This window comes from Streptomyces sp. NPDC019224 (assembly GCF_040632605.1).
In the GTDB taxonomy this organism is placed as follows: domain Bacteria; phylum Actinomycetota; class Actinomycetes; order Streptomycetales; family Streptomycetaceae; genus Streptomyces.
The window spans coordinates 1-56,511 of sequence record NZ_JBEYCF010000047.1; the positions used below are offsets into that span (position 1 = coordinate 1).

At 72.2% G+C, this 56,511-nt stretch carries 53 protein-coding genes (1 of these 53 only partly in view); 13 read left to right on the top strand and 40 right to left on the bottom strand.

Annotated features, from left to right (window positions below; translation table 11 throughout):
• Positions 1-132: 132 nt before the first annotated feature.
• Positions 133-1,602 (bottom strand): type VII secretion integral membrane protein EccD, encoded by a 1,470-nt coding sequence (eccD, locus tag ABZ564_RS25300; protein WP_360860757.1) that lies wholly within the window; start codon positions 1,600-1,602, stop codon positions 133-135.
• A 198-nt stretch (positions 1,603-1,800) separates the two neighbouring features.
• On the opposite strand from eccD, the gene eccCa reads away from it, so the two are divergent.
• Positions 1,801-5,769, top strand: coding sequence for a type VII secretion protein EccCa (gene eccCa / locus ABZ564_RS25305; protein ID WP_360860759.1), 3,969 nt, complete (start codon positions 1,801-1,803; stop codon positions 5,767-5,769).
• 77 nt (positions 5,770-5,846) lie between these two features.
• Here eccCa and ABZ564_RS25310 read toward each other — a convergent pair whose 3' ends face one another.
• The 12 genes from ABZ564_RS25310 to eccB all read right to left on the bottom strand — a co-directional run bounded on the left by ABZ564_RS25310 (position 5,847) and on the right by eccB (position 16,012).
• Positions 5,847-6,458, bottom strand: a complete 612-nt coding sequence (locus ABZ564_RS25310; RefSeq protein WP_360860761.1) for a hypothetical protein — start codon at positions 6,456-6,458, stop codon at positions 5,847-5,849.
• Positions 6,458-6,811: a hypothetical protein gene (locus ABZ564_RS25315; RefSeq protein WP_360860763.1), complete on the bottom strand. Its 354-nt coding sequence runs from the start codon at positions 6,809-6,811 to the stop codon at positions 6,458-6,460. The genes ABZ564_RS25310 and ABZ564_RS25315 overlap by 1 nt, the downstream gene beginning before the upstream one ends.
• 78 nt (positions 6,812-6,889) lie before the next feature.
• On the bottom strand, positions 6,890-7,624 hold the full coding sequence (locus ABZ564_RS25320; RefSeq protein ID WP_360860765.1) for a hypothetical protein: 735 nt from the start codon (positions 7,622-7,624) through the stop codon (positions 6,890-6,892).
• Positions 7,625-7,636: 12 nt separating this feature from the next.
• Positions 7,637-7,942, bottom strand: a complete 306-nt coding sequence (locus tag ABZ564_RS25325; RefSeq protein ID WP_360860767.1) for a hypothetical protein — start codon at positions 7,940-7,942, stop codon at positions 7,637-7,639.
• Between the two features lie 21 nt (positions 7,943-7,963).
• Positions 7,964-8,728, bottom strand: coding sequence for a hypothetical protein (locus ABZ564_RS25330; protein WP_360860769.1), 765 nt, complete (start codon positions 8,726-8,728; stop codon positions 7,964-7,966).
• Between the two features lie 56 nt (positions 8,729-8,784).
• Complete coding sequence (locus ABZ564_RS25335) at positions 8,785-10,038, bottom strand: S8 family serine peptidase (protein WP_360860771.1); 1,254 nt, start codon at positions 10,036-10,038, stop codon at positions 8,785-8,787.
• A 55-nt stretch (positions 10,039-10,093) separates the two neighbouring features.
• The gene (locus tag ABZ564_RS25340) at positions 10,094-11,674 is read right to left on the bottom strand and encodes a hypothetical protein (protein WP_360860773.1); all 1,581 of its coding nucleotides are present in this window, start codon (positions 11,672-11,674) and stop codon (positions 10,094-10,096) included.
• Positions 11,675-11,707: 33 nt separating this feature from the next.
• Entirely contained in the window at positions 11,708-12,196 is a 489-nt protein-coding gene (locus ABZ564_RS25345; protein ID WP_360860775.1) for a hypothetical protein, read from the bottom strand.
• A gap of 111 nt (positions 12,197-12,307) precedes the next feature.
• Positions 12,308-12,589, bottom strand: coding sequence for a WXG100 family type VII secretion target (locus tag ABZ564_RS25350; RefSeq protein ID WP_360860777.1), 282 nt, complete (start codon positions 12,587-12,589; stop codon positions 12,308-12,310).
• Between the two features lie 54 nt (positions 12,590-12,643).
• Positions 12,644-12,994 (bottom strand): WXG100 family type VII secretion target, encoded by a 351-nt coding sequence (locus tag ABZ564_RS25355; protein WP_360860779.1) that lies wholly within the window; start codon positions 12,992-12,994, stop codon positions 12,644-12,646.
• Between the two features lie 156 nt (positions 12,995-13,150).
• The gene (gene mycP / locus ABZ564_RS25360) at positions 13,151-14,257 is read right to left on the bottom strand and encodes a type VII secretion-associated serine protease mycosin (RefSeq protein ID WP_360860781.1); all 1,107 of its coding nucleotides are present in this window, start codon (positions 14,255-14,257) and stop codon (positions 13,151-13,153) included.
• Positions 14,258-14,461: 204 nt separating this feature from the next.
• Positions 14,462-16,012, bottom strand: coding sequence for a type VII secretion protein EccB (gene eccB, locus ABZ564_RS25365; RefSeq protein ID WP_360860783.1), 1,551 nt, complete (start codon positions 16,010-16,012; stop codon positions 14,462-14,464).
• A 245-nt stretch (positions 16,013-16,257) separates the two neighbouring features.
• Between eccB and eccE the strand changes: the two genes are divergently transcribed.
• Both eccE and ABZ564_RS25375 read left to right on the top strand, forming a co-directional pair.
• Positions 16,258-17,436: a type VII secretion protein EccE gene (eccE, locus tag ABZ564_RS25370; RefSeq protein ID WP_360860785.1), complete on the top strand. Its 1,179-nt coding sequence runs from the start codon at positions 16,258-16,260 to the stop codon at positions 17,434-17,436.
• Positions 17,433-18,182 (top strand): hypothetical protein, encoded by a 750-nt coding sequence (locus ABZ564_RS25375; protein WP_360860787.1) that lies wholly within the window; start codon positions 17,433-17,435, stop codon positions 18,180-18,182. Before eccE ends, ABZ564_RS25375 begins: the two co-directional genes overlap by 4 nt.
• Before the next feature lie 112 nt (positions 18,183-18,294).
• On the opposite strand, the gene ABZ564_RS25380 is transcribed toward ABZ564_RS25375, so the two are convergent.
• A complete protein-coding gene (locus tag ABZ564_RS25380; protein ID WP_360860789.1) occupies positions 18,295-20,877 on the bottom strand; it encodes a bifunctional FO biosynthesis protein CofGH in 2,583 nt (860 codons plus the stop codon).
• Positions 20,878-20,912: 35 nt separating this feature from the next.
• Positions 20,913-22,283 carry a serine/threonine-protein kinase gene (locus tag ABZ564_RS25385; RefSeq protein WP_360860791.1) on the bottom strand — a complete coding sequence of 457 codons (1,371 nt, stop codon included), beginning with the start codon at positions 22,281-22,283 and terminating at the stop codon, positions 20,913-20,915.
• A 261-nt stretch (positions 22,284-22,544) separates the two neighbouring features.
• Here ABZ564_RS25385 and helR point away from each other — a divergent pair, with 261 nt between their 5' ends.
• Positions 22,545-24,743 carry an RNA polymerase recycling motor ATPase HelR gene (helR, locus tag ABZ564_RS25390; protein ID WP_360860793.1) on the top strand — a complete coding sequence of 733 codons (2,199 nt, stop codon included), beginning with the start codon at positions 22,545-22,547 and terminating at the stop codon, positions 24,741-24,743.
• A 5-nt stretch (positions 24,744-24,748) separates the two neighbouring features.
• Here the strand turns inward: helR and ABZ564_RS25395 are convergent, their stop codons facing one another.
• Positions 24,749-25,168: an ATP-binding protein gene (locus ABZ564_RS25395; protein ID WP_360860795.1), complete on the bottom strand. Its 420-nt coding sequence runs from the start codon at positions 25,166-25,168 to the stop codon at positions 24,749-24,751.
• Between the two features lie 133 nt (positions 25,169-25,301).
• Between ABZ564_RS25395 and ABZ564_RS25400 the strand changes: the two genes are divergently transcribed.
• The 3 genes from ABZ564_RS25400 (at position 25,302) to ABZ564_RS25410 (ending at position 26,624) form a co-directional block, all read left to right on the top strand.
• Complete coding sequence (locus ABZ564_RS25400; protein WP_360860797.1) at positions 25,302-26,168, top strand: helix-turn-helix transcriptional regulator; 867 nt, start codon at positions 25,302-25,304, stop codon at positions 26,166-26,168.
• Positions 26,165-26,410 (top strand): DUF397 domain-containing protein, encoded by a 246-nt coding sequence (locus tag ABZ564_RS25405; protein ID WP_360860799.1) that lies wholly within the window; start codon positions 26,165-26,167, stop codon positions 26,408-26,410. Before ABZ564_RS25400 ends, ABZ564_RS25405 begins: the two co-directional genes overlap by 4 nt.
• A gap of 73 nt (positions 26,411-26,483) precedes the next feature.
• Positions 26,484-26,624, top strand: a complete 141-nt coding sequence (locus ABZ564_RS25410; protein WP_360860801.1) for a prevent-host-death family protein — start codon at positions 26,484-26,486, stop codon at positions 26,622-26,624.
• 42 nt (positions 26,625-26,666) lie between these two features.
• On the opposite strand, the gene ABZ564_RS25415 is transcribed toward ABZ564_RS25410, so the two are convergent.
• Together ABZ564_RS25415 and ABZ564_RS25420 are read right to left on the bottom strand one after the other, a co-directional pair.
• On the bottom strand, positions 26,667-27,107 hold the full coding sequence (locus ABZ564_RS25415; protein ID WP_360860803.1) for a DUF4333 domain-containing protein: 441 nt from the start codon (positions 27,105-27,107) through the stop codon (positions 26,667-26,669).
• A 91-nt stretch (positions 27,108-27,198) separates the two neighbouring features.
• Positions 27,199-27,672, bottom strand: a complete 474-nt coding sequence (locus tag ABZ564_RS25420) for a hypothetical protein (RefSeq protein WP_360860805.1) — start codon at positions 27,670-27,672, stop codon at positions 27,199-27,201.
• A 198-nt stretch (positions 27,673-27,870) separates the two neighbouring features.
• On the opposite strand from ABZ564_RS25420, the gene ABZ564_RS25425 reads away from it, so the two are divergent.
• Positions 27,871-28,596 (top strand): class I SAM-dependent methyltransferase, encoded by a 726-nt coding sequence (locus tag ABZ564_RS25425; protein ID WP_360860807.1) that lies wholly within the window; start codon positions 27,871-27,873, stop codon positions 28,594-28,596.
• Positions 28,597-28,629: 33 nt separating this feature from the next.
• Positions 28,630-30,108, top strand: coding sequence for a hypothetical protein (locus ABZ564_RS25430; protein ID WP_360860809.1), 1,479 nt, complete (start codon positions 28,630-28,632; stop codon positions 30,106-30,108).
• A gap of 11 nt (positions 30,109-30,119) precedes the next feature.
• Here ABZ564_RS25430 and ABZ564_RS25435 read toward each other — a convergent pair whose 3' ends face one another.
• The 7 genes from ABZ564_RS25435 to ABZ564_RS25465 all read right to left on the bottom strand — a co-directional run bounded on the left by ABZ564_RS25435 (position 30,120) and on the right by ABZ564_RS25465 (position 36,597).
• Entirely contained in the window at positions 30,120-30,716 is a 597-nt protein-coding gene (locus ABZ564_RS25435) for a hypothetical protein (protein ID WP_360860811.1), read from the bottom strand.
• Positions 30,717-30,781: 65 nt separating this feature from the next.
• Positions 30,782-31,612 carry an LLM class F420-dependent oxidoreductase gene (locus ABZ564_RS25440; RefSeq protein WP_360860813.1) on the bottom strand — a complete coding sequence of 277 codons (831 nt, stop codon included), beginning with the start codon at positions 31,610-31,612 and terminating at the stop codon, positions 30,782-30,784.
• Positions 31,613-31,730: 118 nt separating this feature from the next.
• On the bottom strand, positions 31,731-32,567 hold the full coding sequence (locus ABZ564_RS25445) for a hypothetical protein (protein WP_360860815.1): 837 nt from the start codon (positions 32,565-32,567) through the stop codon (positions 31,731-31,733).
• A gap of 114 nt (positions 32,568-32,681) precedes the next feature.
• A complete protein-coding gene (locus tag ABZ564_RS25450) occupies positions 32,682-33,878 on the bottom strand; it encodes an MFS transporter (RefSeq protein WP_360860817.1) in 1,197 nt (398 codons plus the stop codon).
• A gap of 281 nt (positions 33,879-34,159) precedes the next feature.
• Positions 34,160-34,936, bottom strand: coding sequence for an ABC transporter permease (locus ABZ564_RS25455; RefSeq protein WP_360860819.1), 777 nt, complete (start codon positions 34,934-34,936; stop codon positions 34,160-34,162).
• Complete coding sequence (locus ABZ564_RS25460; protein WP_360860821.1) at positions 34,933-35,901, bottom strand: ATP-binding cassette domain-containing protein; 969 nt, start codon at positions 35,899-35,901, stop codon at positions 34,933-34,935. The genes ABZ564_RS25455 and ABZ564_RS25460 overlap by 4 nt, the downstream gene beginning before the upstream one ends.
• A gap of 33 nt (positions 35,902-35,934) precedes the next feature.
• Complete coding sequence (locus ABZ564_RS25465; protein WP_360860823.1) at positions 35,935-36,597, bottom strand: DUF4097 family beta strand repeat-containing protein; 663 nt, start codon at positions 36,595-36,597, stop codon at positions 35,935-35,937.
• A 263-nt stretch (positions 36,598-36,860) separates the two neighbouring features.
• On the opposite strand from ABZ564_RS25465, the gene ABZ564_RS25470 reads away from it, so the two are divergent.
• Positions 36,861-37,601, top strand: coding sequence for a helix-turn-helix domain-containing protein (locus tag ABZ564_RS25470; protein ID WP_360860825.1), 741 nt, complete (start codon positions 36,861-36,863; stop codon positions 37,599-37,601).
• Between the two features lie 28 nt (positions 37,602-37,629).
• On the opposite strand, the gene ABZ564_RS25475 is transcribed toward ABZ564_RS25470, so the two are convergent.
• Positions 37,630-39,534, bottom strand: a complete 1,905-nt coding sequence (locus tag ABZ564_RS25475; protein ID WP_360860827.1) for an AMP-dependent synthetase/ligase — start codon at positions 39,532-39,534, stop codon at positions 37,630-37,632.
• A gap of 89 nt (positions 39,535-39,623) precedes the next feature.
• A complete protein-coding gene (locus tag ABZ564_RS25480; protein ID WP_360860829.1) occupies positions 39,624-40,901 on the bottom strand; it encodes an acetyl-CoA C-acetyltransferase in 1,278 nt (425 codons plus the stop codon).
• 76 nt (positions 40,902-40,977) lie between these two features.
• On the opposite strand from ABZ564_RS25480, the gene ABZ564_RS25485 reads away from it, so the two are divergent.
• Entirely contained in the window at positions 40,978-42,297 is a 1,320-nt protein-coding gene (locus ABZ564_RS25485; protein ID WP_360860831.1) for a 3-oxoacyl-ACP reductase, read from the top strand.
• Positions 42,298-42,301: 4 nt separating this feature from the next.
• A complete protein-coding gene (locus tag ABZ564_RS25490) occupies positions 42,302-43,120 on the top strand; it encodes a MaoC/PaaZ C-terminal domain-containing protein (protein ID WP_360860833.1) in 819 nt (272 codons plus the stop codon).
• Here the strand turns inward: ABZ564_RS25490 and ABZ564_RS25495 are convergent.
• The 9 genes from ABZ564_RS25495 to ABZ564_RS25535 all read right to left on the bottom strand — a co-directional run bounded on the left by ABZ564_RS25495 (position 43,110) and on the right by ABZ564_RS25535 (position 51,657).
• A complete protein-coding gene (locus ABZ564_RS25495; RefSeq protein ID WP_360860869.1) occupies positions 43,110-43,730 on the bottom strand; it encodes a TetR/AcrR family transcriptional regulator in 621 nt (206 codons plus the stop codon). The genes ABZ564_RS25490 and ABZ564_RS25495 overlap by 11 nt on opposite strands.
• Before the next feature lie 231 nt (positions 43,731-43,961).
• Positions 43,962-45,302, bottom strand: coding sequence for a dicarboxylate/amino acid:cation symporter (locus tag ABZ564_RS25500; protein WP_360860835.1), 1,341 nt, complete (start codon positions 45,300-45,302; stop codon positions 43,962-43,964).
• Between the two features lie 414 nt (positions 45,303-45,716).
• Complete coding sequence (locus tag ABZ564_RS25505; RefSeq protein ID WP_360860837.1) at positions 45,717-45,971, bottom strand: DUF4229 domain-containing protein; 255 nt, start codon at positions 45,969-45,971, stop codon at positions 45,717-45,719.
• Positions 45,972-46,104: 133 nt separating this feature from the next.
• Positions 46,105-46,629, bottom strand: a complete 525-nt coding sequence (locus tag ABZ564_RS25510) for a GNAT family N-acetyltransferase (RefSeq protein ID WP_360860839.1) — start codon at positions 46,627-46,629, stop codon at positions 46,105-46,107.
• Positions 46,630-46,752: 123 nt separating this feature from the next.
• Positions 46,753-47,916, bottom strand: a complete 1,164-nt coding sequence (mqnE, locus tag ABZ564_RS25515; protein WP_360860841.1) for an aminofutalosine synthase MqnE — start codon at positions 47,914-47,916, stop codon at positions 46,753-46,755.
• Between the two features lie 48 nt (positions 47,917-47,964).
• Positions 47,965-48,420, bottom strand: a complete 456-nt coding sequence (locus ABZ564_RS25520; protein WP_360860843.1) for an Lrp/AsnC family transcriptional regulator — start codon at positions 48,418-48,420, stop codon at positions 47,965-47,967.
• Positions 48,421-48,577: 157 nt separating this feature from the next.
• Entirely contained in the window at positions 48,578-49,243 is a 666-nt protein-coding gene (locus tag ABZ564_RS25525) for a UbiX family flavin prenyltransferase (protein WP_360860845.1), read from the bottom strand.
• A 42-nt stretch (positions 49,244-49,285) separates the two neighbouring features.
• Positions 49,286-50,203 (bottom strand): menaquinone biosynthesis prenyltransferase MqnP, encoded by a 918-nt coding sequence (gene mqnP / locus ABZ564_RS25530; RefSeq protein WP_360860847.1) that lies wholly within the window; start codon positions 50,201-50,203, stop codon positions 49,286-49,288.
• Positions 50,200-51,657, bottom strand: a complete 1,458-nt coding sequence (locus ABZ564_RS25535; RefSeq protein ID WP_360860849.1) for a menaquinone biosynthesis decarboxylase — start codon at positions 51,655-51,657, stop codon at positions 50,200-50,202. The genes mqnP and ABZ564_RS25535 overlap by 4 nt, the downstream gene beginning before the upstream one ends.
• Before the next feature lie 295 nt (positions 51,658-51,952).
• Between ABZ564_RS25535 and ABZ564_RS25540 the strand changes: the two genes are divergently transcribed.
• Entirely contained in the window at positions 51,953-52,336 is a 384-nt protein-coding gene (locus ABZ564_RS25540) for a PLD nuclease N-terminal domain-containing protein (protein WP_360860851.1), read from the top strand.
• A gap of 69 nt (positions 52,337-52,405) precedes the next feature.
• On the opposite strand, the gene ccsB is transcribed toward ABZ564_RS25540, so the two are convergent.
• The 4 genes in view from ccsB to ABZ564_RS25560 are tightly spaced (at most 25 nt apart) and all read right to left on the bottom strand, a layout consistent with a single transcriptional unit that may run on beyond the window.
• The gene (ccsB, locus tag ABZ564_RS25545; protein ID WP_360860853.1) at positions 52,406-53,494 is read right to left on the bottom strand and encodes a c-type cytochrome biogenesis protein CcsB; all 1,089 of its coding nucleotides are present in this window, start codon (positions 53,492-53,494) and stop codon (positions 52,406-52,408) included.
• Complete coding sequence (locus ABZ564_RS25550) at positions 53,491-55,212, bottom strand: cytochrome c biogenesis protein ResB (RefSeq protein ID WP_360860855.1); 1,722 nt, start codon at positions 55,210-55,212, stop codon at positions 53,491-53,493. Before ABZ564_RS25550 ends, ccsB begins: the two co-directional genes overlap by 4 nt.
• A gap of 6 nt (positions 55,213-55,218) precedes the next feature.
• Positions 55,219-55,959, bottom strand: coding sequence for a cytochrome c biogenesis protein CcdA (locus tag ABZ564_RS25555; RefSeq protein ID WP_360860871.1), 741 nt, complete (start codon positions 55,957-55,959; stop codon positions 55,219-55,221).
• A 25-nt stretch (positions 55,960-55,984) separates the two neighbouring features.
• On the bottom strand, positions 55,985-56,511 hold the 3' portion of the coding sequence (locus ABZ564_RS25560; protein WP_360860857.1) for a TlpA disulfide reductase family protein. Its footprint extends 82 nt past the window's final position; only the last 527 of its 609 coding nucleotides appear in the window; its start codon lies beyond the right edge, outside the window; the stop codon is at positions 55,985-55,987.

Below are 56,511 nucleotides of genomic sequence, written 5' to 3' on the forward strand. Positions count from 1 at the left end.
ACCACGTGGTCCTGGCCGGCCCCCCCTCGCGTTCGGCCGGGATCACGTGGTCCCGGCCGGCCCCCTCGCGTTCGGCCGGGATCACGTGGTCCCGGCCGGCCCCCTCGCGTTCGGCCGGGCCGCGACCGCCGCTCAGCTGGTCATGGAGCGGGCCGCCCCGTACACGTCGAGGACGGCCAGGCAGAGGGGGACGAGGGCGAGCAGGAGCAGCACCTCGGCCAGATCGGACAGGCGGCCCCAGAAGGGGGAGAGGCCCTTCTTGGGGATGATCAGCGCGATGCCGGTCAGCAGGGCGGCGCCGGCCGTGACGGCCGCGGCGAGCCACAGCGTACGGATGTCGAGCGGCCCCCGGTCGTTCTCGGTGAGGAGCTTGGCGACGGCGTCGGCCGGCGGGTGGAGGGACAGGCCGAGCACCAGCAGGCCCAGGGCGGCGATGCCCGCGCTCAGCACAGCGGCGACCTGGGAGGTGTAGCGGAAGAGGCGGGCGCGCAGCAGCATGGCCAGTCCGGCGACCAGGGCGAGGGTCCGGCCCCAGGTGTCGGAGGAGAAGCCGAGGACGGCGGCCGCCGCGACGACCACGACGCTGCATCCCCCGACGAGGCCGAGCAGCAGCTCGTGCCCGCGCCGGGCCCGGGCCGCGATGCGTTCGGTGTCGACGGGGTCGGGGTCGCCGAGGCCGGGCTCGTCGTCGAGGTCGGCGTCCGTCGGGGGGCGCGGGGCGGCGTAGCCGATGGGCAGCTGGGCCACCCGTGCGGAGAGGCCGGGCAGGAAGGCGATGGCGCCGATCGCGACGACCGCGCAGACGGCTGCCGTATCGCGCGGGCGGGCCTCCGTGACGATCGACAGGAACGTGGCGAGGGTGCCGACCGCCGACGCGAACACGACGGCGACGAACGGGGCGTCGCCGGTCGGCATCGCGACGACGAGCCCGGCGGAGACCAGGAGCACCGCGGCGCAGCCCAGCATGAACTGGAGGCGTCCGATCCCGGTGCCCGGGTCGAGGGCGAGGAGCCCCGATCCGGCGATCATGACGTGCGGCAGGGCCGCGAGGCCGAGCGCGACCGCGGAGGCCCGGTCGGCGTAGCGCCGGGCGCGGACACCGGCGAGCGCGGCGAGCAGGACGCCGACGACGGCGGCGACGATGCCCGGCAGGCCGTGCATGTCGTGCCGGACCGGGTCGGCGAACCAGACCACGAAGCCCATGAGGACGAGCAGCAGCGCCCCGCCGCAGAGGCCGGCGACACCGAGGAGCCGGTCGCTCCACAGGGCGCGGTCGCGGCGGACGGCGGAGGCGACCGCGTCGGCGACGTCGTCGAAGACGGCCGGCGGGAGCGACTCGGTGAAGGGCCTCAGCCGCAGCACGTCACCGTCCAGGACGCGCTGGACGCCCAGGGTGTGGGTGACGTCCAGGACGGTGTTGTCGCGGCGGGTCAGGTGGTAGCCGGGAGGCGCTCCCGGCGGCACCTCCTGGCCGGTCAGCCGCAGGATCTCCGGAAGGAGATCGGCGACGGCGACGTCGTCCGGCAGGGCGACGTCGATGCGACTGTCCGGCGCCACGACCGTTATGCGGCAGAAGCCGTTGGTTGTCAGGGTCGAACTCACCTGTGGGGTCCCCTCGTTCGCTGCACGCCGTGCTGCTGGGCCGGGACGCTTCGACGCGATCCCGTACGGCCGCAGGGCGCCACCCTATCGGGGGCCCTCGCGTGCCTACATTAGGATGATCCGCGCGCGGAGGTAGGTCGCTGCCACGGGGGTGCCGGCCCACAACTCTCCGGGCCGCACTGAGGGACTGATTCGCCGGTGACCCAGATCGTCGTCAAGCGCCCGCCCCGCGCGATGCCGCCCGAGACGTCCGCCACGGAGCTGCGACTGGAGTCGCCTCCCGAACTGCCGCGCGGGCAGCAGGAGGGCATGGCCATGCAGCTCCTGCCGATGCTCGGCATGGGCTCGTCGGTGGTGTTCTTCTTCATGCCCGGCTCCCAGCCGTTCATGAAGATCATGGGCGTGATGATGCTGCTGTCCACGGTCGCGATGGCCGTGGCGCAGGTGATGCGGTACCGCAAGGGCACCCAGGGCGAGGCCGCGGAGGGGCGCCGGGACTACCTCAAGTACCTCGCGCAGACCCGGCGCAGGGTGCGCCGCACCGCGCGGGCCCAGCGCGACGCGCAGTTCTACCTGCACCCGGATCCGGACCAGCTGTGGTCCCTGGTCGCCGAGGGCCAACGGCTCTGGGAGCGCCGGATCGCCGACGACGACTTCGGGCAGGTCCGCGTCGGCCTGGGCCCGCAGCAGCTGTGGACGCCGCTCGTCGCACCGACCACCGCGCCCGTGGAGGAGCTGGAGCCGCTGTCGGCCGGCGCCATGCACCGGTTCCTGGCCGCCCACGGATCGGTGGACCGGCTCCCCATGGCGGTCTCCCTGCGCGCCTTCTACCACATCGTGGTCTCCGGCGACGCGGCGTCGGTACGCGGCTCCGCACGCGCGATGGTGGCCGGACTGACCGCGCTGCACTCGCCCGAGGACCTGAGGGTCGCGGTCGTCGCCGCCACGGACGTGACGGACCAGTGGGACTGGACGAAGTGGCTGCCGCACACCCAGGTTCCCGGCTCCTCCGACGGGGCCGGCACCAAGCGGCTGTTCAGCGACGACCTGACCGAGGTCGAGGCGCTGCTCCACTCCACCCTGGACGGACGCTCGCGCTTCAACCGCGAGGGCACGCCGCTCCTGGACCAGCCGCACGTGGTCCTCGTCCTGGACGGCGGAGTCGTACCGCAGAACTCACTGTTCGCCTCGGCGGAGGGGCTGCAGGGGGTCACCGTCGTGGAGATCGTCCCGGAGGAGCTGGACGAACCGCGCGGCGGGCTGCACATCGCCGTGCGGCCGGGCCGGCTGCGGCTGGAGTCGGCCGGCGCGTCCTACCACGGCACGCCCGACCTCCTGCCCGTCGAGACGGCGGAGGCGCTGGGCCGCCAGCTCGCGCCGTTCCGGATGGGCGGCGGCGGGGAGGACGAGGAACCGCTGCTCGCCAACCTGGACTTCACGGACCTGCTGGGCATCGGCGACCCCGCCGCGGTGGACACCGAGACCGTGTGGCGGCCGCGTTCGACGGCCGACCGGCTGCGGGTGCCGATCGGTGTCGGCGAGGACGGCTCCCCCGTCATGCTCGACCTCAAGGAGGCCGCGCAGGAGGGCATGGGCCCGCACGGGCTGTGTGTGGGCGCGACCGGTTCCGGCAAGTCCGAACTGCTGCGCACCCTGGTGCTGGGCCTGGCGGTCACCCACTCGTCGGAGACCCTCAACTTCGTCCTCGCCGACTTCAAGGGCGGCGCCACCTTCGCCGGGATGTCGGAGCTCCCGCACGTCGCCGCGGTCATCACCAACCTGGCGGACGACCTCACCCTGGTCGACCGCATGCGGGACTCCATCACCGGTGAGCTCCAGCGCCGCCAGGAGCTGCTGCGGTCGGCGGGCAACTACGCCAACCTCACCGACTACGAGAAGGCGCGCGCCGCCGGGGCCCCGCTGGAGCCGCTGGCCTCGCTGGTCCTGGTGATCGACGAGTTCAGCGAACTGCTCACCGCGAAGCCCGACTTCATCGACATGTTCATCCAGATCGGCCGCATCGGCCGGTCCCTGGGCGTGCACCTGCTGCTGGCCTCGCAGCGCCTGGAGGAGGGCCGCCTGCGCGGCCTGGACACCTACCTCTCGTACCGGATCGGCCTGCGGACCTTCTCCGCCGCCGAGTCCCGCACCGCCCTGGGCGTGCCCGACGCCTACCACCTGCCGTCGGTGCCCGGTTCCGGGTTCCTGAAGTTCGGCACCGAGGGGATGACCCGCTTCAAGGCCGCGTACGTGTCGGGGACCTACCGACCCGGGGTCGCACCGGTCTCCGACAACGGGGAACTCGCCATCGACCGCCGCCCCGTCCTGTTCACCGCCGCCCCGGTCGCGGTCCACTACCCCGAGCCCGAGCCGAACGTCCCCTTCGTGCCCGGACGGACGACCCCCGACGCGCTGGCGGACACCGTCCTCGACGTCATCGCCCGCCGCCTGGAGGGCCAGGGCCCCCTCGCCCACCAGGTGTGGCTGCCGCCGCTCACCGAGGCGCCCTCGCTCGACCGGATGCTGCCCCCGCTCGCGGTGACGCCCGAACGCGGCCTGCACGCCCCCGAATACGCGCGCAACGGGGCGCTCGTCGTCCCCTTCGGCCTAGTCGACAAGCCGTTCGAGCAGCGTCGCGACACCCTGGTCAGGGACTTCTCCGGCGCCGCCGGCCACATGCTGATCGTGGGCGGTCCGCGCTCCGGCAAGTCCACCCTCGTCCGCTCCCTCATCAGCGCCTTCGCCCTCACCCACACCCCGCACGAAGTGCAGTTCTACGGAATGGACTTCGGCGGCGGCGGCATGGTCGCCGTCGAGGGCCTGCCGCACGTCGGCGGGGTCGCCTCCCGACTCGACCCGGAGAAGATCCGCCGTACGGTCGCCGAGGTCGCCGGCATCCTCAACCGGCGCGAGGCGTTCTTCCGGGACAACAACATCGACTCCATCGCCACCTACCGCCGGCTGCGCGCCGCCGGCCGGCTGCCGGACGAGCCGTGGGGCGACGTCTTCCTGGTCATCGACGGCTGGCAGTCCTTCAAGACGGACTACGAGTTCCTGGAGCCCGTCGTCGCCGACATCGCCGCCCGGGGCCTCGGCCTCGGCGTCCACCTGGTCGCCACCGTCTCCCGGTACATGGAGATGCGCGCCGCGCTCAAGGACCAGCTGCTCAACCGCCTGGAGCTGCGCCTCGGCGACCCGACCGACTCCGAACTGGACCGCAAGATCGCCAAGAACGTCCCCGTCGGCACCCCGGGCCGCGGTCTGACGGCGGAGAGGCTGCACTTCATGGGCGCCCTGCCGCGCATCGACGACTCGGCGGGCGGGGGCGGCGACGACCTGTCCGAGGCCACCGCCGCCTTCGTCAAGGCCATGAACGACAACTGGCCGGGTCCGCACGCCCCGGCCGTCCGGATGCTGCCCCGGACGCTGTCCGCCCGTGAGCTGCCGACCGGCCCCGACCCCACGCGCGGCGGTGTCGCGATCGGCATCGACGAGATGAACCTCGCGCCGGTGTACGTCGACTTCGACACCGACCCGCTGTTCGCGGTGTTCGGCGAGTCGGAGTCCGGGAAGACGGCCCTGCTGCGGCTGCTCATCCGGCAGATCACCGCCCGCTACACCCCGCAGGAGGCCCTGATCTGCGTCGGTGACTACCGGCGCAGCCTGCTGGAGTGCGTGCCCGAGCCGTACCTGGTCGGCTACGCGACGACGCAGAACGCGTTCGAGTCGTACCTGGGCGACATGAACACCCTCATCAGCAGCCGCATCCCCGGGCCGGACGTGACCCCGCAGCAGCTGCGCACCCGCAGCTGGTGGCGCGGCCCCAGGGCGTTCATCATCGTGGACGACTACGACCTGGTCGCCACGTCCTCCGCCAACCCGCTGGCCCAGCTGGTCGACAACCTGCCGTTCGCCCGGGACACCGGCGTCAACTTCATCATCGCCCGCAGCAGCGCGGGCGCCGGACGCTCCTCGTACGAGCCGTTCATCCAGCGCTTCAAGGAGCTGGGCGCCCAGGGCGTCGTCCTGTCCGGCCACCCCAACGAGGGCGAACTCCTCGGCAGCGTCAAGGGCCGCCCGCTGCCCCCGGGCCGGGGGATGTTCGTCGCCCGCCGGGGAGCGCCGGCGCTGATCCAGACGGGATGGCTGGAGCCGGAGCTGGGCTGAGGGGGCGTCACACCACGTGAACGCCGAGGAGGGCCGGCCCGGTCACGGGCGGCCCTCCTTCGCGTTCCGCCCGACGACTACGCCGGGGCGCCCGTCCCGCGCGCGCGGTTCTTGGCCCCGGGCCACGGCTCGGCGGTGTACGTCCCCGGGGCGAAGCGTTCGATCGCCTCGATGATCAGGTCGGCCCGGCCGGGCCTCCGGCGGCGCCAGAGGGCGTGTCCGAGCGAGTGGGAAAAGGCGAGTCGCGGCCCGCCGCCGTTCGGCTTCCCAGGGTCCAGGCCCGGCTTCAGCAGCAGCAGCAGGAGGCTGCGTCTGCTATTGAACATGGCCCGGTCGATATCGGCCCACCGCACGGTCTGGGTGCGGTGGGCCCACACCTTGGTCATGCCGGTCGCGTCGATCCGCAGACCCGGATGCCGCCACACGAGCACCGCCATCGGCAGCAGGAACACCACCGCGAAGAACAGGGGCAGGCCGATGTACCCGCTGACGCCCGCCCAGCCCATGGACTCGATGCCTTCACCCGAGACCAGCACAAGCACCACGAACATGATGAGCGCTTCGAGAGCCACCAGGCCGAGCACACCCGCGAGAGCCACCAGGAGGTAGACCCCGCCCCGGCGCGCCCGCTCGGCGGGGATGAACAGTCCTTCGGCGGAACCGTGGGCGTAGCCGTGATCCTCCGGCATCACAGGCCCTTGACCAGGGAGACCGCCACGTCCAGCGGAAGCCGGGGATGCGTGCGCTTGACCTCGCGGACCGCGTGCACCGCGCCCTTCTCGTCGCGGATGCGGCGCAGGGCCGGTGCGTCGACGGCCTGGCGCAGGGCGTCGAGGGAACCGAAGTTCTCCGCGTACCAGGCGCGTTGCTCCGCCCGGTGGGCGTTCTGCTTGCGCGCGGAGGCCCGCACCTCGGCGGTCGCCGGGCATACCACGGCCAGGACCGCGCAAATGATCCCCACCGCGGCCGGGAGGTCCGAGCGCCATGTGAAGAAGAGGAACACCCAGGCCGCCAGCCCGACGCTCCAGAGTGCCGCCCGCATTCCGTCCATAAGATTCGCCTGCCTGTCGAGCCGGTCGATGTGCGCGCCCGTCCCATGGTGCCGGACGGACGCCGGACATCACGGCGCCGCGATCGGCCAGTGGCCGTTGGGGTACGTGGACATGTCGCGCGCCTCGCCCTCGATGGCGGCCATCTGCTGGGCCTGGGCGCCCAGCAGCGCGGCCAGCGCGGTGACGGCGGTGATGATGTAGCCGACGCTCACCGACGTGTCGCCGACGATGACGGCCGCGCCCGCCCACGAGAACACGACCGAACCCAGCGCTGCGATCGCAGCGATCATGGTGACGATGTACTGGGCCAGGATGACGGCCAGCGACACGTAGAACGCGGCGCCGGCGGTCGTGCACAGCGCCAGGCCGGTGGCCACCTTGTCCGCGGTCGTGCCGATCTTGGCGGCGGCGACCGGCTGGGCCTTCACCGCGGTGGTGTAGGCGGTGGCGGCCTCGCCGGTCCAGTGCTTGAGCGACTGGAGCTGGTCGGCGGTGGTGGTGCCGGCGACCCCGGAGGCGCCCCCGCGGATGTCCGACTGCCAGGTCCAGGTGTGAATGGCCATGTAGACGGGCGCCGCCACGCCCTCCATGAGCTCCTTCAGCTTGCCGAGGACCCAGTTGCCGAACTCGATGACCCTGTCGGCGGCCCAGATGAGCGCGTCCCCGATGACATCGGGCACGTACCAGTGGTTCGCGGTGGACTCGGCCTTCGGGCCGACCTCGTTCAGCTTCTGCGAGAGCGTCTGTATGCCGGACGACAGCTTCTGCGTGGTCGCCTCGTACTGCGCGGCGTTGAAAGCCATGAGTTTTCCCGTCTAGTAGGCGTGGTCCACGTGATGCTTGGTGTCGACCTCGTGGTCGTCGTACGCCTTCGCGTTCTTGTACAAGGCCGTGGCGACCGCCGCCATCTGCACCTCGCCCTCGGCGCTGCGCTCGGAGACCTGGTCGACCACGGCTCCGTAGGCCGAGACGAGGAGCTGGAACACCCCGGCCTGGAGGCGGTTCATCCGCGTCCCCTCGACCGCGTCGTGTACCGCCTTCATCGCGTTGCTCTGCTCGTCCCACATGGCCGCGTCGGTGCGCAGCCCGTCGGTGATGACCTTGAGGTCGGGATCACCCAATGCAGTCAGTCCCTTCGGAAGTCAGTCGGCGAGACGCCGGGGGTCGCTGAGGATGGCCAGCGCTTCGTTCAGCAGGCTGTCGAGTTGGAGGCGGCCCGCACCGTCCCCGGCGGCGGCCTCCAGTTCGCTCAGTTCGGAACGGGCATCGGCAAGCGCCTCTTCCCACGCCTGGTTGAGCCCGATGGACGTCTGCTTCGCCGCCCACTGCGGGTCCACCTCGCAGGAGAGCAGGGCCCCCCTCGTGACGGTGATGACGACCCGGTGCGCCGTCGACCTGCCGACGGCCCGCACCGGCTCGACAGCCGTCGTCGCCATCTGCTCCACCGCGTCGAGCGCCGACAGCGCGTCCTCGGTCACCTCCTCGAGGCTCCGGGGGACGACGTACCGCAGATCCGGGGCGGGCGGCCCGGCCGTCACCGCCGGGGAGTCCGTCGCGGGGGAAGGGCCGGGCACGGCGAGCGAGCGGTCCACCTGCTCGGCCTTCGCCTGCCAGTCCGCCTGGTCGAAGGCCCGGGCCACGCCCTCCATCTGCGCGCTCATCGCCGCCCCGTACGCGTCGACAACGGCCGCGCCGATGGCCTCGGGGCCCTGTCTGCGCTGCCAGTCGGAGACCGCCTTGATGGATTCCGGGAGCCCGTCCGCCGCCAGGCGTACGGTCACGGCGCCCTGGGCGTCCGTTCCCTCACCGCCCTGGGGCATCCGGTTCTGCATGTCCGTCATCAGGTTCTGCAGGTTCTGCGCCTGCTGCTGGAACTGCTGCAGCCCTGCCAGGAACTCTTGGTCCACGATGCCTCCTCCGGGCCTGTGTACGTACAAAGGGGGGTGAATGCGCTGGGGGCCGGTCAGTACCGGGGGCCGGTGCCTCTCCGGCGCACCAGGAGCACCGCGCCGACGGCGAGGACCGCGGCCGCGACCACTCCGGCGATGATCCAGACGGTCGTATCCGGGCCGCCCTGGTCGTCCTCGCTCCCCGCCTCCGGGCCGGCGGGCGGCGCCGGCTGCTTCGACGGGGACGCGGACCCGCCGGGTGCGGACGGCGACGGGGACGGTGACGCGGATGCGCGGGCCGCGACCAGGGGGTTCACGTCGGCGGGGCCCGGGTCGCCGGGGTCGCCGAGGACGGCCATGCGGGGGCGGACCGTGCCGTAGCCGAGGTAGCGGCTGGGGATCTTGCCCTTGGTCGGTTTGCCCGCCGTGTCCATGAGGACGCGCAGCACCTGGTTGCCGGTCCAGTCCGGGTGCTCGGCCCAGACGAGGGCGGCGGACGCGGAGGCGATGGCGGTGGCCTGGCTGGTGCCCCAGCTGCTGCAGTAGCCGGCCTTGCCGTCGACGCAGCGGATCGGAATGTCCTCCCCGGGGGCGGCGAGCGCCACCTGCGGCCCCGACACGGAGAACTTCGTCACCGTGAGGGTCTTGTCGATGGCTGAGATGCCGGCGACGCCGAGCGATGCCGCGGGATACCCGACGTCGTTGCCCTTCTCACCGGTGTTGCCGGTGCCCGCCAGAAGCAGCTTCCCCCGCTCGATGGCGTAGTCCACCGCCTGCTGGATCTGCTCCCGCTCCTTGTCGTCGACCATGTAGTACTCGAAGGCCAGCGACATGTTGATGATCCGGGCTTCGCTGTCGGCGGCGTACCGGATGGCCTCGACCAGCGCCGGGATGCTGTTGGTGCCCGATTCCTTGGAGGACCCGAAGACGGTGAGCGGGAGGATGCGCGCGTCGGGAGCGAGGCCCTTCACGCCCTGGTCGTTCACCCCGTTGCCGGCGATCAGCATCGCCATGGCGGTGCCGTGCCCGTCCTTGTCCTTGTGCGCCCCCCGCTCGGGCTCCACGAAGTTCTTGCCCCGGAGCACCTTCCCCGTCAGTTCGGGGACGGAGGGGATCACCCCGGTGTCGAGCAGGGCGACGGTGATCCCCTTGCCGGTGCTGACCTTCCACATGGCCGGGGCCTGCATCCGGTCCAGGTACCACTGCCGCTCACGCATGGTGTCCGCGGTCGCGGCCGGGGCGACGGCGCCGCCCAGGAGGAGCAGGGCGCCCAGCGCGGACGCCACCGCCGACACACGCCGGCGCCGTCGCCAGACCGTTGACCTCATGCCACCCACTCGTGTTCTGTCCGCCCCACCGGCGTCGGTGCTCGGATACCGGCTGCTAGTCGATCACGGGCGGGACCACGTCGTCCCCCGTGGCCCAGGTCTCCTCGTCCTCGACGAGGTAGTCCGGGTTTTCGCCGTCCCGCCGCTGCGGACGCCGCGTGCCCTGGGCCCCGCCCATCGCACCGCCCATCGGGCCCATGGCGCCAGGGCGCGCGGAATCGCGGACGAGGCCGCTGCCGCCGGGCGTGAACTCCCGCCCCGCGCCGACACCGCGCACTTCCCGCACCGTGCCGCCGGGCTCGGTGACCAGGCGCCGCGAACCGCCGGCTCCACCGACTCCGCCACGCCCCGCGGGTGAGCCGACGGCGCCCATACCGTGACCGCCCATCATCGAGCGGCCGGTCGCCGGCCGCTCGCCGCCGATCACCGTTCCGCGCGGTGCGCCGCCGACGGGGCCGTTCACGGGCCGGGCCGGCGTGCCGCCGTGGATGCCCGTGTCGGCCCGGGTCATGCCGGGGGGACGGACGCTCTCGCCGCCGCCCGCGCCCACCGGCGCGACCGGAATCGTGCGCCGGTTCCCGTCGACACCGGGGCCGACGGGGGTCGTGCGGGGGTTCCCGTCGGCACCGGGGCCCACGGGGATCGTCCGTCGGTTCCCGTCGGTGCCGGGAGCGACGGGGATCGTCCGCCGGTTCCCGCCGGTACCCGGGCCGAGCGGACCCGACTGCGAGGGCAGGACCACGGGCGGGATGGTGTTCTGCCCGCCACCGCCGCCGACCGGAGTGGGCGGCGGGCCGCCCGTGGGCGGGGTGGCCGTGACCGGCGGGGCCTCCGGCATCGTGACCGTGTCGATGTTGGTGCCCGTGGTGTCCGGGGCGCCGGGTGTCACGGGCGCCACGCCGACGTGATGCGGCGTGGTGGTGGAGACGTTGGTGACGGAGGACGAGCCGCCGTCGACGGGCTGCGTGGTGACGGAGTGGTAGCCGCCCGCCGAACTGCCGGTGCCCGACACAGCGGACACCGCGTGCGTGCCGGAGCTGCTTCCGGAAGGTGATCCGTAGCCCCTCTGTCCACCGTCGACCGGCTTGTCCGGAATCACCGAGTCCGGCAACGGCTTGAAGTTCGGCTCCTCCTGCGCGGAGATCGTCTGCTGCGCCATCAGGTAGTACGAGGCCAGCTTGTTCATCTGCGGAATCGCTTCGTTCCGCGCCTTCTCGACGGCCTCCAGCCGGGCCTTCTCCTTCGCCTCGTCCGCGTAGCACATGGACGTGACGTCGGAATGGCCCTGAAGCACCTTGCTGACCTCGCTGAGCGCCTGGCCGGCCGTCTGCAGCGAGGTGCCCGCGGCGCCGGTGAAGTCGGCCAGCTTGAGGGTCTCCTTGGCGAAGTCGTCGCCCCACTCGCGGAAGGCGTCGCCGCCCTTGCCCTTCCACGTGGTGCGGCTGACGTGCTCCTTGAGCTCGGTGCCGATCTTCTCGATCTCGGTCTGCGCGTCGATCAGCGCCGTACCCCGGCCCATGATCGCCGTGGGGTCCACGCCGCGGACCATGGCGAGCATGTCCTCGTACGACATGTTCTCGAAGTCGGTCGTGACGTAGCAGGCGTTGAGCGGTGGCAGCTTGCCCTTGTCCCCCATGGTTTATCCCTCTCCCCCGTTCACTTCCCGTGCCTACAAACCGTGCTGATCGGTGGCGGAGCCGTCGCCGGTGGACTTGTCGGGCCTCGGCAACAGCCCGGTCTCCGGATCGATGCCCGGCTTCTGGTAGCTCACCTCGACGCGCTTCTGGATGGCGTGCAGGCGGTCGGCGTACTCCTGGTCGACGTTCTGGTACCCGCGGTCGGCGATGTCGACGGTGATGCCCATCGCCTCCAGCTGCTCGCCGAGCGTCTTGGAGAGCTCGGTCAGGCGCGCGTGCACGATGTCGTAGGCGCCGGAGAGCCCGACGGCCTCCGGGAAGCCGGTGCCGTACGCGGCGGCGGTGACCTTCTGCTCGGTGATGCGGCTGTGGGCGGCCGGTGAGCCGTCGAGCGCGGTGAGCAGCTTGTCCACCCGCGTCTTGAAGCTCTTCAGGGACTCGCTCGGCGTGTCCAGGTCCGGCGCGCTGCCGCCTCTGCCGTTGTCGGGCAGCGGCGGGTCGTCCGGAAGATGGGATCCCATGGAAACGCCTCCCCTAGAGTGCCGTGGTCCCGCAGGCGTGAATGCGGGACGCGGTGTCCGCGCCCCGCACCCACGGCATGCCGGTTCCGTTGCGGTTCATCTGGGCCTGGGTCAGCCGTGGAAGCGGCGGGACTGGGCGAGGTCGTTCGCCGCGTAGCCCTCGGTGGCTTCCATCAGCTTGGCCGAGATCTTCAGCAGCGTCTCGTGCATGTGGTTGACCTTGAGGTCCCAGCCGTTGTGGCGGTCGTGGAACGCCCGCTGGGTCTCACCGTCCCAGGTGGCGACGACGGCCTTGACCCTCGTGTTCAGGTCGTCCAGCTGGCCCTTGATGGTGTTGGCGGTGGTCTTGACCTGGTTAGAGGCCTCGACGACCCCGGCGTACGTGATCTCCATGGAACGGTCTCCTGACGCGAAGGTGCGGAATGAGGACGGCCGGGCGGCCGGCTGTTACGAGACCTGGAACCGGTCCAGGATGTTGTTGCTGCCCGTGTGGTCGACGCCGTCGATGCCCTTGAAGCTGTTCAGGCGCTCGACCTCCTCGGCGTCGAAGCCGTCGCGGCTCATCTGGACAGCCTCGTGGGTGAAGTCCAGGAGCTCCTTCAGGTTGCGCACATCGAGGTTCACCTGCGCCTGGAGGCCGTTGTACGCGTTGGCCGCGACGCCCTTCCAGTGGCCCTCGACGGAGTCGATGACCGCGTTGAGCGCGGTGATCCTGCTCTGCAGCGTGTCCTGCATATGGCCGAGGTCCTTGATCAGCTGAGTGATCTCCCCGGATGTGACCTTGAGCTTGTCTCCCATAGCGCACCTTCCCCCATGAATTGGATGTTGCGGGCTGTCGGGCCGCCGGCTGTCGCGTCCAGATCGGGCCGCATTTTTGCGACTGTCACTTTAACTGCGACGGCCAACGAATCCAACCGTCTTATTGCTGAAGCAAGTTGTTGGGAATTCATCTATTCACGGACGGCTCCGGTCCCGCACCATGACCGCGACACCCGCGATCACCGCGACGAGGCATCCCGTCGTGGCCAGCACGTAGGACGAGATCCGAGCCATCCGCTCCTGCCTGGTCTCACGCAACTGGAGCGCCACCGGTTCCGGTCCCACGGGTCCGTCCGAAACCGCGCGGTCCGGGGTGGGCGCGTTCACCGGGTGCTCGTCGTCGTTGAGGGCCCGCACCGGGTCCACCACCCCCCACCCGATGAAGTCGTCCCGCCCGTTCACCGCGCGCTCGGCGGTCTGCTCGATCTGGGCCACCACCTGGGCCTGCGTCCAGCGCGGGTGCTTGGCGCGGATGAGGGCGGCCACCCCGGCGACGTACGGCGCCGAGAAGCTGGTGCCGTTGTCGACGCACTGGCCGCCCTTCGGCACGGTGGACACCATGTCGACGCCCGGTGCCGCGACCCCGACGAAGTCGCCGGTCTGGGAGAAGGGCGCCCGCTCGTCGTTGCGGTCCGAGGCGGCCACCGCCAGGACACCCGGGTACGCGGCCGGGTAGGTCGCCTTGACCTGGGCGGTGAGCCCGTCGTTGCCCGCGGAGGCGACCACCACGATGTCGTTCCTCAGGGCCTCGCGCACCGCGAGCGCCAGGTCGGAGTCGGCCCGCAGGGGCTTGGCGGTGTCCTGCGAGATGTTGATGACCCGGGCGTGCTTCCTGATGGCGTGCCGGATCGCCTCGGCCATCGTCGCGGCGGTGCCGGTGCCCTTGTCGTCGTTCTGCCGGACGGGGATGATCGTCGCCTCCGGGGCGAGGCCGACGAAGCCGGTGCCGCTGCGCGGGCGGGCCGCGATGATGCCGGCGACCTTGGTGCCGTGGCCGATGAGGTCGGTCGTACCGTCACCCCCCTTGGGCTTGCCCTTGGCCTTCGAACCGTCCGGGTTCAGCGCCGGGAGCAGGTCGATGCCGGAGCTCCGGTCGACCGCAGTCCTCAGCTGCGGGTTGGAGTCGTCCACCCCGGTGTCGATCACCGCGACCCGGACGCCCTTGCCCTTGGTGTCCTGCCAGAGCTGGTCGAAGACCAGCCGCTGGAGCGACCAGGGGCGGCCCTGGATCTGCTTCGGCATCGGGAAAGTGCACTCGCCGCTGCCCCCGGAACCTGTTTGCGGAGCAGAATCCTCGGCCGCCGCGGGCACCGCCGAAAACGCCGGAAGACCGATGTTCGCCGCGCATGTCAGAAGCAGTACGACGGACGCGGAACGAACCGCCGGACGAACCGGACGACGGAATGTACTGCGGGTGGTCATTTCGCGCTTCCCCCTCATCCGCCGTCAGGAACTCTGCGGTTGTTTCGCGCTGTTGGTGTCGAGCCGGGGCCCCTTGGGCAGCAGACTCGACCAGTTCTCCGGCACCGGCAGCGGCTTCACGTCCTTGTACCCGAGCCTGATCTGCGCCTGGTTGACCTCGGCGGCCAGTTCCTCAGGGGTCCCGGGCTTCGCGGTCTCGCCGATCTTCGAGGGGTCGGCGCTGCTGTCGTTGTTGGTCTGCACCGCGTACCGCAGCCCGGTGTCCGTCACCAGGAAGATCGACCCGGTGCTCGGCGACGCCCCGCTGAACTGCCGGTACAGCACACCGCTGCCCGGAGTGACGTACGCGCTGGTGGCGCCGTCCAGGAAGCTCACCGGGTAGCGGGGGCCGGCCCAGGTGGTGAGTTCGGGCACGCCCCGGGAGTCGACGCCGTGCAGCACGTTGCAGACGGTCCCGGTCCGGGCGGAGGTGTCGTTGGCCTGGCTCGGGACGCTCTTCGGCCAGCTCTTCGACGCGTAGAACTCCTCCGGCGACGAGGTGAAGGACTGCGGGGCGACCTCGACGGCCTGCGCCTTCTGGCCCAGCACCTCCGCCTCCGGGCTCGTCAGGAGCAGCCGGGCGACGAGGTCGGAGACGGGCGAGACCGCGCCCGGCAGCACGACGTAGTGCTGCATCCCGGTGCCGGCGACGGCCTTGAGCACCGTGCCCACCTTGTTCAGGCGGGGTTCCAGGCCGTCCACGCCGGCCGGGTCGCCGGCCTTGCCGGGCAGCTTCGGGAAGTCGATGGCCGCACCGGCGTGCAGGGTGCCGAGCCAGTCCTTGGTGACCTTCTGGGGCCGGGCGCCGTCGCCGAACAGCGAGCGCCGCAGCACCTCGTCGCGGGCCGGGGGCCGGTCGCCCCCGGTGGTCCCGACGGCGTGCCGCGTACCGTCCGCGTCCACCAGGTACCGGGTGCCGTCCCCGCCGTCCGCCTCGACGTAGAGGGCCTGCCCCTCGTGCAGCCGCCGCTTGCCGCCGACCTTGTCCGCCTCCCGGTCGGCGAGCAGGAAGACGGCCTTCTGCACGGTGTCGCCGGAGCCGGCGCCCGGCTGCTCGCAGACCGCCCAGAGCTTGCTGCGGCCCGCCTCGTCCGCGCCGGGCAGCCGGTCGGGCGCGTACGGTATGCCGAGCATGGGGCCGCGTTGCAGCTTGCCGCTGTCGAGTTCGGACTCGGGCACCTGCATCACCGAGGAGTTGTCCGGGTCCAGGAGCAGTTTCGCCGAGGCGAAGTTCAGTACCGGGTGCAGGCGCTTGACGCCCTTGGTCTCCAGGACCACGTACCGGGTGGTGGATTCGCTGCCGACGATGACGTGGGCGCCGGGATCGGTCCAGCCGCTCGGGACCTTGGGCTTGAAGATGCCCCAGGCGCCGAAGCCCGCCACCAGCAGGGCGCCGACCACCACGCTCGGCAGCACGGCGCGCAGCGGGCGCGGCGCCGCCTCGTCCGTTCCGGCCGCCGAAGGCTGCAGGAAAGCGGCGACCAGTCTCTTCTTCGCGAAGGTGTAGGCATTGAGTTCGTCACGCCGTGATGCCATCTGCCGGATTTCTCCCCGTGGTTGTGGACGCCTCGCGACCCGACCCCACTATGCCCGCCCGCTCCCGTCGGCCGCTGTCCGGGTGCGGCCTTCGGGGGCAGTGGGCGGCCGCGGACCGGTGTGCCGATAGCGTGGGTCCGCTCGCACATGCCGAAGTGCCGTGACGCGGAGGGACATACCGGGGGATGAGCAGCACGACGACCGCAGTGACGAGGTTGCATCCGCGGCCTGGACGGATCGGTGGAGTGCGGCTGCACCAGATGGTGCTGCTGGAGATCGCCGGCGCACTGGTGCTGATCGCGTGGGTGACGGACAGGGCCCTGCTGATGACGGTGGGCCCGGTGGCGGCCGTCCTGGTGCTGCTGGCGGCCCTGCGGTGGCGGGGGCGGCCGGCGCTGGAGTGGTTCAAGGCGGTCCTGGCCCTGCGCGCCCGGCTGCGCGCGGCGCGGCGGCCGTGGTCCGCCGAAGGCGTCGACCCCGCACTGGCACCGGTCCTGGAGTGCGAGGACGCGCTGCGCACGTACACCTACACCGACCGGCAGCGCGAGCGAGGTGTCGGGATGGTGGGCGACGGTACGTTCCTGACGGCGCTGCTCCTCGTGCAGCCCCGGGACGAACCGCTGCGCGCGGCCCGGGAGGCGCGCCCGCTGGAGCTCGGCCTGCTGCACGAGGCCCTGGAGGTGGACGGCATCCGGCTGGAGTCGGCGCAGGTCGTGCAGCACACGCAGCCCGCGCCCGGCCCGCACCTGTCGGAACAGGCCGCCGCCGCCCGCTCGTACGCACAGCTCCAGACCTCCTCGGGCGCTCCGGCGGTCCGGCTGACGTGGATCGCCCTGAAGCTCGACCCGAAGCTGTGCCCGGAGGCGGTACAGGCGCGCGGCGGCGGGCTCGGCGGTGCGCAGCGGGCGCTGCTGCGCACCGCGGACCAGCTGGCGAGCCGGCTGACGGCGGCCGGGTTCGACGCCTCGATCCTGACCGAGGCCCAGCTGACGTCCGCCCTGGCGACGTCCGCCGGGGTGAACCCGCAGGCCAGCGCGCTCGCGGCCCGGTCGGAGAATCCCGAGCGGCGCACCGTGGAGTCCACCCGCACCTGGCGCTGCGACGACCGCTGGCACACCACGTACTGGGTCGGCCGCTGGCCGCACCTGGGCGCGGGGGCGGCGGCTTCGGCCCAAGTGGTGGCGCTGCTGACGTCGATGCCGGCCCCGGTCAGCACGTTCAGCATGACGGTGTCGCGCGGCACGGGCGGCACGCCCGCGGTCAGCGGGCACGTCCGCCTCACCGCCCGCGGGGCCGAGGAACTCATCTCGGTGCGGCGGCAGCTGGAACGTGCCGCGCGCGGGGTGAAGGTCGGTCTGGTACGGCTGGACCGCGAACAACTGCCCGGTGTGCTCGCCACCCTGCCGCTCGGAGGTACCCGTTGACCCCCCGCCGTACGAGCCCGGCCCCCGCCCCGCCCGCGACCGGCCGGGCCCGTGCCGGGCGCGGGCTGCTCGGGCCGCGCCGGGGCCGGCACGCGCTGCCCGTGGAGCAGCTCGCCGCCCTGCGGCTGCCGCTCGGGGACGACGGGGTCGTGGTGGGCACCGACGCGCAGGGACAGCCGGCGGTGCTCGGCCTCTTCCGCCCGGTCCAGCTCGACGTCGTGGTCATCGGCAGTGTGTGGACGGCCCAGGTGCTGGCGCTGCGCACGGCCGGCACCGGGGCGCGCGTCGCCGTCGAGACGGCCCGGCCGCAGGCGTGGTCGGGACTCGCGCAGGCCGCGGGCGGCGGCCAGGAGTGCATGACGGTGCACGGTGTGAAGCAGGTGGGGCCGCAGGGCGCCTCGGTCGCCGGCCCGGTCCTGGTGGTCCGGGACTGCGGCATGCGGCCGCCGCGCAGCCGACTGGCCCCCGGGCCCTGGCAGTCCGTGCTGACGCTGCTGCCGTTCCTGGGCCCGACGGCGCCGAAGCTGGTGGAGCACGCGGGGCTGGTCGGCATCCAGCGGGTCTCGCCGGAGGAGGCGGCGGTCCTCGGCCGCGTCCTGCGGCTGCCCCGGGCGAACGCGGAGGCGCTGTCCCAGCTCGGCGACGACATGGTGCTGTGGTGCACGCCCAAGCACCGCAAGCTGGTCAAGATGCAGCCGACCGCCATCGAGGCCGGGCTCCTCGGCGGCCCGCGCCGCCTGGACTGACCCGGCCCCCGGACGACGGCCCGCACCGCCCTGACTGACCCGGCCCCCGGACGAGAGCCCCCGCCGCCCGGACGGACCCGGCCCCGGACGGCGGGGCCGCGCCGCCGCCGGGTCAGTCCGGCAGCACCGGCAGCAGCTCCGGCAGGTGTCCGTCCGAGGCGGCGGCCGCCGCGATCCGCTCCTCGGGCACCTCCTCGTACAGCGTGGTGCGCGGCTTCGCGGGGCGCCCCGCGAGGTCCGCGATGGCGACCAGGTCGCGCACCGAGCGGTACGAGCCGTAACCCGACCCGGCCATGCGGGAGATGGTCTCCTCCATCAGCGTGCCGCCCAGGTCGTTGGCACCGGATCGCAGCATTTCCGCCGCGCCCTCCGTGCCGAGCTTGACCCAGCTGGTCTGGATGTTGGTGATGTGCGGGTGCAGGAGGAGCCGGGCCATCGCGGTGACGGCCCGGTTGTCGCGGTCGGTCGGGCCGGGGCGGGCGATGCCGGCGAGGTAGACGGGCGCGTTGGTGTGGATGAAGGGCAGCGTCACGAACTCCGTGAAGCCGCCGGTCTCCTGCTGGAGCGCGGCCAGGGTGCGCAGGTGGCCCAGCCAGTGGCGGGGCTGGTCGACATGCCCGTACATCATGGTCGACGAGGAGCGCAGGCCCACCTCGTGGGCGGTCCTGACGACCTCCAGCCAGGTCGCCGTGGGCAGCTTGCCCTTGGTGAGGACCCAGCGGACCTCGTCGTCCAGGATCTCGGCGGCCGTGCCGGGGATCGACCCGAGCCCGGCCTCCTTCGCGGCGACCAGCCAGTCCCGGATCGACATGCCGGTGCGGGTGGCGCCGTTGACGACCTCCATCGGCGAGAACGCGTGGACGTGCATGCCCGGCACGCGCTCCTTCACCGCGCGGGCGATGTCGAAGTAGGCCGTGCCGGGCAGGTCCGGGTGGATGCCGCCCTGCATGCAGACCTCGACCGCGCCCACGTCCCAGGCCTGGGCGGCCCGGTCGGCGACCTGGTCCAGGGAGAGGGTGTACGCGTCGGCGTCGGTGCGGCGCTGGGCGAAGGCGCAGAAGCGGCAGCCGGTGTAGCAGACGTTGGTGAAGTTGATGTTGCGCGTGACGATGTACGTGACCTCGTCGCCGACCACGTCACGGCGCAGCGCGTCCGCGATCCGGCACAGCTCGTCCAGGGCCGGTCCGTCCGCGTGGAGCAGGGTGAGCGCCTGGTCGTCGGTGAGCCGGGTCGGGTCGTCGGCGGCCCGGCTCAGCGCCGCGCGCACGTCCCCGTCGATCCGGGAGGGGACCATGCCGGGGGCCGCCGCCTCGCGCAGCGCCTCCCAGTCCCCGTAGACCACGTCGAAGTCGTCGCGGCGGTCGCCGGTGCGGCCCTCGGTGTCGATGGTGCGGTGCAGGTCGGTGCGGCCGGAGGCGTTGAACCCCTCGTCGGGCTCCTGCCACGGCAGCCCCTCCGGGATCGCGCCCTCGCGAGCCAGGCCCGTCTCCGGGTCGGCGAGCGCGCGCACGTGCGGCAGGAGGCGCGGGTCGAGCCAGGGTTCGCCGCGCTGGATGAACTCCGGGTAGATGGTGAGGCGTTCGCGCAGCGTGAAGCCGGAATCGGCGGTGCGGGCGGCGAGTTCGTCGATGTGCGGCCAGGGGCGCTCGGGGTTCACATGGTCGGGGGTCAGCGGCGAGACCCCGCCCCAGTCGTCGATGCCCGCGCCGATGAGCAGGGCGTACTCCGCGTCGACGAGGTTCGGCGGGGCCTGGATGCGGGCGGACGGGCCGAGGATGTGCCGGGCGACGGCGACGGCGGCGGCCAGCTCCTCCAGCTCCGCGTCCGGCATGCCGCGCATCGCGGTGTCGGGCTTGGCCCGGAAGTTCTGGACGATGACCTCCTGGATGCCGTGGTAGGCGCGGGCGGTGCGGCGCAGTTCGAAGAGGGCGTCGGCGCGCTCCTCGTACGACTCGCCGATGCCGATCAGGATGCCCGTGGTGAACGGCACGTTGGACCGGCCGGCGTCCTCCAGGACCCGCAGCCGGACGGCGGGTTCCTTGTCCGGGGAGCCGTGGTGCGGGCCGCCGGGCTCCGACCACAGCCGGGTCGCCGTCGTCTCCAGCATCATCCCCATGGAGGGCGCGACCGGCTTGAGCCGCTGGAGGTCCGTCCAGGTCAGCACCCCCGGGTTGAGGTGGGGCAGCAGACCGGTCTCCTCCAGGACCCGGATCGCCATGGCGCGTACGTACGCCAGGGTGTCGTCGTACCCCTCGGCCTCCAGCCACTCCCGCGCCTCGGGCCAGCGGTCCTCGGGCCGGTCGCCGAGGGTGAACAGGGCCTCCTTGCAGCCCATCGCGGCGCCCTCGCGGGCGATGGCCAGCACCTCGTCCGGCGACAGGAACATGCCGTGCCCGGCCCGGCGGAGCTTGCCGGGGACGGTGACGAAGGTGCAGTAGTGGCACGTGTCGCGGCAGAGCCGGGTCAGCGGGACGAAGACCTTGCGGGAGTACGTGATGACCCCCGGCCGCCCCGCCGCCTCCAGGCCCGCGTCCCGCACCCGGGCGGCGGACGCGGCGAGATCCGTCAGGTCGTCGCCGCGCGCCCGGAGCAGCACGGCGGCCTCCGCCCGGTCGAGTGCGACACCGTCACGGGCACGCCTGAGCGCCCGTCGCATGGAGTTGGTGGTGGGGGGCCCGCTCTGAGGATCGGTCATGTCCCCGAGCATACGAGCGGGTGGTCGGCGCCCCGCTAACCGTAGTAGTCCAGGATCAGCGGCAGGTCCTGCGTCCATTCCCGCAGGCGGGACCGTCTGCGGGCGGTCAGCATCCAGGTGTGGACGGCCCCCGCGCGCAGGCGGACGGTGACGCCGAGGTGCTTGGGCCCGGTGACCGCGTACTCGACCCTGCCGATCTCGTCCCAGGTGAACTGCAGCACGGCTCCGTCGACCGACTCGTACTCGATCCCCAGCGCGTCGATGACCAGCGAGGTGTCCGTGCCCACGCCCACGAACCCGATGTCGCCCTCGGCGTCGGCGGGCCTGGCCCGCGGCTGGTGCCACGGACCGGCCGGCGCCCCCTGCGCGTACGGGTTCGGGGCGGCGGCCGGCGGGTACGGCGACGGGCCGTACGGGGACGGGGACGGGGACGCGTACGGGTTCGGGACCGCGGCGGCCGGCGGATACGGGGACGGGTACGGGGTGGTCGGCGCGACCGGCGGGTACGCGGGCGGCGGCGGGGCCGGGTCGGCGGGGGGCCGGGAGTGCTGCGGCGGGATGGCGTCGACGGGCTCCGGCGGTACGGCCGGGGCGGGCGCCGGGCCGCCGGGCACGAACAGGTCCAGCAGGGCTTCCGGGCCGGGGCGCCTGCCGGGCTCCTTCTCCAGGCAGGCCGCCACGACGCCCCGCACCCCCTCCGGCACCGCCTGGAGGTCCGGCTCCTCGTGCACCGACCGGTACATCAGTCCCATCGGCGTCCCGGCCCCGAACGCGCTGCCGCCCGCCGCCGCGACGAGCACGGCGCCCAGGGCGAACACATCGGCCGCTCCGCCGACTTCCAGGCCCTGCGCCTGCTCGGGGGCGAGGAACCCCGGCGTTCCGAAGGCCACCCCGGTCGCGGTGAGCCGGGTCGACTCCAGGGCGCGCGCGATCCCGAAGTCCAGGACGCGCGGCCCGTCCGCCGCCATGATGATGTTGCCCGGCTTGAGGTCGCGGTGGACGAGGCCGCAGCGGTGGATGGCGGCCAGCGCCTCGGCGAGCGCGGCGCCCAGCTGCCGCAGCCGCGCCTCGTCCATCGGCCCCTCGGCCCCGACGAGCGCGGCGAGCGTGGGCCCGGGGATGTACGCCGTCGCCAGCCAGGGCGCGGGCGCGTCCGGGTCCGCGTCGACCACCGGCGCCGTATGGAACCCGCCGACACTCCGCGCCGCCTCGACCTCGGCCCGGAAGCGCGTACGGAAGTGCGGATCGGCGGCCAGCTCGGGCCGCGCCACCTTCACGGCGACCGCGCGCCCGCCCCTGGACCGCGCCAGATAGACCACGCCCATGCCGCCGGCGCCGAGTTCCCGCTCCACGGCGTACCCGCCGACCTTCTCGGGCAGGCCCGCCCCGTCCGTTCCGTACGCCATGCGCTCGGCGCTCCCCCCGTGATCCGGCGGCCCAGTATGCCGTGTGCCTGCCAATACACGGCACGGCGGGCGGGGCGTCGGGCGGGACGGGAGAGGCGGTGCGGGAGGTGCCGGGTGTGTTCACCGGCCGGCCGGGAAGGGACAGTCACCTCCGGCCACTCTCAACGTATAGCGCAAGGGGGGCCTTGCCGCAAGGCCCCCCTCGTACCGCACAATCGCTGACCTGAACCAGCCACCCGCGGCATTTGGGAGTTCTGCGTAGTGCCCGATCGGAGTCCTGTCATCCCCTCCCCCACCCTCACCCCGAGCGCCTTCGCGCTGACCGGCGACCGCGCCGAAGCCAAGGCGGACCCCGCCCTGATCGCCGGCGACGAGCTCCACTTCGCGGCGGTCGCGCGCTGCCTGGAGGAGACCGTCGCCGAACTGACCGCCGCCCTCGACGCCGCCCGCCGCGCACCGGGCGGAGTGGGCCGGCAGGCGATGGACCGGGACGCGGAGATCCACCGGCTCTCCGCCCGGCTGCGCACCCTGCGCCGCTTCGGCCTGGACCTGTGCCTGGGCCACATGGCCGGGGCGGACGGCTCCGATCCGGTGTACGTGGGCCGGCTCGGCCTCACGGACAGCGAGGGCCGCCGGCTGCTGACCGACTGGCGCTCCCCCGCGGCCGAGCCGTTCTTCGGGGCGACGCACGGCAACCCGATGGGCCTGGCGAGCCGCCGCCGCTACCGCTGGACCGGGGGCCGGATCAGCGACTACTGGGACGAGGTGTTCACGCCGGACGCCTTCGCCGGCCACGCCGCGCTCGACGACCAGTCGGCGTTCATCGCGAGCCTGGGCACCAACCGGTCGGCCCGGATGCGGGACGTGCTCGGCACCATCCAGGCGGACCAGGACGCGATCATCCGGGCCGGCTCGCGCGGCGCGCTGGTCGTCGACGGCGGTCCGGGCACCGGCAAGACGGTCGTCGCCCTGCACCGCGCCGCGTACCTCCTGCACGCCGACCCGCGACTCGGCCACCGGCGCGGCGGTGTCCTGTTCGTCGGCCCGCACCAGCCGTACCTGGGTTACGTCGCCGATGTGCTGCCGAGCCTCGGTGAGGACGGGGTGCGTACGTGCACCCTGCGCGACCTCGTCCCGGAGGGTGCGGCGGCGATGCCGGAGGCCGATCCGGAGGCGGCCCGGCTGAAGGCGTCGGCGGGGCTGGTGCGGGCCGTCGAGGCGGCCGTCGCGTTCTACGAGGAGCCGCCCGCCGAGGGGGTGACCGTCACCACGCCGTGGGCGGACGTCCGGCTGACCGCCGCCGAGTGGGCCGTGGCCTTCGAGTCGGCGCCGGGCGTCCCGCACAACGAGGCGCGCGACGCGGTCCTGGAGGAGATCCTGGCGATCCTGGCCGACAAGCACGCGGACCGGCAGGACGAGGAGGTCCCGGAGCATCTGGTCCGCCAGGCGCTGTTGCGCGACCGCGAGCTGATGACGGCCTTCGACCGGGCCTGGCCCCTGCTGGACGCGGCGGACCTGGTCGGCGACCTGTGGTCCGTCCCGGCCTATCTGCGGACCTGCGCGCCCTGGCTCACCCGGGATGAGGTGGCCCGGCTCCAGCGTGCCGAGCCCCAGGCGTGGACGGTGTCCGACCTGCCGGTCCTGGACGCGGCCCGGCAGCGGCTCGGTGACCCGGACGCGGCCCGCCGCCGGCGCCGCAACGAGGCGACGGCCGCCGCCGAGCGGGCGCGCCGGGCCCAGGCGATCGACAGCCTCCTGGAGAACGCCGAGATCGACGAGAGCCAGGGCGCGGTGGGGATGCTGCGCGGCCGTGACCTCCAGGACACGCTGCTCGACCCGGACGCGCTGTCCACGGCCGAACCGGACCTGCTGGCGGGGCCGTTCGCCCATGTGGTGGTGGACGAGGCGCAGGAGCTGACCGACGCGGAATGGCAGATGCTGATCCAGCGGTGTCCCTCGCGCAGCTTCACGATCGTCGGTGACCGCGCGCAGGCCCGGCACGGCTTCACGGAGTCGTGGCGGGAGCGGCTGGAGCGGGTCGGCCTGGACCGGATCACCCTCTCCGCGCTGACCGTCAACTACCGCACGCCGGAGGAGATCATGACGGCTGCGGAGCCGGTGATCCGGGCCGCCCTGCCGAACGCCAACGTCCCGGTCTCCATCCGCAGCAGCGGCATCCCCGTCGCCCACGGCCCCGTCACGGACCTGCCCGCCGTCCTCGACACCTGGCTGACCACCCACCCCGAGGGCACCGCCTGCGTGATCGGCGCCCCGGCCGCCTTCCGCCCGCCCTCGCCCCGGGTCCGCGCGCTGACCCCGTCCCTCTCGAAGGGCCTGGAGTTCGACCTCGTGGTCCTGGTCGAGCCGGAGCGCTTCGGCACGGGGGTCGGCGGGGCGGTGGACCGGTACGTGGCGATGACCCGGGCGACGCGGGAGCTGGTGGTGCTGGCAGGGGTGTGAGGGCCTCACCGCCCCGAGGCCACCCGCGCCCACACCGTCTTGCCGACCACCCGCTCCACCACGCCCCACTCCGCCGCCAGCACCGCCACCAGGCGCAGCCCGTGCCCCGACTCCGCGCCGGGGCCGCCCGCGCACAGCTCCGGCCGCCGCTCGCCGCGCGCGTCCGACACCTCGACACGGAACCCCTCCGCCTCGGGGAGTACGCGCAGTTCGAAGTCCCGGCCGGTGACGTGGCCGTGCAGCACCGCATTGGCAGCCAGCTCGGCCACGACCACCGCCACGTCGTCGGACAGCTCGCTGCCGTACGGGACGCCCCAGGCGTCGAGTTGCTGCACGGCGAGGCGTCGGGCGAGCCGGGCCCCTCGGCGGGTGGCGCTGAAGCGCTGGACGAAGTCGGTACCCACAAGGGTGATTTCGGCGTTCATGTGACCCAGCGTGTCCGCCTGCTCGTACGCTGACCAGCAGTGACCACACGACTCCACCAAGCTGTACGGGCCCGCCCGACCGGCTGTACGGGGTGTCGGCCGTGACCGGACGGACAGAGGCGGTACGGGGCGGATGACGAACACGCAACGTGAGGAACGGCCGGAGCGCCCGGCCGAATCGGATGGCACCACGCACCTGTTCAGGGCACTGGGCCGCCAGCTGAAGTTCTTGCGCGAACGGGCGGGGATGAGCCAGAAGGAGCTCGCGGCGGCAACGCATTGCGGCGAGGACCTGGTCTCCGCCATGGAGCGGGGGGTGCGGACGCCGCAGGTGGAGTTCCTGGCCTTGGCGGACCGGGCCCTGGACACGGGCGGCTTGCTGTCGGCAGCGGCGGAGGAGGTACGGGAGGCGCTGGCGCGGTCGCGGGCGCGGCACCCGGGATGGTTCCGGGACTACGCGCGGACGGAGGCGGAGGCGGTTGCACTGCACATCTACAGCACTCAGGCGGTCCCTGGCCTTCTCCAGACGGAGGAGTACGCCCGCGCGGTGTTCACCCAGCGGCGGCCGCTGCTGGACGAGCAGACAATCGAGAAGCGCGTGGCGGACCGCATGTCCCGCCAGCAGCTCTTCGAGTGCTGGCCCGCGCCGACGCTCAGCTTCCTTCTGGAGGAGTCCATTCTCCAACGCCCGATCGGCGGGGAGAACGTTCACCACGCTCAGTTGCAGCGTCTGCTGACGGCAGGACAGATGCGCAATGTGGAACTTCAGGTCGTGACGACCGACCGGGCGGAGCACCCCAGCCTGGACACGTCGTTCACCCTCGTCACGCCGAAGGGACGCCAGGAGGCCGCGTACACCGAGACCTACGGGTATGCAAGGCTGATCACGGACCCGGCCGAGGTGCGAGTCTTCACCGAACGTTACGGAATTCTGCGGGCGCAGGCTCTCTCCCCCAGGGAGTCCCTGGCACTCATTGCAAAAATGTTGGGAGACCGATGAACACTGAGCAATTCCACTGGTTCAAGAGCAGCTACAGCGGCGGCGAGGGCGGCGCATGCATCGAGGTCGCCTACGACTGGCGCAAGTCCAGCTACAGCAGCGGCGAGGGCGGCGAGTGCATCGAGGTCGCGTCCTGCGCGACCACCGTGCACGTCCGCGACTCGAAGAACGTCCCCGGCCCCCACTTCGACGTAACGCCCACGGCCTGGTCCGCGTTCGTCACGTACGCCCGCCAGGGCTGACCAGCCGGACGGCGAGCCCGGCCTCGGCGCTCGCCGTCCGCCCGGACCCGCCTCGGGCTGACGCACTTCGCGCATGAGCGACAACCGGCAGGAACGTACCGAGCCGGAGGACGCCCGGGCGCTCGCCGCGTACCGGGCCCGGCAGGCGGCCGGCCTCGCCGAAACCGTTCCTCACGACGAGGTACGCGCACGGCTCGGCCTGGAGCGGCGCTGACGCACCGACCACCGGACCCGCGCCGGGGCCCGCCTGGCCCTCTCAGCCGCCCGGCGTCTCATCCACCTTGAAGTCCATGTTCACCTTGCCGCCGACCACCGACTTCGCGGTGACCGTCACCCCGTACTGCTTGCCGCCGTCGGCCAGTTGGCAGCGGACCGTGGCGCCGACCTTGGCGGGCAGGTCCTCGGGGCAGGAGAAGGCGTCGGGCTGCTTGCCCACCTGGGCGGCGAGGGCGGCCTTGCCCTGGCGGGCGACCTCGGCCTTGGCCACGGCGCCGGACGCGCCGGTGTCGGTGCCCGTGGAAGCGGACGGCTGCGCGGAGTCGCTGGGCTGGGGGTCGACGGACGCCTGCTTGGCGACCTGATCCTTCTCGACGACCTTGTCACCGCCGGAGCTGGACGAACAGCCCGAGACGAAGAACAGCGCCAGCGTCCCGGCCGCCGCTCCGGCCACCATCCGGCTGCGCAGCGAGTGCTTCACACGGTCCCCCTAGCTTCGATGTACACGCCAAGAACTGGCCTGCCAAGCTATCACCAGGCTCCGAACGGGCGGCCGAAGCAGGGGGCGACCCTCAGGAGTAGGTCCACCGCCAACTGCTCCCGCTGGCACTGCACTTGATCCGCGTGCCCGACGCCGTCGTCGTCACGGCGCCGTGGTCACTGTTGCGGCAGAACTGGCCGGCGCTGTAGCAGTTGCCCGCGTTGGAGCGGATCGAACAGGTGCTGGTGTGGGTGGTGCTGGACCCGCCGCCGGACGACCCGCCGCTGCTCCCGGAGCCGGAGGAGGCCGCCTTGGTGACGGTGACCGTGACGGTCGGCCCGGGCACCTTCACCGTCTTCGTCCTGGTCACCGTGGGCGCCGGGGCGGGTGCGGCGGTCTCGGTCGCCGTGGCGGTCACCGTGACCGTGGGCGCGGGCTTGGCGCTCGCCGCCGCCACCTTGGGCGCGTCGTCCTGCCCGGACTCCGAGCAGCCGACCGCCCCCAGGGCGAGCAGGGCTATCCCGCCGATCCAGATCCGCGTGCGCCGGCTCAACACCTTCGGCATGAAGTCCCCCCACAGGTCTTGTCATATGCCTCTTCGAGTGAGGTGACCGTATTACCTCGAACGAGATGTGGGGGAATCGCGGAGGAGTAGTGATCACATCGTGATCATTGGCCGCACGGTCGGCAGGCGCCGCCGGGTGGCCCCTCGGCCTCGAAACCCGCTCGCCGCCCGGGTCCGGCCCCGCCTAGGTTCGACGCCATGGCTGACGACTGCTTCGCCCACCCGCTCCTCGCCCCGCTCTACGACCCGCTCGACCCCGACCGCAGCGACCTCGACGCCTACCTGGGGATGGCGGAGGAGTTCGAGGCGCACCACGTACTGGACATCGGCTGCGGCACCGGGGTGTTCGCCCTTCTCCTGGCCGATCACGGGAAGGAGGTCGTCGGCGTCGATCCCGCGCAGGCGTCCGTCGACGTCGCCCGGGGCAAGCCGGGCAGCGAGCGCGTCCACTGGATCTGCGGTGAGGCCACGGCCCTCCCGCCGTTGCGCGTCGACCTCGCGACCATGACCGCGAACGTCGCTCAGGCCATCGCGGACCCCGGGGCCTGGCGGGCCACCCTGCGGGGAGCACGTGAGGCGCTGCGGCCCGGCGGGCGGCTGGTCTTCGAGACACGGGTGCCGGCCCGGCGCGCCTGGGAGGAGTGGACCCGCGAGCGGTCCCACAGCGTGACCGATGTCCCCGGTGTCGGTCCGGTGGAGACGTGGGTGCAGGTCACCGAGGTGGCCGGGCCGCTCGTCTCGTTCCGCTGGACCTACCGGTTCGCGGCGGACGGGCAGGTGCTGACCTCCGACTCGACGCTGCGCTTCCGGGAGCGGGAGGAGGTCGAGGCGGACCTGGAGGCGCAGGGTTACGTCGTGGAGGACGTCCGCGACGCGCCCGACCGCCCCGGCCGGGAGTACGTCTTCGTCGCGCGCCGGGACTGATCAGCCCTCCCGGGGCCGTGGCATCATCCCGCAGTGACTCCCGACGACATCGAACGGTCCGCCACCCCTGCCGAACGGCGTCTCGCGGGCCTCGCGCTCAATCCAGCCGCCCCCGACGACGTCCTGCTGCGGCTGCTCGCGGGCGAGTCGGCCGCCGTACGCATGGTGCTGTGCCGGGACCGCGTGCTGCCCGAGGCCGTGGTGGACGCGGTGGTCGCGCACCCGGACGCGTACACGCGGAGCTTCCTCGCCCGCAGCCCGTACGCCGAACCGGAGCAGCGGGCCCGGCTGGTGGACGACCCCGACTGGTTCGTCCGGGCGCATCTCGCTGACGAGCCCCTGCGGGCCAAGGACGGTGACCCGGTCAGGCCGTTGCCGGACCGGACCATCGTGCGCATCATCGAGACGTACGAAGACGACCTGATCGGGATCGGGCTGCTGCGGCAGATGTCCCCAGGGTTCCGGCGCGGCACGGCGACCCATCCCGTGGCCAAGGTCCGGCAGAAGTGGGGCGGCGTGCACTGGGATGTGCTGGCGCCCTGGGCGCGGGCCGCGCTGCTGGCCGACCCGGACCCGGGCGTCAGGGAGGCGGCAGCCCGCAGCCACCGGCTGCACGAGCGGCTCCGGGACCCGGACGCGGTGCGGGAGGACCTGCCCGACGGCCCCTGCAACGCGCGCTGGAGGCTGCTGATGTACGGCGCCCTGGCCCCGGACGTCGTGGCCGCCGCCCTGGACACGGACGACGCGTGGTCGATGGCGGGCAACACCAGCACACCGGCCGAGACCGTCGCCCTCCTCGCCGGGCACGCCGACCCAAGGGTACGGAGACGGGTCGCTGAGCGGGCCGACCTCGCCCCCGCCCTGCGGCACGCGCTCGCGGTGGACCCCGATCCGGGCGTACGCCTGGCCCTCTCCGTCCACCCGGCGCTGACCGAGGCGGAACGCGCCGCGATCGACTACGAGGTGCCCGAGGACGAGGACGACCGGCACCCCCCGTTCGCGCACGCGGACCCGGATCCCGCGCGGCTACGCCGGGACGCGCGGTCCGGGCACCCCTGCCTGCGGCGGCGGGCGGCCCGGGAACCGGGGCTCCCGGCGGACCTGGTGGCGGAGCTCGCGGACGACCCGGACCTCGGCGTACGCGTGCTGCTGTGCCGGAACCATCCGGCCGCCCCGGCCGCGCTGCTGCTCCGCACCTTCCTGGAGTACACCGGCCCCCACCGGTGGTACCTCACGCGCCGCCCCGGCTTCCCCCGTGCGGGGCTCGCTCGCTTCGCCGACGTCGAGGAGCCGGCCGTCCGCCGCCTCGCCCTGCTCGACCCCCGGCTCGTCCCGGAGACAGCGGACCGGCTCACCCGCGACCCGGACCCGCTGGTCCGCGCGGACGCGGCCCGCCACCCCCGGCTCCCCCAGGCCCGGCTCACCGCGCTGCTCGACGACGCCGAACTCGCGCCCCGGGCCGCCGCGAACCCGGCTCTGCCGCTCGCCACGATGAACGCGCTGTTGGCGTAACCGCCGCCCCCTCATCCCAGGCCGCGCTTCGCGCGCTCCGCCTCGATCAGGGTCTCCATCAGCTTCCCCGGGTCCACCGCGTAGTCGTTGTCGTCCAGCGCGTCGTACTCCGCCGCGCCCAACGGCAGCCCCAGCGCGGCCAGTTCCTCCGCCAGCTGCGCGTACGCGACGCGCTCGTCGGGTTCGTCCTGGTAATGGGCCTGTTCGGCGGCGGCACCCTCGGACAGGGTGGAGCCGGACATGGGCCAGAGGGTGAACTCCGTGTCCAGTTCGATGGGGCGGCCGGCCGGCTCGTCCGGGTGCAGCCAGTACCCGACCCACCCCTTGCCGCCCTTGGCGACGAGCTTCACGTACGCCGCCATCCGCGCGGCCCCGGCGTTGACGGCCTGCATCTCCGGGTCGGCCAGCTCCTCCTCGCTGAGGTAGCCGGTGTCCAGGAACGGGTGGAGCTCGCCCGGCTCGAAGAACTCCAGACCGAGCAGGCGGGCGAAGTCGTCGCGGCCCTCCCACTGTGCGACCAGCAGCACGCGCAGGTCGTCGGGGACCGGACGGCCGTCCAGCCGCTCGCGCGAGAACTCGGCGAGCCGTTCGCCGTAAACAGGGTCCACGGAGCTTCTCCAGGGTCGAGCCCGATCCGGACGTCAACGTAACAGCGGGGTCCGACAGGCGGGTCCTACAGATGCGCCGCGTACGCGTCCAGCGTCCGCAGCACCTCCGGTTCCGGGGCCGGGGGCAGCTGGACGACGACCTCCTCGATCCCCAGGTCCGCGAAGCGGGCCAGCTTTCCCGGGTCCGGGAGGACCGCGTACGGGACGACGTGGAGGTCCTTCGGGTCGCGGCCGGCCGCCTCCCAGGCGGTACGCAGGCGGGGCACGGACTCCGAGAGGCCCCGGCCGCCGATGGGCAGCCAGCCGTCGGCCGACTCCGCGATGTGCGCGAAGAGCCTGGGGCCCGCCGCGCCCCCGATCAGGGTGCGCGGGCCCTGCGGCCGGGACGGCTTCGGGTACGCGTGGCTGGCCCGGACCGAGCCGAACTCGCCCTCGTACGCCGTGGGTTCCTCCGCCCACAGCGCCCGCATCAGGGCAAGGCGCTCACGGCCCAGGCTCCGGCGCGTCGCCCACTCGACGCCGTGGTCGGCGGCCTCCTCGACGTTCCAGCCGTAGCCGATGCCGAGGGTGAAGCGGCCGGCGGAGAGGTGGTCCAGGGTGGCGATCTGCTTGGCGAGGTCGATGGGGTCGTGCTGGGCGATCAGGGTGATGCCCGTGCCCAGGGTCAGCCGCTCGGTGACCGCTGCGGCCTGGGCGAGCGCGACGAAGGGGTCCAGGGTGCGGCCGTACTCGCGGGGCAGGTCACCTCCCGCCGGGTAGGGGGTGTCGCGGCTGACCGGGATGTGGGTGTGCTCGGGCAGGTAGAGCCCGGCGAACCCGCGCTGTTCGAGCTGGTGCGCCAGCCGCACCGGGGTGATCGTCTCGTCGGTGAGGAAGATCGTGGTGGCGATCCGCATACGAAGGCACCTCCGTCGTTGTCCCGTGAGGGCCCAACGTATGCGGTCCGGCACGTGAAGCCGAGACCGTACGGGCGGGGCGGCCGGGTAGGTGGTCACCCGGCCGCCCCGGAGCGTGTCAGCCCTTCGCGGCCGCGTGCACGATGTACGGCATCTTCGGGGCGTGCAGCGTCGCCGGTCCGAGCGTCACGGTGTCACCGGCCGAAGCGATCTGCGCGGTGGTGGACGTGCCCGGGTAGAACCAGCGCCAACTGCCCGAACCGCTCGCGGTGACGGTCGCGGAGAGGCGACCCGAGCTGTTCGTCCTCACCGTCTTCACGGTCGTGTACGCGCTCGTCCCCGCCTTACGGAACTGGAGCTGGACGCTCTGGCCCCCGTACCCCCGGTACTTCAGCGCCTCCCAGTCCGCCCGGCTCAGCGTGCCGGTGACCTTGACCTGCTTGCCGCCCGTGAGCGGACCCGGGCCGGTCGCGGCCGTGGTCAGGGTCGTGGCGCGCTTGACGTTGAACGGGGCGACGCAGTCGAAGATCCAGTAGTCGCCGTCGTTTGCCTGCACATTGCCGTATGCGCACCAACGGCCGACATCGTCGTTGGCGTTCCAATCGCTGTAGCCGGGGAAGTACGCCGGCAAGAGCCGGATCGTCGCCGTGCACTCCGATGTGGTGGCGCTCAGCTTCTTGCACGACTTACCGACTGTCTCGGCCACCCCGCCTCCGGTCGCGTTGGAGAACGTGACGAGCCGGTTCAGGTGACTGACCCCCGAGTTGTCCTTGACCGTCACCTTGATCGGGAACGTCACCGTCTTGCTGATGCCCACGATCACGTTCTTGCCGTTGTTGGTCACCCCCTTGGTGACCCGGATGTCGCCCCGCCCCTCGGCGTTGGCCGCCGTCGCGCCGAGCACCGTCATGGCCGCCACGGCGGCCACCGTGCTCCACAGCACGTGTCTTCGCATGTCCCCTCCTCATCGCACCCCGCCCCGGCTGCCGGGGCGGGCGCGTCGGCACAGCGTAGAGCCGGGGCGCGGGCCCTTCTCCGGAGGGGCCCGCGACGGGGGCCCCGCCTGCGGTCAGCCCGCCGCGGCCACCGCCTCGGGCGCCTCCATCGCACCCAACCGCTGCTCACAGCACCGCCGTTGCCACACCGCCAGTCCCGCCACCGCCACGCCCAGCGCCAGCCAGCCCGCCGGCCCCGTTGCCATGACCACGCCCGTCAGCAGCGGCGGACCCGCCGACTTCTGGATGGACTGGGACATGCCGGCCACCCCCAGGTAGGCGGCCCGCTCGTCCGGCGGGGCCAGCAGGACGGCCAGTTCCCAGGAGCTGACCGAGCGCATCAGCTCCGCCATCGTGACCAGGACCGCCGCCCCGAGCAGGACCACCGCCGCCGCCCAGGGGCCGCAGCCGGTGGACGCGGCCAGCAGGGCGCAGCAGGCGAACAGCAGCCCGCCGTACACCGCCACCGCCCGCACCGCCTTGCCGGGGCCCTCCGCCCTTCGGGAGACGGCGAGTTGGAGCAGGACGACCAGCGCGGTGTTGATGACCAGGAAGGCCGGGACGAGGGCGTGCGGGGCGGAGGTGCGGGTGACGAGCCAGAGGGGCAGGCCGACGCCCAGCACCGAGTCGTCCAGGTTCATGGGGATGTCGAGGAGCACGAAGCGGAGGTAACCCCGGTCCCGCCAGGGGCCCTTGGCGCTCGGTCGGCAAACCTCGGACCGCGCCGCCTTCGCCACCCCGCCCGGCTCCCCCGTACGCCACACCAGCGCGGCGGCGATCAGGAAGGAGAGCGCGTTGCCGAGGATCAGCGCGCGGTACGCGTCCGTCGTGCCCGCCGCCAGGCCGATCGCGGCGAGGCCCGCGCCCAGTCCGTAGCCCGCGTTGGCGGCGCTGCGGGACAACGCCTGGTAGGCGGCGCGGCGTTCGCCCGCGGCGCGGGTGGCGAACAGCATCTCCAGGGTCTTGGCCGCCCGGTCCCCCAGGTAGGTCACGGCGACCACGACGAGCAGCGCCTCGAAGCGCGTACAGAGCAGCACCAGCGTGAGCGTGACGAGGCGCAGCAGGTGGCAGCCGATGAGCAGCGGGCGCACCGGGAAGCGGCCCGCGAGGCGTCCGGCGAGGGGTGAGCCCGCGATGCCGGCGACGCCCGCCGTGCCGAGCAGGACGCCGATCTGCTGGGCGCTGAGGTGGGTGACGAAGGTGAGGTAGAGGACCGAGGAGGCCGCCCACAGGCCGGTGCCGGTGCGGTCGACGGCCAGGGCGCGCAGCATGATCCGGGCGTCCCTGCCGCCCGGCGGGTTGCGCAATTGTGCGAACAGGCCCGCCTGTTCGTGTCCTCCTCGGACGCTCCCCACCTCGTACCCCCACGTATCTCGACATCAAGAGACCTACCGACTCGCGGTAGCCTGCCGGGATTATCTCTTGACGTCAAGATGCTTGATTCCGAGATAAATGCCGTTCCGGCACGTGCAAGGGGCGGCGCACGGCCGACATGGTGTCGGTGTGCGCCGCCCCGGGGGCCGCACCGGCAGGGGCCCGCCGGCCATATCCCCTACTTCGGCTCCCGGTCGAACTGGGCCCTGGACCAGAAGTAGCCGAGGACCGCGAGGCCCACGCACCAGCCGAGCGCGAGCCAGCCGCTGTTGCCGATCTCCGTACCGAGCAGCAGTCCGCGCAGGGTCTCGATCGCGGGGGTGAAGGGCTGGTACTCGGCGATCGGCTGGAACCAGCCGGGCATCGAGTCCAGCGGAACGAACGCGCTGGAGATCAGGGGCAGCAGGATCAGCGGGGTGGCGTTGTTGCTGGCGGCCTCCGCGTTGGGGCTGCCCAGACCCATGCCCACGGCGATCCAGGTGAAGGCCAGAGTGAACAGCGCGAGCAGACCGAGGGCGGCGAGCCATTCCAGGACCGTCGCGTCGGTGGAGCGGAAGCCCATCGCCACCCCGACCGCGCCGACGAAGACCACGCTCATCAGCGTCCGCAGGACACTGCCCACGACATGGCCGAAGAGGATCGAGCCCCGGTGGATGGCCATGGTGCGGAAGCGGGCGATGATGCCCTCGCTCATGTCCATGGAGACCGACACCGCGGTGCCGACGGTGGTCGAGCCGATCGTCATGAGCAGGATGCCGGGAACGATGTACGCGATGTACGCGTCGCGGCCCGCGCCGCCGCTCATGGTGTCGCCGAAGATGTAGACGAACAGCAGGAGCAGCATCACCGGGGTGAGCAGCAGGTTGAGGGTGAGCGAGGGGTAGCGCCGGGCGTGCAGGAGGTTGCGGCGGAGCATGGTGGCCGAGTCGCGGGCGGCGAGGGAGAGGGTGCTCATCGGACGGTCTCCTTGGTCTGGGCGGGGATGGCGGCTTCGGCGTCGGTCAGGGCGAAGAAGACGTCGTCGAGGTCGGGGGTGTGCACGGTGAGCTCGTCCGCCTCGATCCCGGCGGCGTCCAGCCGGTCCAGGACGGTGCGCAGATCGCGCTGGGTGCCGTCGCTGGGGAGCTGGAGGGCCAGCGCCTCGTCGTCGCGGGTGGTGTCGCCGCCGAGCGCGGCGGCCGCCTCGCGGTAGGCCGCCGGGTCGGTGAAGCGCAGCCGGACGTGCCCGCCGGGGACGATCCGCTTCAGCTCTTCGGCGCTGCCCTCGGCCACCAGCTTCCCGTTGTGCAGGACGGCGATGCGGTCGGCGAGTTCGTCGGCCTCTTCGAGGTACTGGGTGGTGAGGAAGACGGTCACGCCGTCGCCGACCAGGCCGCGGATCATCTGCCACATGCCGTGCCGGCTGCGCGGGTCGAGGCCGGTGGTCGGCTCGTCCAGGAAGATGATGCGCGGGTTCCCGACGAGGGTCATCGCGATGTCGAGGCGGCGCTTCATGCCGCCGGAGTAGGTGGAGGCGGGCTTCTTCGCCGCGTCCGTGAGGTCGAAGCGCTCCAGGAGCTCCGCGGTGACCCGCCGCCCCTCGGCCTTGGGCAGGTGGTGCAGGTCCGCCATCAGGAGCAGGTTCTCCTCGCCGGTGATCAGCCCGTCCACGGCGGAGAACTGGCCGGTGACGCCGATGGCGGCGCGTACCGCCTGCGCGTCGGTGGCCAGGTCGTGGCCGCCGACGCTGATCGCGCCGGACCCTTCGCCGGGTGGGACGAGTGTGGAGAGGATCTTGACGGCGGTCGTCTTGCCGGCGCCGTTCGGGCCGAGCAGCGCGAACACCGTTCCGGCCGGAATGCTGAGGTCGATGCCGTCGAGCACGGTCTTGTCGCCGTACGCCTTGCGCAGTCCGGTCGCCGCGATGGCCGGGTTCGTCATGGGAAGGGCTCCTTCGGGGTGAGGGGGGGGTGGTCAGAGGCTGCGGGCGGTGATGTCGCCCTTGGTGGTGGTCGCCCTGATGGTCAGGGCGGGCGCGCCGTCGTTCTTCAGCGCGTTGTCGATGCGGCCGAGGACGGTGCCCGCGTCGAGCGCGGCCGAGACGCCGCGCGCCGCGCCGACCGTGATGTCGCCGAGCTGGGTGGTGAGGGTGAGCTCGCCGCGGGCGGCCTCGTCGACGGTCACGTTCCCGCGCTGGGTGCTGAGCTCGCCGGGCCCGGTGAGGCGGCGGACGATGACGTCGCCGTCGTGCGCGGCGATCCGGGCGCTCGCGGCCTCGTCCACCTTGACGGAGCGGTAGCCGCCCTCGAAGACGACGTCCCCGAGGCGTCCGACGCCCCGGAGCTCGGCGCCGCCGGCCTTCGCGTCGACGTGGGAGCCGGCGGGCAGCTGGACGGTGACCTCGACCGAGCCGAAGTCGCCGAGGAGCCGGTTCCCCTTCGGGCCCCGGATGTCCAGGACGCCGTCGGCGTAGGCGACTTCGGTCCGCTCGGCGGCCTTCACGTCGCGGCCCTTGGCGGCGTCGGCGGGCAGGACCTCGACCGCGGTGTCCGCGCGGTCGGCGGCGATGAACAGGATGCGGCCGGCGGGGATGTCCACGCGGGCGGTGATGGCGGCGGGGGTGTCGAACTTCGGCATGACGCGCTCCTTCTGCGGGAGGCGAGTCCGGGCGACTCGCTCTTTCCGATGAGAGAAACGCTACGTTGCATTCACAGATCAGGCAACGCACTTGATGTCCCAAAGGCCAGTAACCGCACGTCAAAACAGCGAAGTTGGTGCAATGGTCTCGCGCATAACGCAACGACGATGACGCCGTTCGTTGCAATGAGTTGTCAGCGAACGCTATAGTCGGCGCACCGGCCGCCACACGGCCGCACCCGCGCCACGAAGGAGGGACCGCGATGCCGGGAGGCAGGCTCACCCAGCAGGAACGCCGCCAGATCGCCCGGGGCCTGGCGGACGGACTGGCCTACGCCGAGATCGCCCGGCAGCTGGACCGCCCCACCTCGACCATCACCCGCGAGGTCACGCGCAACGGCGGCCCCGCCGACTACCGCGCCGACGCCGCCCACCGCTCCACCGAGCACCGCGCCCACCGCCGCACGAAGGCCGCGTCCCGCGACACGCGCCCCGCGCCGCAGCCCCACGGACGGGACGCCGACGAGGTGGGCGCGTACGAGGAGGCGCTCACGACCGTGCTCCTGGCCTCGGGCGCGCCCCTGATGATGTCGAGGGTGCTCGCCGCCCTGTGCATCAGCGACACCGGCAGTCTCACCGCCGGAGAGCTCTCCGCGCACCTGAAGGTCAGCCCGGCCTCCGTGTCCAAGGCGGTCGCGTTCCTGGAGACCCAGAGCATGGTCCGCCGGCAGCGCGAGGGGCGCCGCGAGCGGTATGTCATCGACGACGACATCATGCACCAGTCGATGATGGCGAGCGCCCGCTCGACGGCCCAGGTCGCCGCGACCGCGCGAGAGGGCGTCCCCGTCCTGGGCGCGGACACCGCGGCGGGCACCCGCCTGGAGAACATGGCCCGCTACCTGGACTTCGTCTCCGAGTCCATGGAGCGGGCGGCCGAGCAGGCCCGGGACATCCTGCACACCAAGCCGGCGCCGGCGCGCGAGGAGGAGAACGGCTCGGACTGACGCGCACTCAGGAGGCCTCGCACGCAGCTCACTTCCGGTACAGCGCCTCGATCTCCTCCGCGAAGTCCCGCGCGATCGCGTCCCGCTTCAGCTTCAGCGACGGCGTGAGGTGGCCGCCCTCCTCGGTGAAGTCCACCGGCAGCACGGTGAACTTGCGGATCGACTCGGCCCGGGAGACCAGCCGGTTGGCCTCGTCGACCGCGCGCTGGAGCGTCGTGCGCAGCTCCTCGTCGTCGACGAGTTCGCCCATCGGGACGTCCTGCTTCTTGCGCATCCGGCACCAGTGGGCGAGCCCGTCCGCCTCCAGCGTGATCAGGGCGGTGACGAACGAGCGGTTGTCGCCGACCACCATGCACTGGCTGACCAGCGGATGGGCGCGCAGCCAGTCCTCCAGCGGGGCCGGGGTGACGTTCTTGCCGCCCGAGGTGATGATGATGTCCTTCTTGCGGCCGGTGATCGTGAGGTAGCCGTCCTCGTCGAGCGCGCCCAGGTCCCCGGTGGCGAACCAGCCACCGTCGAGCACGGGCGCGGCGGCGCCGCGCCCGGCGTCCCAGTAGCCGGGGAACACCTGCCCGCCGCTGAGCAGCACCTCCCCGTCGTCGGCTATGCGTACGGCGGTGCCGGGCATCGGCCAGCCGACCGTGCCCAGCCGGGGCTTGAGCGGCGGGGTGACCGTGGCGGCGGCGGTGGTCTCGGTCAGCCCGTAGCCCTCGAAGATCTCGATGCCGGCGCCCGCGTAGAACGCGGCGAGCCGGCGGCCCAGCGGGGAGCCGCCGCAGATCGCGTACCGGACGTGGCCGCCGAGCGCGGCCCGGATGCGGCGGTAGACCAGCGGGTCGTACAGGGCCCGGGCGGCGCGCAGCCCGAGGCCGGGGCCGGGACCCGTGCCGTGTTCGGCGGCCTCGACGGCCCGGCCGTAGCGCTCGGCGATCCGGGCGGCCCGGTCGAAGGAGGAGGCGCGGCCCATCCTCTCGGCGGTGGCCCGGCCCGTGTTGTAGACCTTCTCCAGGACGTACGGGATCGCCAGCAGGAACGACGGCTTGAAACCAGCCAGGTCCGCGAGCAGGTCCTCGGTGCTGATCGACGGCGCGTGGCCGAGACGGACCCGGGCGCGCAGGCAGCCGATGGCGACCATCCGGCCGAAGACGTGCGACAGCGGCAGGAACAGCAGCGTGGACGCGGGGTACTCGCTCACCGACTTGAACACCGGGTGCAGCAGCTCGATGGCGTTGTCGACCTCGGCGAAGAAGTTGCCGTGGGTCAGCACGCACCCCTTCGGGCGGCCCGTGGTGCCCGAGGTGTAGATCAGGGTGGCCGGGGTCTGGGGCTCCAGGGTGGCGCGGCGCTCGGCGACGACGTCGTCCGGGAGGTCCTGGCCGAGCTTCTTCAGCCGGCCGATGGCGCCCGTGTCGAACTGCCAGAGGTGGAGGAGGCCGGCGAGCTGCTTGCGTTCCTGGCTGATGATCCGGCCCTGCTCGGCCGTCTCGACCGCGCAGGCCACGGCCCCGGAGTCCTGGAGGATCCAGCGGGCCTGGAAGGCGGAGGAGGTGGGGTAGACCGGCACGGTGACCAGGCCCGCCGCCCAGGCAGCGAAGTCGAGCAGCGTCCACTCGTAGGTCGTACGGGCCATGATCGCGATCCGGTCGCCGCCGCGCAGGCCCTCCGCGATCAGCCCCTTGGCGACGGCCAGCACCTCGGCGGCGAACTCGGCCGCCGTCACGTCCCGCCAGCCGCCGTCCGGCTGCTTGCGGCTGAGGACGGCCTCGGCGGGGGCCTCGCGGGCGTTGTCGAACGGGATCTCCGCGAGCGAGCCGCGCCGGACGGGCGGCGCGAACGCCGGTACGGAGGCCTGCCGGACGGTGCCGTCGGCTCCCCGCAGCAGCGTCGGCTCGACCAGGGCGGGGACGGGGGAAGAGGCGGATGGCGTGGACACGTGCGGCTCCTCGGCATGGGGGTCGGGCGGTTCACTGCTGTCGTACGGCGGCGCGTGGCGCGGTCCCACCGCACCGCGCGCCGCCCGGCTCACACGCGTTCGAGGATCGCCGTCACCCCCTGGCCGCCCGCCGCGCAGACCGAGATCAGGCCCCGGCCCGGGGCGTCCCGTTCCGCGAGGAGCCCGGCGAGGGTGGCGACGATGCGGGCGCCCGTCGCGGCGAAGGGGTGGCCGGTGGCGAGGGAGGACCCCGCCACGTTGAGCTTGTCCCGGTCGACGGGCGCGAGCCCCTGCTTCTCCCAGGCGGCCAGCGTGGCCAGCACCTGGGAGGCGAACGCCTCATGGATCTCGACCAGGTCGAAGTCCTCGATGCCCAGGCCGGCCCGCTCCAGCAGCCGGGGCACGGCGTACGCGGGCGCCATCAGCAGCCCGTCCTCGCCGTTCACGTGGTCCACCGCGGCCGTCTCGTACAGCGAGAGGTACGCCTGCGGTTCCAGGCCGTGCCGCTCGGCCCACTCCTCGCTCGCCAGGAGCACGGTCGCGGCGCCGTCCGTGAGCGGCGTCGAGTTGCCCGCGGTCATCGTCGCGTCCGGGTGGTCCGTGCCGAACACCGGCTTCAGCGCGGCGAGTTTCTCCACCGTGGAGCCGGGGCGCAGGTTCTGGTCACGCTCCAGGCCCAGGTACGGGACGACGAGGTCGTCCAGGAAGCCCCGTTCGTACGCGGCGGCGAGCCGCTGGTGGCTGGTGGCGGCGAGGAGGTCCTGCTCGGCGCGGCCGATGTCCCACCGCCGGGCGGTGAGCGCCGCGTGCTCGCCCATCGAGAGGCCGGTGCGGGGTTCGGCGTTGCGCGGGATGTCCGGGACGAGGTGCCGGGGCCGTACCCCCGTCAGGGCCTTCGCGCGGGCGCCCGCCGACTTCGCGCGCCGGACGGACAGCAGCAGCCTGCGCAGTTCGTCGTTGACGCCGAGCGGGGCGTCGCTCGCGGTGTCCGCGCCGCCCGCGATCGCCGAGTCGACGGCCCCGAGCATGATCTTGTTCGCGGCGGCGATCACCGCCTGGAGGCCGGTGCCGCAGGCCTGCTGGACGTCGTACGCGGGGGTGCGCGGGTCGAGCCGCGAGCCGAGCACCGTCTCGCGGGCCAGGTTGAAGTCGCGGCTGTGCTTGAGGACCGCGCCCGCGGCGAACTCGCCGACGCGCTGCCCCTGGAGCCCGAACCGGTCGACCAGACCGTCCAGCGCGGCGGTCAGCAACTGCTGGTTGGAGGCCTGCGCGTAGGGCCCGTCGGAGCGGGCGAACGGGATGCGGCTGCCGCCGACGACCGCGACCCGGCGGGGCCGCGGGAGTGCGAGGGGGATCAACTCGACCAACTCATCTCGACCAGCTCCTGACTCTTGAGTAACCTTACTCCAGAGTAAATCTACGACCGAGCAGGGAGTCTGGACAATGGCCGACCGCTATCTGCACCTGACCGGCACGGCACCCGGCAGGTTCCTCACCCGGAAGCTCGGTCTCCCGCAGCCCGCCCGGCTGCGCCGCTGGACCCTGGAGACGCCGGCGCTCACCGGCCCGGTCCTCCACCTCACCGCCGGAAAGTCCGCCGTCACCGAGGAACTCGCCGCGGTCCTCACCGCCACCGGCCTGGAGGTCGCCGCCCGCGCGGAGCGGCCCGCCGCGCTCGTGCTCGACGCGACGGCCGTGGACACCGCCGCCGGGCTCGGCGCGGTGCACGCCGCCCTCCACCCGGCCGTCCGCTCGCTCGCCCCCGGCGGCCGGGTCGTCGTCCTCGGGGTGCGGCCCTCACCGGAGGACCACCACCAGGCCGCCGCCCAGCAGGCCCTGGAGGGCTTCACGCGCTCGCTCGGCAAGGAGATCGGCAGGGGCGCCACCGTCCAGCTGGTCCGCGTCGCCCCCGCGGCCGTCGCCTCCGCCGAGTCCACCCTGCGCTTCCTGCTCTCGCCCCGGTCCGCCTACGTCAGCGGCCAGGTCATCGAGGTGACCGACGCCGCCCCGGACGAAGTCGCCGACTGGGCCGCCCCGCTCGCCGGCCGCACCGCCCTGGTCACCGGCGCCGCCCGCGGCATCGGGGCCGCCGTCGCCTCGGTCCTGGCCCGCGACGGCGCCCACGTCGTCTGCCTCGACGTGCCCTTGGCCCGGGAGGACCTGGTCCGCACCGCCGACCGCCTCGGCGCCACCGCGCTCCCCCTCGACATCACCGCCGGGGACGCCGCCGCACGCATCGCCGCCGCCGCGCCCGACGGTCTCGACGTCCTCGTCCACAACGCCGGCATCACTCGCGACCGGCGGCTCGCCAACATGCCCGCCGAGCGCTGGGCCCCGGTCATCGACGTCAACCTCGACAGCGTCCTGCGCACCACCGACGCCCTGCTGAAGGCCGGCACGCTCAACCGGGGCGGCCGGATCGTCGCCACCGCCTCCATCGCGGGCATCGCCGGCAACCACGGCCAGACCAACTACGCGGCCTCCAAGGCCGGGATCATCGGCCTGGTCCGCTCGCTCGCCCCGCGCGCCGCCGCCGACCACGGCGTCACGGTCAACGCGGTCGCCCCCGGCTTCATCGAGACGAAGATGACCGCCGCCGTCCCGCTCCTCATCCGCGAGGCGGGCCGCCGGATGAACTCCCTCTCCCAGGGCGGCCTCCCGGTCGACGTCGCCGAGACCACCGCCTGGTTCGCCCAGCCCGCGTCCACGGCCGTCAACGGCCAGATCGTGCGGGTCTGCGGCCAGAGCCTGCTGGGAGCGTGAGCCCGTGCCGAGCCTGACCCTCTCGCTGGCCCGGGGCGCCGTCACCTCCCCCTTCAAGCGGGCCGGACGACCGGACGCCGCCCTCCCCGCCGACCGCGTCCGCCGGCCGGCCGCCCCCGCCGCGCCCGGCCCGCTCGCCGCGTACCGCACGATCTGCGGCTTCCCGGCGACCGGGCCCCTGCCGGTCACGTACCCGCATGTCCTGGCGTTCCCCCTGGCGATGCGGCTGATGACCCGCCGCGACTTCCCCCTCCCGGTCACCGGCCTCGTCCACACCTGGATCGAGATCACCGCGCACCGCCCCCTCCAGCCGGAGGACCTGCTCGAACTCGCGGTGTACGCAAAGGAGTTGAGCCCGCATCGGCGCGGCACCGAGGTCACGGTGGTGACCGAGGCGCGTGTAGCGGGCGAGCCGGTGTGGGAGTCCCGCAGCGGCTATCTGTCCCGGCACGCGACACGGAACGAGACCGCGCCGGAGCCCCGGACCCCCGTCCCCGAGCTCCCCGCCGTCGCCGAGTGGCGGCTGCCCGGCAACCTCGGGCGGCGGTACGCGGCGACCTCCGGCGACCGCAACCCGATCCACCTCCACCCGCTCACCGCGCGGCTGTTCGGCTTCCCCCGGGCCATCGCGCACGGCATGTGGACCGTCGCCCGCTGCCTGGCCGAAACCCCCGAGCCGGCCCTGCTCCGTACCGTACGGGCCGACTTCCGGGCGCCCGTCCTGCTGCCCGGCACCGTCACGTACGCCTCCGACGGCACGGCGTTCCAGCTGCGCGGCGGCGGCGACGGGGCACGGGTCCACCTCACCGGGACTACGAGCTAGGCGCCTGCCACGGCCGGCCGTTCATCAGGTTCTCCAGACCCGCCCAGGAGAAGTTCATCAGCGTCGCCGCCGCCTCCCGGGCCGAGACGCCCGGGGTCTCGTTGGCCCAGCCGGCCAGCGCCTCGGCCGCGCCCACCAGGGCCTGCGCGAGGCCCGCCACGTCCCGGTCCGGGAGCGCCGGGTCGTGGTGCGCCTCGCGGGCGGCGGCGCCGATCAGCCCGGTGACGAACGCGACGATCTCCTCGCGCATCACGTGGACCTCGGTGGCGAACGGCTCCCCGTGCGTCCGCGCCTGCCGGTACAGCACCGCCCAGCCGTCCGGGTTCTCCGCGGTGTGCGTGAAGAACGCCCGCAGTCCGTCCCAGAGCTGCCGGTCGGCCGGCAGCCCCGGCTCGACCCCCGCCTGCACGGCGGCCAGCAGCGCCTGCGCCTCGCGCCGGATGCACGCGGTGAAGAGCTCGTCCTTGGAATTCAGGTACAGGTACACCAGCGGCTTGGACACCCCGGCCAGCTCGGCGATCTCGTCCATGGAGGCGGCCCGGTACCCCCGCTGCCCGAACGTCCGCACCGCGGCGTCCATCATCTGCTGCTCCCGCACCGCCCGCGGCATCCGCTTGTTCCGCACAGCACCCACGTCGACTCCCTCCCTCCCCCGCAGCACCAGGGGCCTTTCCTTTGGATCAGGCCGGGCTCGCGGGCTCCGGCACGATCCAGGGGAAAGCCCCTACTCCCTGGTAAGGGTACGGGGCGCGCCCCCACCCTTCGTACGGCGCCGCCCGCACGCCCGAGGGCCCCTCCTCCGCGCGGGAGAAAGGGCCCTCGGGCGATGTGGCACGGACGGTCAGGCGGCCACCGGGACGCGCTGCGGCTCGGTGTCCCGCACCTCCTCGTCGACCGGGGAGGCCGAGGCCGAGTTGTACGCGTCGTGGTCCAGGATCTTCTCGCGGGCCGCGACGATCACCGGGACGAGCGCCTGGCCCGCGACGTTCGTGGCGGTCCTCATCATGTCCAGGATCGGGTCGATGGCCATCAGCAGGCCGACGCCCTCCAGCGGGAGGCCCAGGGTCGACAGGGTCAGCGTCAGCATGACCGTGGCGCCGGTCAGACCGGCGGTGGCCGCCGAACCGATGACCGAGACGAACGCGATCAGGATGTAGTCACCGACGCCCAGCTGCACGTCGAAGATCTGCGCGATGAAGATCGCGGCGAGCGCCGGGTAGATCGCGGCGCAGCCGTCCATCTTGGTGGTGGCGCCGAACGGGACGGCGAAGGAGGCGTACTCCTTCGGGACGCCGAGGCGCTCGGTGACCTTCTGGGTGACCGGCATGGTGCCGACCGAGGAGCGCGAGACGAACGCGAGCTGGATCGCGGGCCAGGCGCCCTTGAAGAACTGGAGCGGGCTGACCTTGGCGACGGTGGCGAGCAGCAGCGGGTAGACGCCGAACAGCACCAGGGCGCAGCCGATGTAGACGTCGGCGGTGAACGTCGCGTACTTGCCGATCAGGTCCCAGCCGTAGTCGGCGATCGCGTAGCCGATGAGGCCGACGGTGCCGAGCGGGGCGAGGCGGATGACCCACCACAGGGCCTTCTGGAGGAGCTCCAGGACGGCTTCGCTGAGGGTGAGGATCGGCTGCGCCTTCTCACCGAGCTGCAGGGCGGCGATGCCGGCGACGGCGGCCATGAAGACGATCTGCAGGACGTTCAGCTCGGTGAACGGCGTGATCACGTTCTCCGGGATGATGCCGGTCAGGAAGTCGAGCCAGGAGCCGGCGTGCTCGGGGAGCTTGCCGTCCTTCGGGGTGAGGCCGGTGCCGGAGCCCGGGTTGGTGACCAGGCCGATCGCGAGGCCGATGGCGACGGCGATCAGCGAGGTGATCATGAACCAGAGCACGGTGCGCCCGGCCAGCCGGGCGGCGTTGTTGACCTTGCGCAGGTTGGTGATCGACACCAGGATCGCGAAGAAGACGAGGGGCGCGACGGCCAGCTTCAGCAGCTGGACGAAGATGTGGCCGACCTTGTCGAGCGTGGTGTAGAGCCAGCCGATGTCCTGGCTGCGGGTGAGCCAGCCGAGCAGGACGCCGAGGACCAGACCGGCGACGATCTGGGCCCAGAACGGGACCTTGGGTATGCGGAAGCCGGAGCCCGCGGGCTTCTCGGCGGTGGACGCGGGGTTCGCGGACACGGACACACTCCAGATGTGACGCATCGGGACGCACGGGGACGACGTGCGGGGGACGGGGGTGCGGCGCCCGCGTCAGGGGGCGGCGCCGCTGCATGGTGCCGGTCGGTATCAGACGTTGCGGCAACAGACCGCGGACATACAGCGGCAGAGATCGACGTGAAGGCGCTCCACGAGCGGGATGCTCGTGGCAGATCGGAGGCGCACATCAGTCTTCATGTCGAACACGTTAACACTTGAACTTTGGGGGCCTCAAAGGTCTTCTTTGGTACGGAGGAGCGCCCCGCACCCTCCCGCGACCGCCCCGGAATCCCCAACTCCGCCTGGAGACACGGAAAACCCCAGCACAGGAGCGGACGCTCCCGTGCTGGGGTTCGGTGATAAAGGGCGAGGGGTGTGAGGAAGCTTACGTTCCCCTTACGAGGTCGCGCCGTCCTCGCGCGTGCGGTTGGCCTCCAGGCGGGCCTTGGCGCGGTCGACCGAGGACACGAGCTGCCGGGACATCTCGTCGCGCTGCTTGCGCAGCAGGACGAAGCTGAGCGGCGCGGACAGCACCAGGGCGAGCAGGATCACCCAGACGACGTTGGATCCCCCGATCCCGGACGGCACCACTCCGAAGTTGACGGCGATGGCGGCGACGACGAAGCAGCCGACGAAGATGCTGAGACGCATCGCGGTGTACCGGATCGTTGCGCTCGGCTTGGCAGCGGACACAGCTGGCCTTCTCTCTACGTACGACAGTCCTGCCCGACCAGTGAAGCATGCCCCGCAATCGATCGATTCGCCGGGCCGCGCCCGGGCGCGCTCAGCCCAGCGGCAGCAGCATGATGACGTCGTCCCGGTCGTCGCCCTCGGCCACCCGGATCGCCCCCGGCACCCGCCCGACCTCCTTGTATCCGCACGCGGCGTAGAAGCGGTCGGCGCCCGTGCCGCCCCGGCAGGTGAGCCGGACGGCCTCGATGCCCTCGGTCGCCCGGGCCGTGTCCGCGACCGCCGCCATCAGCTCGCGGCCGTAACCGCGGCCCTGGTGGCGGGGGTGGACCATCACGGTGTACGCCCACAGCCAGTGCCTCATCAGCCGGTGCGTGTTGTGCGTCAGGAAGGCGGTGGCGGCGACCCGGCCGTCCTCGTCGTAGCCGACGACCAGCCGGGTGCGGCCCTCGGCGAGGGCGAGCTGCTGCTTGAGCAGCTCGGGCCGGACGTCCTCCTCCGACACCGGCGGTACGAAGCCCACCGCCCCGCCCGCGTTGGAGACATCGGCCCAGAGCGCGACGACGCCGTCGCGCACGGCGCGGTCGAACGCCGGATCCACCTCAAATGTAAGACTCATATGCGCATGTTAACCATTACACCCCGTCGGCTCAACCCGTGTCCGGAACGCGAGAAAGCTCCGGCCGGGGACGGTGGCCGGAGCTTTCGTACGTACAGCGTCGCGCGCGCGGCGCGCGCCGGGTCAGACCCGCATCGGCTGCGGCGACTCGCGCCGCTCCGCGTCCGGTCCCGGGTACTCGCGGATGATCTTGTACCGCGTGTTGCGCTCCACCGGCCGGAAACCGGCGTCGCGGATCAGGTCGAGCAGGTCCTCGCGGGTCAGCTTGTTCGGCGTGCCGTAGTTGTCCGCGTCATGCGTGATCTTGTACTCGACGACCGAGCCGTCCATGTCGTCCGCACCGTGCTGGAGGGCGAGCTGCGCGGTCTGCACGCCGTGCATCACCCAGAACACCTTGACGTGCGGCACGTTGTCGAACAGCAGCCGGGAGACGGCGAAGGTCTTCAGCGCCTCGGCACCGGTCGCCATCGTGGTCCGCGCCTGGAGCTTGTTGCGGACCTTGCCGTCCTTCATGTCCACGAAGTCGTGCTGGTAGCGCAGCGGGATGAAGACCTGGAAACCGCCGGTCTCGTCCTGGAGCTCGCGCAGCCGCAGCACGTGGTCGACGCGGTGCCGGGGCTCCTCGATGTGCCCGTAGAGCATCGTCGCCGGCGTCTTGAGCCCCTTCTCGTGGGCGAGCCGGTGGATGCGCGACCAGTCCTCCCAGTGCGTCCGGTGGTCCACGATGTGCTGGCGGACCTCCCAGTCGAAGATCTCCGCGCCGCCGCCGGTCAGCGACTCCAGGCCGGCCTCGATCAGCTCGTCGAGGATGTCCGAGGCGGACATCCCCGAGATGGTCTCGAAGTGGTGGATCTCGGTGGCCGTGAACGCCTTCAGGGAGACCTGCGGCAGCGCTTCCTTCAGCGCGCTCAGCGAGCGGGGGTAGTAGCGCCACGGCAGGGAGGGGTGCAGCCCGTTGACGATGTGCAGCTCGGTGAGGTTCTCGCCCTCCATCGCCTTGGCGAGCTTCACCGCCTCCTCGATGCGCATCGTGTACGCGTCCTTCTCCCCCGGCTTGCGCTGGAAGGAGCAGTACGCGCACGAGGCGGTGCACACGTTGGTCATGTTGAGGTGCCGGTTGACGTTGAAGTGGACGACGTCGCCGTTCTTGCGCGTACGCACCTCATGGGCCAGCCCGCCGAGCCACGCCAGGTCGTCGGACTCGTAGAGCGCGATCCCGTCCTCGCGGGTCAGCCGCTCGCCGGCCCCGACCTTCTGCTCCAGCTCGCGCTTGAGTCCCGCGTCCACCAGTGCTCCTCGCAATTCCTCGCCGTACCGAACCCAGCCACCGTACGCCTACTGCTCCTCGGGAAGGTCTCCGACCCGGTTCTCCCACTTGGTGGAGAGCACGATGGTGGTACGGGTGCGCGAGACGCCCTTGGTGCCGCTGAGCCGGCGGATGGTCTTCTCCAGGCCGTCCACGTCACCGACGCGCACCTTGAGCATGTAGGAGTCGTCGCCCGCGATGAACCAGGCGTCCTCGATCTCCGCGAGGTCCTTCAGCCGGCGCGCCACGTCCTCGTGGTCGGCGGCGTCGGAGAGCGAGATGCCGATCAGCGCGGTGACCCCGAGGCCGAGCGAGGCCGCGTTGACGGTGGCGCGGTACCCGGTGATGACACCGGCGGACTCCAGCCGGTTGATGCGGTCGGTGACGCTGGGCCCGGAGAGCCCGACGAGCCGCCCGAGCTCGGCGTACGAGGCCCTGCCGTTCTCCCGGAGGGCCTGGATGAGCTGCCTGTCCACCGCGTCCATATGACTGAAACCTTCCATTGTTCAGCAGTACCGCAAGTCTACGTGTAGAAAACAAGGAAAACAGGCATTCAATCTTGCGAATCCATACCCCTCCCCCTCTGGGTCGACCGCGCCCGCGGCCCCGGCGCGCGCCCGGGAAGCGCTGACCCCGACCGGGTCAGCCCCCGGAGCCCCCACCGAGCTTCCCCTCCCAGCGGCGGTACAACCGGTGCGGCACCCCCGCCGCGTCCAGCACCCGCCCCGCGACGAAGTCCACCAGATCCTGGATGTGCGTCGCGCCCGCGTAGAACCCCGGCGAGGCGGGCAGCACGACCGCGCCCGCGTCGTCCAGGGCCACCAGCTGCTTCAGCGTGGCCCCGCTCAACGGCGTCTCGCGCACCGCGACCACCAGCTTCCGCCGCTCCTTGAGCGTCACGCTCGCGGCCCGCTGCAACAGGTCCTTCGACAGCCCGAGCGCCACCCCCGCCACGCACGCCGTCGACGCCGGGACGATCAGCATCCCCTTCGCCGGGTACGACCCCGAGGACGGCCCCGCGGCCAGATCACCGGCCGCCCAATGGCGTACGCCCGACACGTCCACGTCGAAGGTGTCCGGCTTGCCGTCCGCCCCCCGCGCCAGCCAGGCCGCCAGGTCCTCGCGCCAGTGCGCGTCGCGGTAGGCGAGCCCCGTCTCGTCGAGCAGCGTCAGCCGCGAGGCCCGGCTCACGACCAGGTCGACGCTCTCCCCCGCCGCCAGCAGCCCACGCAGCACCGAGGCGGCGAAAGGGGTGCCCGAAGCGCCGGAAACCCCGACAATCCAAGGCATCCGCTGCTGCTGACTCACTGAAGACCGGGAATCCACACCCCCGAGCCTATCCGGCACCGCTCACACGGTGAGCCCGCGCACCACCAGGTCCAGCAGCGCGCACACGAACAGCGCGATCCCGATGAAGCCGTTGACCGAGAAGAACGCCCGGTTCAGCCGGGACAGGTCGTGCGGCCGCACCACGCGGTGCTCGTACACGAAGGCGACCGCGACGATGACCATGCCGATCCAGTAGAACGCCTGCGCGTCCGTGGCGAGGCCGAACCAGACCAGCAGGCCCGTCGTCACCACGTGGCACACCCGCGCGCCCCACAGCGCGGCCGGGATACCGAAGCGCGCCGGGAAGGACAGCACCCCGTGCGCCCGGTCGGCCTGCACGTCCTGGCAGGCGAAGATCAGGTCGAAGCCGCCGATCCAGATGCCGACGGCGAGCCCGAGGATCACCGCGTCCCCCGACCAGCTGCCGGTCACCGCCAGCCAGGCCCCGACCGGGCCCATGGCCTGGGCGAGCCCCAGGATCGCGTGCGGGAAGTTCGTGAACCGCTTGCCGTACGGGTAGACCACCATCGGGACCACCGCGACCGGCGCCAGCGCCAGACAGAGCGGGTTCAGCAGGGCCGCGGCCCCGAGGAACACGACGACGGCGACGAGCGCCCCCGTCCACGCCGACTTCACCGACACCGCACCGGTCACCAGCTCACGGCCGGCGGTGCGCGGGTTGCGGGCGTCGATCTCGCGGTCGATGATCCGGTTCGCGGCCATCGCGAACGTCCGCAGCCCGACCATCGCGACGGTGACGAGGAGCAGGGTGACCCACTGGACCGACCCGCCGTCCTGGAACATCGCGGTCAGGGCGGCGATGTAGGCGAAGGGCAGCGCGAAGACCGAGTGCTCGATCATCACGAGCCGCAGGAACGCCTTCACCCTGCTGTTCGGTCGGGCGGGCCCCGGTCCCAGGGTCGCTTCGGCAGCGCTCACAGTCCGTATTCCTTCCACCGGCGGTCGACCAGCGCCGCCGTCTCCGGGTCCGACTCGACCATGTCCGGCCAGCCCCCGTCCCGCGTGTAGCCCTCCTCGGGCCACTTCCTCGTCGCGTCGATGCCCGCCTTGCCGCCCCAGAACTGCTGGTACGAGGCGTGGTCGAGGTGGTCGACGGGGCCCTCGGTGACGGTCAGGTCGCGCGCGTAGTCCGTGTTGCCGAGCGCCCGCCACGCCACCTCGTGCAGGTCGTGGACGTCGCAGTCGGAGTCCACGACGACGATCAGCTTCGTCAGCGACATCATGTGCGCGCCCCAGATCGCGCTCATCACCTTCTGCGCGTGCTTCGGGTACTTCTTGTCGATCGAGACGATCGCGCAGTTGTGGAAGCCACCGGACTCCGGCAGGTGGTAGTCCACGATGTCCGGCACGATGATCTTCAGCAGCGGCAGGAAGAACCGCTCGGTGGCCCGGCCCAGCGGCCCGTCCTCGGTCGGCGGCCGCCCCACCACGATCGACTGGAGCAGCGGCCGCTTGCGCATGGTCACGCAGTCGATGGTCAGCGCGGGGAAGGGTTCCTGCGGGGTGTAGAAGCCGGTGTGGTCGCCGAACGGCCCCTCGGGGAGCGTCTTGCCGGGCTCCAGCCACCCCTCGATGACGACCTCGGCGTGGGCCGGGACCTGGAGCGGCACGGTCTTGCAGTCGACCATCTCGATCCGCTTGCCCTGGAGGAACCCGGCGAACAGGTACTCGTCGATGTCCTCGGGCAGCGGTGCGGTGGAGGCGTACGTGACGGCGGGCGGCGCGCCGAACGCGATGGCGACGGGCAGCCGCTCCCCGCGCCGGGCGGCGACCTGGTAGTGGTTGCGGCTGTCCTTGTGGATCTGCCAGTGCATCCCGATGGTGCGCCGGTCGTGGCGCTGGAGCCGGTAGAGCCCGAGGTTGCGGATGCCGGTCTCGGGGTGCTTGGTGTGGGTGAGCCCCAGGTTGAAGAAGGAGCCGCCGTCCTTGGGCCAGGTGAACAGCGCGGGCAGCAGGTCCAGGTCCACGTCGTCGCCGGTGAGGACGACCTCCTGGACGGGCGCGTTCTCGCTCTTCACCTTCTTCGGCGGCACGTGCACCATCGACCCGAGCTTCCCGAAGGCCTCCCGGACCCCGACGAACCCGTGCGGCAGCTCGGGCCTGAGCAGCCCGCCGATCTTGTCGCTGATCTCGCCGTAGGACTTCAGCCCGAGCGCCTTGAGCAGCCGCTTGTCGGTGCCGAAGACGTTCATGGCCAGGGGCATCGAGGACCCCTTGACGTTCTCGAAGAGCAGCGCGGGCCCGCCGGCCTTGTTCACCCGGTCGACGATCTCACCGACCTCCAGGTAGGGGTCGACCTCGGCCTTGATGCGCTTGAGCTCGCCCTCGCGCTCCAGAGCCCGGAGGAGGGATCGAAGATCGTCGTAAGCCATGCTGTCCAGTTTGACATCCTCCCCGGCGGCGGCCGCCGGGAGCCCTCGCGAGTCCGCGCGAGACGCCGGTGAGGAGGTGCGTGTCGCTGCGCCTCCCCGGGCGGCACGGAGCTCCGGCCGGAGAACGCGCTCGTCCGCCGCCGCGCCGACGGCCTCCGCGCCGACGGCCGCCTGTCCGGCCGAACCGTGCCCGGGCCCGCTCGCCCCGGGACGTGGACGACACCGGCTACTCTGGCCCCGTCACCGGGGCGGGGCATCGCCCCGCCAACTCTCCTCGGGGGGGAACCTTTCCATCATGCTCCGGGCCCTGATCTACCTCCTGCCGCTGGCGCTGACGATCTTCGCGTTCATCGACTGCCTGAACACCCCGGAGGACGAGGCCAAGCACCTGCCGAAGATCGCCTGGGTCTTCATCATCCTGCTGTTCTGGATCGTCGGCCCGATCGTGTGGCTGGCCGCGGGCAAGGTCCGCGTGCCGCCCACCGGGGGCCGCACGCCCTCCGAGTGGCACCGCAACCACCGCTCGCAGTGGGTGGCGCCGGACGACAACCCGGACTTCCTGAAGTCGCTGAAGGAAGAGAACAAGAAGGACGAGGCACTCCTCAAGGACTGGGAGGCGGACCTGCGCCGCCGCGAGGAGGAACTGAAGCGCCGTGAGAACGGCCCGGAGGACTCGTAACCGCGCGGCGTACGAGAACTGCCCGCCGCCCGGAGGTCCGGGTGGCGGGCAGCGTCGTTGGCGCGTGCGTCAGACGCCGGCGTACGAGTGCTTGCCGGTGACGAAGATGTTGACGCCGTAGTAGTTGAAGATCCAGCAGCCGAAGGCGATCAGGGCCAGGTAGGCGGCCTTGCGGCCCTTCCAGCCGGCGGTGGCGCGGGCGTGCAGGTAGCAGGCGTAGGCGACCCAGGTGATGAAGGACCAGACCTCCTTGGGGTCCCAGCCCCAGTAGCGGCCCCAGGCGTCCCCGGCCCAGATCGCGCCCGCGATGATCGTGAACGTCCACAGCGGGAAGACGGCCGCGTTGATGCGGTACGAGAACTTGTCGAGGGTCGACGCGGACGGCATCCGGGAGAGCACGGAATGGGCGAAGGCGCCCGGCTCCCCGCCGTTCGCGATCTTGTTCTCGTAGCTGTCGCGGAAGAGGTAGATGAGGGTGCCGATGCCGCCGATGAAGAACACCGCGCCGCAGATGATGGCGGTCGAGACGTGGATCCACAGCCAGTACGAGTGCAGGGCCGGCACCAGCTGGTCGCTGGAGGTGTAGAGCACCGTGGTCGCGAGGCCGAGGTCCAGCAGGACGGCGGTGACCAGGATCAGCCCCATCCAGCGGACGTTCTTCTTCAGGGCCAGCAGGGCCAGGTACGCGCCGACCGCCACCGTGGAGAAGGTGATCGAGAACTCGTACATGTTGCCCCAGGGGGCGCGCTGCACGGACAGGGCGCGGGCGACGACGCCGCCGGCCTGGACGAGGAACGCGAGCACGGTCAGCGAGACCGCCATCCGCCCGTAGAGGTCGCCCTTGAAGGTGCCGCCGGCGGCGCCGGGGCCGTCCGGGACATCGCGCGTCCCGGCCGCGGCGCGGGTGACGATCTTCGGCCGTTCCAGTACGGCGGTGGACCCGCCCTTCGCGGCGACCCGGACCTTCACCGTGCCGGCCGTGGCGGCGGCCTCCTCGGTGGTGAGCCCGGCGGCGGTGCGGCCGACCTTGCTGCGGCTGCCGAACACCCACTCGGCGATGTGCGCGAGGAAGGCCAGGGTGTAGACGGCCATCGACGAATAGACCAGCACATTGCTGGTGTGTGCCAGGTTCTCGTTGGTTGCGGCGGCGAGATTCATTTCTCAGCCCCTTCGGCAGGTTCTGCGGAGGACGCCTCGGCGACGTCGCTGTCGGTGCCGGGCGCGGTGGGCGCCTCGGCGTTGAGCGTGACCGCGAGGTCGGCCAGCTCCTCGGGAAGCTTCGCGGACTCGCTGCGGCCGAGCCCGGCCATCTCGACGACGGTGACGCCGTCGGCGCCGCGCACGGCCCGCACCCAGACGCGGCGGCGCTGGATGAACAGGGAGCCGGCGAGTCCGGCGATGGCGGCGACGGCGCCGGTGAGCGCCCAGCCGCTGGCGGGCTGTTCGGAGATCTGGAAGCTCGCCCACTCCTGGAGGCCCTCGAAGGTGATGGAGCCGGCCCCGTCGGGGAGCTTCATCGTCTCGCCGACGAGGAGGCGCTGCTTGAGCTGCTCGCCCTTGGCGTCCTTGAACTCCTTCATCTTGGTCGTGTCGAGCTGGTACACGTTCTGCGCGATGCCGGAGTCGACGCCGAGCGAGCCGTGGTAGCCGTTGAGCGCGAGGACGGGGAAGTCGGCGGCCGGGAACTGGGACCACATGGTGCCCTTGCCCTTGCCGGCGAAGGTCGGCACGAAGAACGCCTGGAAGCCCAGCTGCTCCTTCTTGCCGTTCTTGTCGCGGTAGCCGTCCATGACCTTGATGGCGCCGCTCGACGTGACGTTGTTGTCGATGGGCAGCAGGGGCACGGCGGCCTTGTAGATCTCCTTGCCCCGGCCGTCCTTGACGGAGATGACGGGGGCGTAGCCGTGGGCGTTGAGGTAGACCTTGGTGCCGTCGACGACGAGGGGTTCGTTGACCTTGATGGTCCTCTTCCGCTCCTTGCCGTACGCGCCGTCGGAGAACGTCACGTGCGCCTCGTACGTGCGCGGGGTGCCGATCTGCGGGCCCTTGCGTTCGTACGTGCCGATGAAGTCGTCGAGGGTGAAGCTGAACGGCGTCAGCGAGTCGTTGTCGAAGAGCGAGCCGGACTTGAAGTCGTCGTACTGGGTGATGGTGTTGGAGAAGCCGTCGCCCTCGACGACCAGCTTGGCGCCCTCGGACTTGAAGAGCTGGCCCCAGGCGAAGGCGACGAGCATCACGATGAGCGCGATGTGGAAGATCAGGTTGCCGGCCTCGCGCAGGTAGCCCTTCTCGGCGGCGACGGCGTCACCGGAGAGGTGGACTCGGTAGCGGCGCTTGCGCATGATCGCGAGTGCGGCCTCGTGGACCCGCTCGGGAGCGGCCTCGGTGCGCCAGGTGGTGTACGCGGGCAGCCGGGTGAGGCGCTTGGGCGCGCCCGGCGGGCGGCTGCGGAGCTGGCCGACGAAGGTTCCGGTGCGCGGGACGATGCAGCCGATGAGCGAGACGAACAGCAGGATGTAGATCGCGGAGAACCACACCGAGCTGTAGACGTCGAAGAACTGGAGCTTCTCGTAGATCGGCGTGACGGTGGTGTGCGCGTTCTTGAACGTCTGCACCTTGAGTTCGTCGACGCTGTTCTGCGGGATCAGCGAGCCGGGGACGGCGCCGAGCGAGAGCAGGAAGAGCAGGATCAGGGCGACCCGCATGGAGGTGAGCTGGCGCCAGAACCAGCGGACCCAGCCGATGACGCCCATGGCGGGGAGGCCGGCCAGGGACTCCTCGCGGGGGGCGGTGGAGAGCTGGGAGCCGGCGGCGCCGAGGTCACCGGCGTTCTCCTGGTCCTGCTCCTGGGAGGTGTTGGACGTGGTGTTGCTCATTGGTACTCAGATCCCCACCTGGAAGCCGGCCGACCAGCCCTGTAGTTCCTGCATCATGCTGCCCCACACACCGGTGAGCAGGAGCAGCCCGGTCACGATCATCATGCCGCCGCCGATGCGCATGACCCAGGCGTAGTGGCGCTTGACCCAGCCGAACGCTCCGAGTGCCTTGCGGAAGGCGACGGCGGCGAGCACGAAGGGGAGGCCCAGGCCCAGGCAGTAGGCGACGGTCAGTACGGCGCCGCGTCCGGCGGTTCCCTGGTCCATGGCGAGGATGGACACCGAGCTGAGCGTGGGTCCGAGGCACGGGGTCCAGCCGATGCCGAAGAGCGCGCCGAGCAGCGGGGCGCCCACCAGGCCGGTCACCGGCTTCCTGTGGATGCGGAACTCGCGCTGCGTCATCCACGGCATGAGGCCCATGAAGAAGAGGCCCATGAGGACCATCAGCACGCCGAGCACCTTGGTGAGGGGCCCGCTGTTCTCCTGGAGCGTGTCGCCGAAGTAGCCGAAGAGGGCGCCGCCGGAGACGAAGACTGCGGTGAAGCCGGCGACGAAGAGCGAGGCGCCGGCGACCATGCGGCCGCGCCGGGCCTCAGCGAGGTCGGCGCCGCTGACCCCGGTGACGTAGCTGAGGTAGCCGGGGACGAGGGGCAGGACGCAGGGCGAGAAGAAGGAGACGAGCCCGCCGAGCAGGGCGAGGGGCAGGGCGGCCAGAAGGGCCCCGCTCAGGACCGTCTCGTTCTGCATGGCGGCGGCGAGGGTGCTCACCTGATCACTTCTCCGCGATCAGCGGGTCGAGCATCTTGTGCAGCTGCGTGTCGTCGAGCGGGCCGACGTAGCGGGCGGCGAGCTTGCCCTCCCGGTCGATGACGACGGTCGAGGGGATGGACTGGAGCTTGAAGGTGCCCTTGGGGAAGCGCAGCAGGAGCTTCCCGGTGGGGTCGTAGAAGCTGGGGTAGGGCACCCCGAAGTCCTTCTCGAAGCTGACGGCGTTGCTCCGCTCGGTGTCGCGGGTGTTGACGCCGACGAACTGCACGCCCTTGTCCGCGGTCGCCTCGGAGACCTTCTTGAAGTACTTCGCTTCGAGCCGGCAGGGGGCGCACCACGAGCCCCAGGCGTTGAGGACGACGACCTTGCCCTTGTAGTCGGCGAGGTCGAGCTGCTTGCCGTCCAGGGTCTCGCCGTCCAGCTTCGGTGCGTCGGCGCGCTCGCCCTTGGCCGCGGTGGAGATTCCGCCGTTGCCCGTGACGAAGTGGGTGTCGCCGCCGCCGCCGGTCCGGTTGCCGGAGTCGCACGCGG

Coding starts and splice junctions, on each gene's coding strand:
- ABZ564_RS25550 (WP_360860855.1), bottom strand. CDS start 55,212: ATGAGCAACACCACGTCCAACACCTCCCAGGAGCAGGACCAGGAGAAC.
- ABZ564_RS25535 (WP_360860849.1), bottom strand. CDS start 51,657: ATGGCTTACGACGATCTTCGATCCCTCCTCCGGGCTCTGGAGCGCGAG.
- mycP (WP_360860781.1), bottom strand. CDS start 14,257: ATGCCGAAGCAGATCCAGGGCCGCCCCTGGTCGCTCCAGCGGCTGGTC.
- ABZ564_RS25510 (WP_360860839.1), bottom strand. CDS start 46,629: ATGAGTCTTACATTTGAGGTGGATCCGGCGTTCGACCGCGCCGTGCGC.
- ABZ564_RS25380 (WP_360860789.1), bottom strand. CDS start 20,877: ATGACCGATCCTCAGAGCGGGCCCCCCACCACCAACTCCATGCGACGG.
- ABZ564_RS25425 (WP_360860807.1), top strand. CDS start 27,871: ATGGCTGACGACTGCTTCGCCCACCCGCTCCTCGCCCCGCTCTACGAC.
- ABZ564_RS25455 (WP_360860819.1), bottom strand. CDS start 34,936: ATGAGCACCCTCTCCCTCGCCGCCCGCGACTCGGCCACCATGCTCCGC.
- ccsB (WP_360860853.1), bottom strand. CDS start 53,494: ATGAATCTCGCCGCCGCAACCAACGAGAACCTGGCACACACCAGCAAT.
- ABZ564_RS25540 (WP_360860851.1), top strand. CDS start 51,953: ATGCTCCGGGCCCTGATCTACCTCCTGCCGCTGGCGCTGACGATCTTC.
- ABZ564_RS25450 (WP_360860817.1), bottom strand. CDS start 33,878: ATGCTGCGCGCCCTGGCCGTCGACCGCACCGGCACCGGCCTGTGGGCG.
- ABZ564_RS25555 (WP_360860871.1), bottom strand. CDS start 55,959: ATGCAGAACGAGACGGTCCTGAGCGGGGCCCTTCTGGCCGCCCTGCCC.
- ABZ564_RS25310 (WP_360860761.1), bottom strand. CDS start 6,458: ATGCCGGAGGATCACGGCTACGCCCACGGTTCCGCCGAAGGACTGTTC.
- ABZ564_RS25320 (WP_360860765.1), bottom strand. CDS start 7,624: ATGGCTTTCAACGCCGCGCAGTACGAGGCGACCACGCAGAAGCTGTCG.
- ABZ564_RS25495 (WP_360860869.1), bottom strand. CDS start 43,730: ATGCCGCGGGCGGTGCGGGAGCAGCAGATGATGGACGCCGCGGTGCGG.
- ABZ564_RS25410 (WP_360860801.1), top strand. CDS start 26,484: ATGAGCGACAACCGGCAGGAACGTACCGAGCCGGAGGACGCCCGGGCG.
- ABZ564_RS25400 (WP_360860797.1), top strand. CDS start 25,302: ATGACGAACACGCAACGTGAGGAACGGCCGGAGCGCCCGGCCGAATCG.
- ABZ564_RS25485 (WP_360860831.1), top strand. CDS start 40,978: ATGGCCGACCGCTATCTGCACCTGACCGGCACGGCACCCGGCAGGTTC.
- ABZ564_RS25355 (WP_360860779.1), bottom strand. CDS start 12,994: ATGGGAGACAAGCTCAAGGTCACATCCGGGGAGATCACTCAGCTGATC.
- ABZ564_RS25315 (WP_360860763.1), bottom strand. CDS start 6,811: ATGCGGGCGGCACTCTGGAGCGTCGGGCTGGCGGCCTGGGTGTTCCTC.
- ABZ564_RS25445 (WP_360860815.1), bottom strand. CDS start 32,567: ATGCGAAGACACGTGCTGTGGAGCACGGTGGCCGCCGTGGCGGCCATG.
- ABZ564_RS25395 (WP_360860795.1), bottom strand. CDS start 25,168: ATGAACGCCGAAATCACCCTTGTGGGTACCGACTTCGTCCAGCGCTTC.
- ABZ564_RS25505 (WP_360860837.1), bottom strand. CDS start 45,971: ATGCGTCTCAGCATCTTCGTCGGCTGCTTCGTCGTCGCCGCCATCGCC.
- ABZ564_RS25335 (WP_360860771.1), bottom strand. CDS start 10,038: ATGAGGTCAACGGTCTGGCGACGGCGCCGGCGTGTGTCGGCGGTGGCG.
- ABZ564_RS25460 (WP_360860821.1), bottom strand. CDS start 35,901: ATGACGAACCCGGCCATCGCGGCGACCGGACTGCGCAAGGCGTACGGC.
- ABZ564_RS25520 (WP_360860843.1), bottom strand. CDS start 48,420: ATGGACGCGGTGGACAGGCAGCTCATCCAGGCCCTCCGGGAGAACGGC.
- ABZ564_RS25405 (WP_360860799.1), top strand. CDS start 26,165: ATGAACACTGAGCAATTCCACTGGTTCAAGAGCAGCTACAGCGGCGGC.
- ABZ564_RS25340 (WP_360860773.1), bottom strand. CDS start 11,674: ATGGGGGACAAGGGCAAGCTGCCACCGCTCAACGCCTGCTACGTCACG.
- ABZ564_RS25465 (WP_360860823.1), bottom strand. CDS start 36,597: ATGCCGAAGTTCGACACCCCCGCCGCCATCACCGCCCGCGTGGACATC.
- ABZ564_RS25385 (WP_360860791.1), bottom strand. CDS start 22,283: ATGGCGTACGGAACGGACGGGGCGGGCCTGCCCGAGAAGGTCGGCGGG.
- ABZ564_RS25350 (WP_360860777.1), bottom strand. CDS start 12,589: ATGGAGATCACGTACGCCGGGGTCGTCGAGGCCTCTAACCAGGTCAAG.
- ABZ564_RS25470 (WP_360860825.1), top strand. CDS start 36,861: ATGCCGGGAGGCAGGCTCACCCAGCAGGAACGCCGCCAGATCGCCCGG.
- ABZ564_RS25420 (WP_360860805.1), bottom strand. CDS start 27,672: ATGCCGAAGGTGTTGAGCCGGCGCACGCGGATCTGGATCGGCGGGATA.
- eccB (WP_360860783.1), bottom strand. CDS start 16,012: ATGGCATCACGGCGTGACGAACTCAATGCCTACACCTTCGCGAAGAAG.
- ABZ564_RS25345 (WP_360860775.1), bottom strand. CDS start 12,196: ATGGGATCCCATCTTCCGGACGACCCGCCGCTGCCCGACAACGGCAGA.
- ABZ564_RS25440 (WP_360860813.1), bottom strand. CDS start 31,612: ATGCGGATCGCCACCACGATCTTCCTCACCGACGAGACGATCACCCCG.